A 42232-nucleotide genomic window follows, 5' to 3' on the forward strand; every position below is an offset into this window, starting at 1 on the left:
CACGATCCTTGCTTTCGCTTCGATGCGGTTCAAGATGAGTTGGCTGGACGCTTACCACCGGACGGCCGATCGTGAGCGTCCAGTCCCCCCAACTTGACGCGGGTTGTTCAATCGTCCGACGGGTTGATCTCGTCAGTCGTTTCGCCGGTGTCGAAGTACCTGGCGATGGCGCGGTCGAGGCGTTTGAGAAGGGCGGTGAGCGTTTCGCCATCGCGGCGCACGAGCATGGCCAGCGCGTTGTGGCCATCGGCGGCGGTGGCCGCGCATTCGACGGAACCGATGGCGCCCAGTGTGATGTCGCCGCCGTCTTCGATCAGTGCCTCGATGTTCTTCATGCCGTGCATTCTTCGGTGTTAGCCGGGCGCCAGCGATGCGGCAGCAGTTCCTCGATCCTGCTGTTGAGCTGCGAGGGCAATCGCTGCAGCACGTCGCGCAACTAGGCCCAGGGCTCGTGGCCGCACATCCGTGACGACTGCACCAGGCGCATCACCACGGCCGCCCGATGCCCGGCCAGTTCGCTGCCCACGAACATCCAGGCCTTGCGTCCCATCGCCCAGGGCTTGATCTGCCGCTCCAGGTGGTTGTTGTCGATGGGCACCGCGCCGTCATCCAGGTGATGCGTCAGCGCCGCCCAGTGCTTGAGCGTGTAGTCGATGGCCGCAGCCGTCGAGCCGCCATCGGCGACGCGGCGTCGCTCCAGTTGCAGCCAAGCGCCGAGCTGCTCCCACAGCGGCTTGGCCAGTAGCTGGCGTTGCTGGCTTCGCTCGTCATCGCCCAGGCCGGAGAGTGCGCGCTCGACCGCGTACAGGCTCGCGAAGCGCTGGATCGCCTCCTCGCCCACCGCGCTGGTGCCGGCCTTGGCCAATTCGTCGAACTTGCGCCGGGCGTGTGCCACGCAGGCCGCTGCCCGACGCCCCGGCTGCAGCTGCTCGTCGAGCACCGCGTCGTAGGCCCCGTAGCGGTCGGTCAGCAGCGTGCCAGCCCAGGCAGGCAGCCCGGCACGCTCGTCTGCGGCGAGGAAGGCGCGCGGGTACTGCGCCCCGCGTCCAGGGCAGAAGTCGTAGACCACGCCGGGGGTTGGGTCGTGGTGGCTCCTGGCATAGGCCCAGACGTAGGCCTTGCGGGCCTTGCCGGCGCCAGGGTCCAAGAGCGCCACCGGCGTCTCGTCGCCGTGCAGTACCCGGCTGGCGAGCACGAAGCGCTTGTGCGCGTCGTACAGCGGCTGCAGCGCCGCGCCGGCTTGTCCGGCCCAGGCTGCCAGCGTCGAGCGCGGCGTGCGCACGCCACTTCTGGCGTTGATGGCTTCCTGCCGGTAGTACGGCAGGTGGTCGGAGAAGCGGCAGATGAGGGTGTGGGCCAGCAGCCCGCTGGCGGCCAGACCGCCGTCGATCACCTCCGGGGCCGAAGCTTGCTGCTTCAAGGTCTGGCAGCAGCGGCAGGCCCACTTGCCGTAGATGTGGCGGTGCACGAAGAACTCGGCGGGCACGATGTCGAGCTTCTCGCTGATGTCCTCGCCGATGCGCGTCATCGGCCGGCCGCAGCCCTTGCTCGGGCAGGTGGTGTCTTCGGGTTCGTGGCGATGCTCGACGCGCCTGAGGTGCTCGGGCAGGGCCCGGCGCCGCAGGCGGCGCGGCGGAGCCTTCGGGGGCGTTTCTTGTCCTTTAGCAGCCTGCGCACCTTGAGCGCGCAGCGCATCGAGCTGGGTCTGCAAGCTGGCCTCGTCCTCGGCCAGCGTCTCCTCGAACAGGCGTCGCTGCTCGGCGCTCATGGTCTCGGTCTTGGCGCCGAACTTCCAGCGCTTCAAGCGCGCCAGTTCGAACTGGACCTTCTCCAGCCGGGCCTCGCGCAGCGCGAGCTCGCGGTCCTTGCGCTCGATCTCCCAGTCCTTGCGCTGCAACTCGCCAGCCTGCTGCTCGATGTGCCGCAGCATCTGCTGGGCCAGCGCCGCGACGGCTTCCGGCGCCAGACCTTGCAGGTCCTGCACCTTGAGGTCACGGATGTCGAGCATGCCCGGCATCGTGCCGGGCGCGGCCACGCAGCACCATCGGCACAAGTGCCGTTGTCAGCGCGTGAGCGTCAGGCCCGCTGTCACGCCCGCGTGATGCACTGCATCTCGGGCAGGCGCTGCCAGGGCCGGCCCAGAACCAGGGCGTCGAACTGCGCGCGGCCGAGCGCCAGTCCGACAGGGGCGCCTGAGGCGACACCGGCCCAAGTGAAGCGGCCGGCGTTGAGACCGCGCGCCTCGCACCACACGCCGAAGCCGTCGTGCACGAGCAGCTTGATGCGCGTGCCGCGCGCGTTGGCGAAGAGGTAACCGTGGTGGGCCTGGACGGCGCCGAAGACCTGCACGACGCGGGCCAGCAGCCGCTCAGGTCCGGCGCGCATGTCGATGGGCTCGACGGCCAGCCACATCGCGTCGATGCGGATCACCTCAGCAGCTCGTGCAGCCAGGCGGCGCAGTCGCCGGCGGCACTGACCGGCCAGGTCAACGTGATCGCCGTGGCGCCGCGCTGCAGCTCGATGCGGTTGTCGGCCAGCTGGGGCTGCGGCGTGGGCGCAGGCAGACCGACCGGAAGGAACAGAGCATCGCGTGGCGGCGCGTGTACTGGCTCGCCGGTGGTCTTGCTGATGGCTCCCGCCAACGGCTTCATCTCGGCCTCGCGCACCCAGCGACGCAACAGGTTGGCGTTGACGCCGTGCGCCATCGCCACGGCTGCCATCGACATGCCGGGCTGCATGCAGCTGGCCACTGCACGGGCCTTGAACTCGTCGCTGTGCAGGCGCCGCCGCCGACGTGGTCTCGATGGGTCCTCGGAGATAGTAGTCACGTGTCCACCAACAGTTATGGTGGACACGAGGCTCCTATGCCGCAGCCGAGCATTCAAGATGGGGCGGCTGGACGCTCACGGCCGATCAGCGCAAGGCGTCGATCAGCCCGGTGAGCGCATGGCGCACGGTCTGACGGCGCACCGCCCGACGGTCACCGGCGAAGTGCCGGACTTCGGTGTGGACGTGCCCGGGCAGCGACCAGCCGAACCAGACCGTGCCGACCGGCTTGGACGGCGAGCCGCCGGTCGGCCCCGCGATGCCGGTCACCGACAGCGCGACCTGCGCCCGGCTGCGTGCCGCCGCGCCGCTCGCCATGGCCGCCGCGACCGGTTCGCTGACGGCGCCGTGCTGCGCGATCAGTTCGAGCGGGACGCCCAGCAGTTCGCTTTTCGCCTCGTTGCTGTAAGTCACGAAGCCACGTTCGAGCCAGACGCTGGAGCCCGACAGCTCCGTGCAGGTCGCCGCGATCAAGCCGCCGGTACAGCTTTCGGCGCACGCCAGCATCCAGCCGCGCGCCAGCAGGTGCTGGCTCAACGATTGAGCCAGTGCCAACAACTCGTCGTCGCCGACGTCGAGCGAGGTCGCTGGTCCGTGGCTCATGCGTAGGCCCAGCCGCCGAGCAGGCGCTCCACCAAGGCCAGCACCAGCAGGCTGCAGCCCGCGGCGACCAGGTCATCGAAGATGATCCCGAAACCGCCGCGCCAGCCGCCGCCCTTGAAGACCTGATCGGCCCATCGCACCGGTCCGGGCTTGGCGGCGTCGAAGTAGCGGAACACCACGAAGGCCAGCAGCTGCATCTGCCAGCTCGACGGCGCGATCACCCAGAGGATCAGCCAGAAGGCCAGCACCTCGTCCCAGACGATGAAGCCGGGATCGGCGATTCCGGCATGCCGGGCGGTGACGGTGCAGGCCCACCAGCCGACTGGCAGCGACAGGCCGATCACCCATCCCCAGTCGGCCGGCGCGAGGAAGGCGCCCAGCACCAGCCATGCGACCCAGGCCCACAGCGTCCCGAAGGTGCCGGGCGCCTTCGGGCTCAGGCCGCTGCCGAAACCGAGTGCGATCAGGTGTGCTGGGTGCGACAGCATGAAGCGCCCGTCGACGGCCACACGCCGTGGCGTGCGAGGCTCGACATCGATGACCGGGTCGTCGCTCATGGCTGCGCTCCGCCCTCGGACCTGAAGTGGTCGTAGCTGGACCAGTGGCCCGAAAGCCGGACGCCATCGCCATCGCGCACGACCACGCCGGACGGTTCGGTGATGCGACCAATCGCATGCACGGCGACGCCAGCCTGGCGCGCGGCCTCGTGCACGGCGGCCTCGCGAGAAGGTGGCGCGGTGAACAGCAACTCGTAGTCGTCGCCACCGGCCAGCAGGCAACGCAGCACGGTCCGGGCAGGCAGGCCCGACAAGGCCGGGTGACGCGGCAATCGCTGGGCGTCGATCTCGGCACCCAGCGGCCGATCGAAACCCCGCGCCGCGCCAGAGCGCTCCAGCACGTGGCCGAGGTCGCCGATCAGCCCGTCGGAAAGGTCGATCGCGCTGCTGGCGACACCGCGCAGGGCCAGGCCCAGGCTGACCCGAGGCTGCGGATATTCCATCGCCAGCCGGCCGGCCTCGAACGACGCGCCCTCCAGCCGCAGCGTGCCACGCACGGCTTCGAGCCACAGCCGAGCGCGACCGGGCCAGCCGCTGACCCACAGTGCGTCGCCGGGCCGCGCGCCGCTGCGCAGCAGCGCCTGTCCGGGTGGCACCTGGCCCATCACCGTGATGCCGACGGTGAGCGGCCCGGCGGTGGTGTCGCCGCCGACCAGTTCGATCGCATGGGCGTCGGCCAGCGCATGCAGTCCCGACGCGAAGGCCGCCAGCCACGCATCGTCGACGCGCGGCAGCGCCAGCGAGAGGGTGTAGGCCATCGGTTCGGCGCCGCAGGCGGCCAGGTCGGACAGGTTGACCGCCAGCGCCTTGTGTCCAAGAGCCTGCGGGGCGACGGTCGACAGGAAGTGACGGCCCTCGACCAGCAGGTCGGTCGACACCGCCAGCTGCTGGCCCGGCGCGGGAGCCAGCAGGGCGCAGTCGTCGCCGACACCCAGCGGCTGGCGTTGCACCGGTCGATCGAAGTGGCGCCGGATCAGGTCGAATTCGCCCAGGGACATCGCATGGAGCGGCCGCGCCGCCTTTGCATAAAACCCGATTATCGGCAGCGTCTCGATCCGCTCCGTGTGTCGTCCGCCCTCAACCCAGGCCGTGATCGCGCAGCAGGTTGGCCAGCTCGACGGCCGACTTCACGCCCATCTTGTCGAACACCCGCGAGCGGTGGACCTCGACGGTGCGCACGCTGATGTCCAGCGCATCGGCGATCAGCTTGTTGGGCTTGCCTTCGACGATCAGCCGCATGACCTCGCGCTCGCGTTCGGTCAGCTCCGACATGTCGCGCTCGACGCCGCGCACCGCCCGTCGCGCGGCCAGCGTGGCGGCGCTGGCCTGCAGGGCCTCGATCACGCGGTCGACCAGCGCGTTGTCCGAAAACGGCTTCTCGACGAAGTCGAAGGCCCCACGCTTGACCGCCGAGACCGCCGTTCCGACGTCCGCATGACCGGTCAGAAAGATGACCGGCATGGCCTGGATCCAGCCGCGCTCGATCAGCCGCTCGAACAGCGCCATGCCGTTCATGCCCGGCATGCGCATGTCCAGCAGCAGGCAGGCCGGCTCGTCGTCGCCGACGTCGCCGGCCTCGATCGCGGCGTCGAAGGCGTCGGCACTCGGGTAGACGCGCGGCAGCAGGCGACGGCTGCGCAGCAGCCAGCCGAGCGCGTCGCGCAGGACCTCCTCGGCGTCGATGACGTGGACGGTGCCGGTGACCCCGGCGCGGACGGACTGGTTCATGGCGTGGGTCCTGTCGAATCGCTGGCGGCCGCGACATGCGGCGGCGTGGACGCAGCGGGCAAGGTGAAGCGGAAGATCGTGCCACGGCCTTCGCGGCCGGGCCCGAACGTGAGCGTGCCGCCATGCTGTTCGACCACCGTGCGGCACATCGACAGGCCAATGCCCATGCCCTCGGCCTTGGTCGTGAAGAAGGGCGTGAAGAGTTGCTGTGCAACCTCTGCCGGAATGCCGGGTCCGCTGTCCTCGACCCGGAAGGCGACCCAGCGTTCGTCGACCGCCTCGGCGCCCAGCGTGAGCAGGCGCTCGGTCTCGGGCGTGTCGGTCTCCATCGCCTGAAGGCCGTTGCGGGCGAGGTTCAGCAGCACCTGCTCGACCATGGTGCGATCGCAGCTGATGCGCGGGGGCGGCTGCGCCACGTCGACCTCGACCCGCGCGTGGCTGCGCCGGGCGGCCAGGCGCACCAGCGGCAGCACGGCCTCGATCGGCTCGTGCGCACGGACGTTCTCGCGCAGCCGTTCGCGCCGGCGCACGAACTGATGGACGCTGCGGATCACCCGTCCGGCCCGATCGGCCTGTTCGGCGACGCGGGCGAGGGCCTGCCGGATCATGTGCTGCGTCTGGGCATCCGCCGGCTCGTCGCCCGCACCTTCGGGCAGCAGGTTCAGCGAGCCATGCGCATAGCTGGCGATGGCCGCCAGGGGCTGGTTCAGCTCGTGGCTCAGGAGCGTGGCCATCTCGCCCATGGTGGCGAGGCGGGCGGTGGCCTGCAGCTTCTCCTGCTGCTGGCGCGTCAGGTCCTCGGCCCGGCGCTGCGCGGTCAGGTCCAGCACCGAGCTCATCCAGCCGCTGCGACGACCGCGGCTGTCGAGCAGCGGCGCCTCGAAGATCAGCACCGGGAAGCGCTCGCCGTTGCGGCGCATGAAGATCGTCTCGTGGCCTTCGCGGGGCGGCGCGTCGCCGGCCTGGCGTTCGGCGTGGCGACGGCGGTAGGTCTCGCGCAGCTCCGGCGGCCAGTAGGGCGGCTGCTGGGCACCCAGCAGGTCCTGCTCGGACCACCCGACCATCTGGCAGAAGGCCGGGTTGACGTAGGTGATCGCACCGTCGAGCGTGCGGGCGCGCAGGCCCGTCACCAGCGAGTTCTCCATGGCCTTGCGAAAGGCCAGCGACTCGGCCAGCTCGCGCTCGGCAGCCGCCCGGCGCCGCACGTCATGGGCCAGCAGCCCGACCACCAGGAACAGCGCCGCCGACAGGCCCAGCACCAGCGAGGAACCCACGTGCGACAGCAGCGACGGCCTTGCCGAGGTGCTGTCCAGCCTCAGCAGCGCGGTGAAGTTGTCGAGATCGACCAGGCGCTCGGCACGGAAGGCGCCCAGGCCGCGCTGCGTGCCGGCGCGTGCGAGGCGGGTGCCGTCGCCTTCGACCAGGAGGACCTCATGGCCCTGCAGCAGCTCCGGCGGCAGGGCCTGCTCAAGCAGCGCCGCCAGCAGCGTCGTCGCGACCAGCACGCCGCGCACCTCGCCCTCGATGATCTGCGGCACGCACAGGTCGACCACCTCGCCGCCGAGGCCGCCCTGCCGCGGCACGAAGTAGCTGCGCGAGTGGATCGGGATGCCGAAGCGCTGGGCGGTCAGGCAGGCGGCCTCGGCGTCGGACTTCAACGCCTCGCGCGGCAAGGGGCCGGGCACGCTGGTGCGCAGGGCCGACTCGACCTGCGCACGCAGCTCGAAGCGGGCGTCGCGCCATTCGATCCGCACCAGCTCGGGCCGGCTTCGCAGCGTCTCGATCGCCTCGACATGGAAGCGCGCGGCGTCCAGCGGTGCCCACAGCAACTGCTGCAACGCGACGCTGGCATCGGCCAGCCGCCGCCGCACGTCCACCGCCGCCCGCGCCGTGGCCTGCTCGGTGGCGTCCTGCAGGCGATTGCGCTCGTTCTGCCAGGTCAGCCACAGCAGGCTGGACTCGACGGCGACCAGCAGCGCCGCCAGCAGCAGCCAGATGCCGACACGCCGCGAGGTCCAGCGCGGCCAGCGCGCACGCCGGCCGAAGGACTGCGAGAAGGGCAGGGCGAGACGGGACATCGCGCCAGTATCCGGGCTGGTCCTGACCCGCCGCTAAGCAGTTCCTCGCATGGCAGCATCAGGCCGGCGCCGGACACTCCGTGTCGATCCGCCTCGGCAGGCATGCGCCAAACGCATGGCCGGATGCCGCAGGCCCATGCGCCCGAGTGCCCCGTGGCGATCGGGGCTTCCTAGAATCCACGCCCCCGTCGACTGATCTGCACGCGCAGCTCAACTCGCGCAGTCCAACGCCGTCTCCAGCCACAAGGTCCGATCCATGTCGTCCTCCGAAGAGAAACGTGAACAGCTGCGCCGCAGCGCCCTCGAGTACCACGAGTTTCCGACCCCCGGCAAGATCGCCATCTCGCCGACCAAGCAGCTGGTCAACCAGCGTGACCTGGCGCTGGCCTACTCGCCCGGCGTGGCCTATGCCTGCGAGGAAATCGTCGAGGACCCGGCCAACGCCTTCCGCTACACCTCGCGCGGCAACCTCGTCGCCGTCGTCACCAACGGTACCGCCGTGCTGGGCCTGGGCGACATCGGCCCGCTCGCGTCCAAGCCGGTGATGGAAGGCAAGGGCGTCCTGTTCAAGAAGTTCGCCGGCATCGACGTGTTCGACCTCGAGATCGAGGAACGCAACCTCGACAAGCTGGTCGACGTGATCGCGGCGCTGGAGCCGACCTTCGGCGGCATCAACCTCGAGGACATCAAGGCGCCCGACTGCTTCTACGTCGAACGCAAGCTGCGCGAGCGCCTGCGCATCCCCGTCTTCCACGACGACCAGCACGGCACCGCCATCGTCGTCGGCGCGGCCATGCTCAACGGCCTGAAGGTGGTCGGCAAGCGCATCGACGAGGTCAAGCTCGTGGCCTCGGGCGCCGGTGCCGCCGCGCTGGCCTGCCTGAACCTGCTGGTCAAGCTCGGCCTGCCGCGCAAGAACATCTGGGTGACCGACCTGGCCGGCGTGGTCTACGAAGGCCGCACCGAACTGATGGACCCGGACAAGGCCGAGTTCGCCCAGCCCACCGACCTGCGCACGCTGCGCGAGGTCCTGGCCGGCGCCGACATCTTCCTGGGGCTGTCGGCCGGTGGCGTGCTCAAGGCCGACATGGTCGGCAGCATGGCCGCCAACCCCATCATCTTCGCGCTCGCCAACCCGACGCCGGAGATCATGCCGGAGGAGGTCAAGGCGGTCCGTGACGACGTCATCATGGCGACCGGCCGGACCGACTACCCGAACCAGGTCAACAACGTCCTGTGCTTCCCCTACATCTTCCGGGGCGCGCTGGACTGCGGCGCGACGACCATCACCGACGAGATGGAGATCGCCGCCGTCCGCGCCATCGCCGAACTGGCCCAGGCCGAGCAGAACGACGTGGTGGCCGCCGCCTATGCCGGCGCGACGCTGAAGTTCGGCCCCGAATACCTGATCCCCAAGCCCTTCGACCCGCGCCTGATGATGCAGATCGCGCCGGCCGTCGCGCTGGCGGCGGTCGAGTCGGGCGTGGCCACCCGTCCGATCGCCAACATGGACGCCTACCGCGACAAGCTTCAGGCCTTCGTCTATGCGTCGGGCACGGTAATGAAGCCGATCTATGCGGTGGCCAAGCGTGCCAAGGCCCGCCGTGTCGCCTATGCCGAGGGCGAGGACCGCCGCGTGCTGCGCGCCGTGCAGGTGGTGGTCGACGAGGGCCTGGCCTACCCGGTGCTGGTCGGTCGCGGCAGCATCATCCGCAGCCGCATCGAGCAGCTTGGCCTGCGCCTGGAAGAAGGCCGTGACTTCGAGATCGTCAACATCGACGAGGACACCCGCTACCGCGAGTTCTGGCAGACCTACCACGAGCTGATGGACCGCAAGGGCGTCACCGTGCAGCTGGCCAAGATCGAGATGCGCCGGCGCATGACGCTGATCGCGTCGATGCTGCTGCACAAGGGGCATGTCGACGGTGTCATCTGTGGCACCTGGAGCAACACGGGCTATCACCTGCAGTACATCGACCCGGTGATCGGCCGCCGCCCGGGCGTCAAGACCTATGCCTGCATGAACGGCCTGGTGCTGCCGGGCCGCCAGGTCTTCCTGGTCGACACCCACGTCAACTACGACCCGACCGCCGAGCAGCTCTGCGAGATCACCGTGATGGCGGCCGAGGAGATGCTGCGCTTCGGCATCCAGCCGAAGGCGGCGCTGCTGTCGCACTCGAACTTCGGTTCGAGCAACCAGCCATCGGCGGTCAAGATGCGCGATGCGCTTGAGCTGATCCGCGAGAAGGCGCCCTGGCTGGAAGTCGACGGCGAGATGCACGGCGACACCGCGCTGGATCCGGTCTACCGCAAGGAGCTGATGCCGCGCAGCGCGCTGACCGGCGAGGCCAACCTCCTGGTCCTGCCCAACATCGACGCGGCCAACATCAGCTACAACCTGCTGAAGACGGCGGCTGGCGGCGGCATCGCGATCGGCCCGGTCCTGCTGGGCGCGGCCAAGCCGGTGCACATCCTGACGCCCTCGGCGACGGTGCGCCGCATCGTCAACATGACCGCCCTGACGGTCGCGGACGCCAACGCCGCACGCTGAGTGCGGTGCAGCATCGGGGCCGGCGCGCGGGATGCCGCTGGCCCCAGCGTCGCGCTTCCTGCTGCGCTGCGGCACGCCCATGAACCGGACATGGCAATCCCGGTCGAGGTTTGCCACAACAAGCACGCAGTGAAAGTTTGCGCACGCTTACAAACCTCCGAAAGACCGTAGAAGCTGCTGAAAATTGAGGCAATCCCTTGAGCTTCAGGGCTCAAACGGATACCATCCGGCCTCAGTTTTCCAGGGTGCCCTCCGTGTTTCGAGGCCGGTTCATTCAAGGTGGTGCTTGCATGTCACGGTGGTCGAGATTGGTGGCAGGTCGGGTGGCCCTGGCAGCGGTGGTCTCGTTCTCCGGTCTGGCTGGCGCATGGAGCGTCGTCGGCATCGGGCTCACGGCGACCCCTGTTGCGCAGGCCCGGGAAACCGCTCCGGCGGCAGTCACGCAAGCGGCTGTCGCGCTGTCCGAGTTGCCTCCCGAAGCCCGTCAAACGCATCGCCTCATCCTTGTCGGCGGTCCGTTTCCCTACCCGAACAAGGATGGTTCGGTGTTCGGCAATCGCGAGCGAATGCTGCCCCGCGAGCCTCGAGGCTACTACCGTGAGTACACCGTGCCGACGCCTGGATCGCGAGATCGTGGCGCTCGGCGCATCGTGTGTGGCGGGAACCAACCCCGATCTCCGGATGTCTGTTACTACACCCAGGATCACTACACGAGCTTCAAGCGCATCGTGCAGTGATCGAGGCGAGGACTGAAAGCGCTAAGAGATCATCATGCTTCTGCAGACCGTGCGTCCCAACATCGTGCAGGCCATCCGGGCCTTCCGAGTGGACGATCTATTGGCGGCGGCCCAGACCATGGGCCATCACTTCCTGTACGCCAACCTGGCTTCGGCGCAGACCAAGCAGGACGTGCTGGAAGGCATCGCCCAGGCTTTCCTGTTCCCGGCCCATTTCGGCAAGAACCTCGATGCCTTGCACGACTGCATGACCGATCTGGTCTACAAGTCGGGCGAGCAGGCAGGCTTTGTCGTGGTGCTCGAACAGCTGCCCGACAACCCTCGCTTCGACCGCGAGGTGCGTGAACAGGTGCTGGATGTCTTCCGGGACACGGCGGACTTCTGGGGGGAACGCAAGATACCCTTCAGATGCTTTTATTCTTTTCAGTAGCCCGCTCCCAGGACAACGGGCAATGGGAGCGGGCTGAAGTGGCCCCCATCGAGCAGCAGCCGGTCAAGCCGGCGCCGAAGCCGACGAAGAATGCCGCGCCGACCTTCGCGCCGCACATGCCGCTGATGAGCAGCGCGTTCGACACCGCCAACTGGCTGGTCGCCGCCTGAGCCATCTGGCTGGATCGATTCGGCATCGCTCGATGCCTTCGGGCGGTTGTCCAGACCGCCCGACCCGACAAGGCCCGCCTCGCGCGGGCCTTTTCTTTGGCCGATGCATGGCCCGTCTGTTCCCGAGGTTGACGCCTCAGGCCGACCCGCCCGGCTGGCCCAGCTCGACGGCCAGTGCGACGAACTCGGCCACCGGGACCTCCTCGGCGCGGCGCTGCAGGTCGAAGGCACTCTGGCTGCCGCGCTGTTCGAGCCAGCGCCCGAGGCTGTGTCGCAGCAGCTTGCGGCGCTGCGAGAAGGCCGAGGCGACCAGCTCGCCCAGCAGCTTGACGTCGATCGCCGGCGGTTGCGCCAGTGGCGTCATGCGGACCACCGCCGAGTCGACCCGCGGCGGTGGATCGAAGGACTCCGGCGGCACGTCCAGCAGCGACTCGATGTCGTAGCGCCATTGCAGCATCACCGACAGCCGGCCGTAGTCCTTCGAGCCAGGCGCGCTGGCCATGCGGTCGACGACTTCCTTCTGCAGCATGAAGTGCTGGTCCTCGACCACGTCGACGTGATCGAGCAGGTGGAACAGGATCGGGCTGGAGATGTTGTAGGGCAGGTTGCCGATCACGCGCAGCTTCTGGCCCGGGGCGCAGAGCTGTGTGGCCAGCGCGCTGAAATCGACCTTCAGCACGTCGGACTCGACCACCGTCAGCTCCGAGCGCTTGCGCAGCCGGGCGGCCAGGTCGCGGTCCAGCTCGACCACCGTCAGCTTCTCGCAGCGCGCCACCACCGGATCGGTCATCGCGCCCAGGCCGGGGCCGATCTCGACCAGTGCCTCGCCGGGCCGCGGATCGATGCTGCGCACGATGCGGTCGAGCAGGGCGGTGTCGACCAGGAAGTGCTGGCCGAAGCGTTTGCGGGCGATGTGTTTCAAGCGGCGGTCCGGTGGACGTACGGGTGATCGAAAGGGACGCCGTGGCTCACAGGCCGGGCGGCTCGCGCAGCTCGACGTAGGCGCGGGCGCGCACCTCGCGGGCCCATTCGAGGTAGGTTTCCTCGTACTTCTGCTCGCGCAGCGCGGCCCGGGCCGCTTCACGCTGCTGGCGCACGTCCAGGCTGACCTGCTTGCGCTCCAGCACCTGGATCAGGTGCACGCCGAAGCGCGAGACCACCGGCGCCGACACCTCGTTGATCGCCAGCGACTGCATGACCTGCTCGAATTCCGGCACGAACTGGCCGGGCGAGGCCCAGCCCAGGTCGCCGCCACCAGGTGCGCTGCCGTCTTCCGAGAACTGGCGCGCCAGTTCCTCGAAACGGACCCGTCCGGCGGCGATGCGCTGGCGGAACTCCTCCATCCGGCGGACCACGACCGCCTCGTCGCTGCCGGGGCCGGGGCGCAGCAGGATGTGGCGGGCGCGGGTCTGTGTCACCGCCAGCGCGGCTTCGCGGCGCTCGACCAGCTTCAGGATGTGGAAGCCGGCGCCCGAGCGCACGACCTGCGGCGCGACCTCGCCAGCCAGCAACGGGCGCACCGCGTCGACGAACAGGTCCGGCAGGGCGTCGCCGCGTCGCAGGCCCAGCTCGCCGTTGTTGGCCTTGGACGCGTCCGAGACCGACTTGACCAGCGCGCCAAAGTCCTCGCCCGCCTTCAACCGCTGCAGCAACGCGACGGCCTGGGCGCGGCGCGCGGCGGCATCGGCCGGCGTGGCGTTCTCGGGCACGGCCAGCAGGATCTGCGCGATGTTGTATTCGTTGACCGCGCCGGCCTTCTCGCGCTCGGCGCTGAGCCAGTTCTCGATGTCGGCGTCGACGATGCGCAGGCGGGCCTGCACATCGCGCTCGCGCACCCGCTCCAGCACCATGCGGTCGCGCAGGGTGTCGCGGAAGCGGGCGTAGTCCTGGCCCTCGGCGCGCAGGCGGTCGCGCAGTTCGGCGACGCTCAGCTGGTTCTGCGCCGCGACGCTGGCCACCGTGCGGTCCAGCTCGGATTCGTCGACGCGCAGGCCGCTGTCGGCCGCGTGGGTCAGCTGGGCCCGTTCGTCGATCAGCTGGTCGAGCACCTCGCGCTGCAGCGTCTCGCGCGGCGGCAGGCGGGTGCCCGAGCGGCTGGCTTCGGCCTCGGTGCGCTGCAGGCGGGCCTGTACCTCGCTGTTGGTGACCAGCTCCCGGTTGACGATCGCGACGATGTAGTCGGCGCTGTGGCGCGGGCCTTCCTGGGCCACGCTGGCGCTGGTCTGGGCCTGGACGTCGCGGGCATGGACCAGCCACAGGGCGGCCACGAGGCAGGAGGACAGCGCGGCGAGGCGCAGGCCGGGACGGAAGGTCGAGCGGTCAGGAAGGTTCATGCGCAGGGTCGTTCAGGTCGGCCGCGGCGACGGGCTGTCGGTCGGACTTCAGGGGAGCGGGCCGGCGGTGGAGCTGCCGGAGCTGGCGCCGGGCGACAGGCCGGTGTCGGCCTTCGGATCGCGCAGCAGCGTGTAGCCGGGGACATTGTCTTTCAAGACCCCGAGCGGGTTGGATCCCAGCCGCGACAGGCCGACCAGCTCCAGCTGGAGCATCAGCTTGGTCGTCGCGGCGGTCTGGCCGGTGGACTGGCGCAGCGCGACCACCCGGCCGATCCAGCAGCCGGCGTCGTATTCGAGGCCGACGATGGCGCCGGAGATGCGCCGGTCGATCAGGCTGTAGTCGAGCCGGCCCACGCCGTAGAGCGTCCCGGTGCACGTCGATGCCGATGTGCCGGTCCGGGCGGCGCCGCGCGCCTGTGCCACGGCGTCCTGTGCCGGCGTGCCCGTGGCGCTGGCGGGCACCAGGTCGCTCAACAGTCCCGGCAGCGGTCCGCGCAGCGGCCATTGCCAGCCCAGCGCGACCTGCTCGCTGGCGCCGCGCTGCAGGCGGTAGCTCAGCGAGGCGGTCCGGAACGGGCCGGGCGAATAGCTCATGCTGTTGATGCTGCGTTCGACCTGGCGCGATTCCGGGCTGTACTGCACCGCCGAGTCGAACGACCAGTTGGGCACCGCGTTGAGCGTGCCCAGCAGGTAGAGGTCCGAATAGCCCTTGCGCGCCTGGCGTCCGTCCGGTGCGGCCTTGGGCTCGCTGAGCACATAGCGCTGGGCGATGCCCAGGCTGGCCAGCTGCGCGCCGTTGCCGGCGTCGAGGTAGCGCGAGCTGAGGCCGGCGGTGACCTGGTCGGCCTCCGAGACACGGTCGACGCCCGAGAACGCGTTGGGCGAGAACAGGCTGTGGGCGTTCAGGTCGAGCCGGGCGCTGTCGAAGTTGGGCAGGCCCGTCAGGTCGCGCCAGGGCGTGTGCACGTAGAGCAGGCGCGGCTCCAGCGTCTGGGTCATGTCACGGCCGTAGACCTGGGTCGGGCGCTCCAGCGTCCAGGCGCTGTCCAGGCTGAAGGTCGGCACGGTGCGGCCGCCGCTGCGGCGACCGTCGATCAGGGTGCCGTCGGTCTGGTAGTGCGCCGCGTTGAGGCTGGCACGCGGCGTGAGCTGCCAGCCGCCTTCGCCGATCGACCAGGCGACATCGCCCAGCAGATGGGCCCGCGAGCCGGTCATCAGGCCGTCCTGCACCCGGCTGAAGCGGTTGGCCTCGGTCTGCAGCGACCCGCTCAGGCCGCCGCGCTGGGCCCGCCACAGCGCGCCGACCTGCGGCTCGCGCTGGTAGGGCGCGACGATGGCGTCGGTGGCCACGCTGCTCTGCAGCACCTGCCAGTGCTGCACGCGGGCGTACAGCCACTGGTCGAGCTCGACCTCGTCGTCCGAGCGCAGCGAGCGGCGCTGGCGCAGCTGGGCCGATGACGCGAGCAGGCGCGGTGTCAGCGAGTCGATGCCGCGCAGGCCGTCCTTCCAGTAGGCGTTGTCGGAGACGCGCAGCGTGCGCCAGTCGTAGCTCCAGCCACCGTCGGCCGTGTCACCGCGATCGTCGTGGCCGGCCTCACCGAGACGGCCGGACTGCCGCCAGGCCAGCGACCAGCGCTGGGTGTCGGTGACGCGGTCCTTCGGCAGCCACGAACCGGCCAGCGTGCCGCCGAAGTCGTCGCGCAGGTAGCGGAACTCGGTGTCGACCGCCACACCTCGCTTGAGCGACAGGTAGGGCGTGATCGTGGCGTCGTGGGACGGCGCGATGTTCCAGTAGTACGGCACGCCCAGTTCGAGGCTGCTGGTGCTGGCGAGGTTGATGTGCGGCGGCAGCCAGCCGGACTTGCGCGCGTCGGTGACCGGGAAGCTGAGCACCGGCCAGGCCAGGATGGGCACGTCGAAGAAGCGCAGCACGGCGCCCTCGGCGAGGCCCTCGTTGGCCTCGAAGTCCAGCCGCACGCGGCGGGCCGAGAGCTGCCACGGCACGGTCTGGCCCGGGTCGACCTCGCAGCTGCTGTAGGTCGCGCCGAGCACGACCATGCGGTCCTTGCCGAGGAAGTCGATGCGCTCGGCGCCGCCGCCAGCCTGGGTCCGGGCGAAGTGGAACTTCGGGTTCAGGAACCAGCCTTCGGATTCGCGCGTGTCGACATCGATCTCGCTGCCGCTGTAGTAATCCTGGCCGCGCCACATCTCGACCGAGCCGATCGCGCGCAGGCGATCGGTCGGGTAGCGGTACTCGAGCTCGTCGGCCTGCACGGTCAGGTCGTCGCGCTGCAGCCGCACGTCGCCGCGCGCCTGCAGGCTCTGGCCAGTCTCGCCGGACAGGCGGTCGGCCTCGACGACGATGCGGTCCGCCGTGTTGCGCTCGCCGGGGCCGGCCGGCGCCGTCATCGGCCGCAGCCCGCCGCGCGAGGCGCGTCGCCAGTTGACGATGCGGCAGGCCTGCGCTGGGGTGACGATCTGGCTGGACGCGCTCGGCGCACCGGGCGAGTTGGGCGTGTTGGGCGTGTTGGGCGCCGATGCGCCGGCCACCTCGTCGGCATGGGCCGGGTCGCCGGCCAGGGTGGCGAGCGTGGCCAGCGCAGCCAGCGTGAGGTGGCTCAGGCGCAGGTCACGGGGCGGGGACGATCGGGGATGTCGGCGGCGGCAGGCAGGCACGGGGGACGGGCGCCATCGGGCGCAATCTGGCGGTTGGCCGCTGCGGTCCGGCCCAGGGCGGGCAGGGGAGCCGCGAGCCCGGCTCGCTAAAATCGGGCGATTATTCCATGCAGGTCCTGGCCGGCCGGTGACTGCGCCGCCCCCCAGGCCCGGTGCCAGGACGGAGCCATCGATCCCGGCCTGCCGCCCCACCGATCGCCACCGCGGTCTCGCCGCGACCCACCCGTGACCCCTTCCGACACGCCCGATTTCCACCCGGACGCCATCACCTGGTCCGATCCGGCCCGGCAAGCTGCCTTCGGCTCCTGGCTCGCCGCGCTGGCTCCGCGCCACGCCCTGCAGCCGCAGACCCTCGCGCCGGCCAGCGCCGACGCCAGCTTCCGGCGCTACTTCCGGCTGCAGGGCGAGGCAGACGGCCACGCCGCGACCTTCATCGTGATGGACGCGCCGCCGGCCGTCGAGGACAACCGCGCCTACGTCGACATCGCCGCGCTGCTGTGCCGGGCTGGCCTGAACGTGCCGCAGGTGCTGGACTGGCAGGTCGAGCACGGCTTCCTCCTGATCAGCGACCTGGGCCGGCGCACCTACCACGCCGAGTTGCTGTCGCTGGACCTTGAGCAGGGCGCCCACCAGCGCCGCGCCGACGGCCTCTACCGCGACGCCCTCGCCACGCTGGTGACGCTGCAGGGCATCGCCGTGCCGGAAGCGCTGCCGCGCTACGACGCCGCGATGGTGCGGCGTGAACTGGACCTCTTCCCCGAGTGGTACATCGCCCGCCACCAGGGCATGACGCTGGACGATCGCCAGCAGCAGGGCCTGAACCGGGCCTTCGAGCAGATCACCCACGTCTTCACCTCGCAGGCCCAGGTGCTGGTGCACCGCGACTTCCACAGCCGCAACCTGATGGTCTGCGCGCCGGTCGAGACCGACGGCGCCGGACCGGCTCCCAACCCCGGCCTGCTGGACTTCCAGGGCGCGGTGCTCGGGCCGGTCGCCTATGACCTGGTCTCGCTGCTGCGCGACGCCTACCTCGACTGGGACGAGGCCCAGCAGATCGACTGGGCGGCGCGCTACTGGGAACGCGCCCGCCGGGCCGGCGTGCCGGTGCCCGACGACTTCGGCACCTACTGGCGCGACCTCGAATGGACCGGCCTGCAGCGCCACCTGAAGGTGCTGGGCATCTTCGCCCGGCTGTCGCACCGCGACGGCAAGCACGGCTACCTCGCCGACCTGCCGCGGGTCTGGCGCCAGGCCCATCACGTGGCGATGCGCTATTCGGTGCTGACGCCGCTGGCGCGCCTGCTGGAGGCGCTGGCCAAGGTCGAGGCGCGTGACGGCTACACGTTCTGAGCCGGGTCCCGCGCCGCGTAGCTTCCTGGCCGACCTGTCGCTGCCGGCCGTCGTGGCCGGGTTCGTCGCGGTGCTGGTGGGCTACACCAGCTCGGTCGTGATCGTCTTCCAGGCCGCCCGGTCGCTCGGCGCGACGCCGGCCCAGCTGGCCTCGTGGCTGCTGGCGCTGGGCCTGGGCATGGGGCTGACCAGCATCGGCCTGAGCCTGCACCACCGCCGCCCGGTGCTGACGGCCTGGTCGACGCCGGGCGCTGCGCTGGTCGCCTCGGCCGCCGCCGGCATGGACGGCATCACGATGGCCGAGGGCATCGGCGCCTTCATGCTCTGCGCCGCCGCGATCGCGCTGGCGGGCTGGTCCGGCGTGTTCGAGCGCGTGATGGACCGGCTGCCGCAGCCCATCGCCGCCGCGCTGCTCGCCGGCGTGCTGACCCGCTTCGCGCTCGACGCCTTCGTGGCCCTGCGCACCGACCTGGCGCTGGTCGGCGGGATGTTGCTTGTCTACCTGCTCGGCCGCCGGCTGTGGCCGCGGTATGCCGTGCCGATCGTGCTGCTGGCGGGACTGGCCATCGCCGGCAGTCTCGGGCAGCTGCGCTGGGACGCCGTTTCGGCCCAGGCCGCCTGGCCCGTCTGGACCACGCCCGAGTTCAGCGTCCGGGCGCTGGTCGGGCTGGCGCTGCCGCTGTTCGTCGTCACCATGGCCTCGCAGAACCTGCCGGGCGTGGTGGCGCAGCGGGCGGCCGGCTACGACACGCCGGTCTCGTCGGTCATCGGCCTGACCGGGCTGGTGAGCTTCGTGCTGGCGCCCTTCGGCGGCTACAGCTTCAACCTCGCGGCGATCACCGCGTCGATCTGCATGGGCCGCGAGGCCCACGAGGACCCGGCGCGGCGCTACACCGCCGCCGTCATGGCCGGCGTCTTCTACCTGCTGATGGCGCTCGCCGGCGGCGCGGTGGTGGGGCTGCTGGCGGCCTTCCCGAAGGCGTTGCTGATGGCTGTCGCCGGCCTGGCACTGCTGGGCACGATCGGCGGCGGACTCGCGGCCGCACTGGGTGACCTGCGCTGGCGCGAGCCGGCGCTGGTCACCTTCCTCGTCACGCTCAGCGGCGTCAGCCTGGCCGACATCGGCTCGGCCTTCTGGGGCGTCGTCGCCGGCACGATCGCGGTCGCTGTGCAAAACTGGCGCGCTCGCCCCTGACCCCTCGCCTGATTGCCCACCATGGACCTGCTGTTCGTCGCCGACCCGATCGAGACCTTCAAGACCTACAAGGACTCGACCTTCGCGATGATGCGCGAGGCCGCGCGGCGCGGTCACGGCATCCTGGCCTGCGAGCCGCGTGATCTGGTCTGGCAGCACGGCGGCCGGGTGGTCGCCCGCAACACCCGCACGCTGGCGCTGACCGGCGACGCCGAGGCCTGGTACCTCGTCACCGAGACCGACACCGTCGCGCTGGCCGACGTGGGCGCGGTGCTGATGCGCAAGGACCCGCCCTTCGACGCCGAATACGTCTACGCCACCCACCTGCTGCAACAGGCCGAGCGCGAGGGTGCGCGGGTCTTCAACCGGCCGCAGGCGCTGCGCGATCACCCCGAGAAACTGGCCATCCTCGAGTTCCCGCAGTACACCGCGCCGACGCTGGTGACGCGCGACGCGCAGGCCATCCGCGAGTTCCACGCCGAGCACGGCGACATCATCCTGAAGCCACTCGACGGCATGGGCGGCATGGGCATCTTCCGGGTCGGACCGGACGGGCTGAACCTCGGCTCCATCATCGAGACGCTGAACCGCGAGGGCGCCCAGACCGTGATGGTGCAGCGCTACCTGCCGGCCATCGTCGACGGCGACAAGCGCGTGCTGCTGATCGGTGGCGTGCCCGTGCCCTACTGCCTGGCGCGCATCCCCCAGGGCAGCGAGATCCGCGGCAACCTGGCCGCAGGCGGCAAGGGCGTCGCCCGTCCGCTGAGCCCGCGTGACCGCGAGATCGCCGAGGCGCTCGGGCCGATCCTGGTCGCCCGCGGGCTGCTGCTGGTCGGCCTGGACGTGATCGGCGACAGCCTGACCGAGATCAACGTCACCAGCCCGACCTGCTTCCAGGAAATCACCGACCAGACCGGCTGCGACGTCGCCGCGCTCTACGTCGACGCGCTGGAAGCCGCGCTGCGGGCCTGACCGAGCCCGGCAAATCTGGTACCCAGGCCTGCATGTCGGGGGTATGACGTGGCCCGGCTTCCACAGGCAGGGGGCCGCGACGCAGTTCCGAATTGACGCACGCTGGACGGCGGCTCAGTATCACGGAGTCGGGCCCTGGGGCCAGTCCCGGGGCAGTTCGCACCAGGTGTCACGACGACGTGACCGCCTCTCGCGAACCTAACCAGGAGCTCTCCGCTGTGCAAGCCTTCCCCTATGCGGCGCCTCGATACCAGATCCGCCTGACGCGGGTGGACGATCCCTCCCTGTCCGACCCCGCCGATCCGATGGGCCTTGCCCGTGGCCGGGTTGTCGGCCTGCGCACCGCCACCGTGTTCCTCGAACCCCAGGAAGCCGATCAGGTCCTGAACGAATGGCTGGCCGGCGGCGACGGCGAGCGCTCGGTACGCTGGCGCGGCGACGTCGTTCCGATGTTCGAGAGCCCGGCGACCAGCGTGCCCGCCACCAGCTGACCTGAACAGTCCCCTGTCGCCGCTCGGGTTTCCGGCCAGACGTCGCCTGGGGTGGCCGTGTACACTTCCGCGCCTTCCGGGAAGTCCATTGCCCGGCAGGTCATCCACCGTTTTGCCTCGCGTGTCTGCCTTTCGGCGCGCATGACGTCCGCCCCTTGGCGCTCATGCGAGATCGATCTGACCGTCGCGTCTGCCGCACAGCGTCGATCCACAGACGGTCCGGTCCCAGATCCGTCTCAGCGAGGAGCCCCGTTGCCGGGTTACCAGGTCAAGTTCGAACAGGTCGAGGTCACAGGCGTGGCCGACCTCCACATCCGGTCCCTTCGGGATCGCCAGCAGTACGCCGACCCCGACGGCGCGGCCGAGGCCATCGGCATCTCGACGGCCGCCTGGCCGCTGTTCGGACTGGTCTGGCCTTCATCCCAGGAACTGGCTTCGGTCGTGGCGCGCCGTCCGGTGCAGGTCGACGAAGGCATTCTCGAGATCGGCTGCGGCCTGGCACTGGCCAGCCTGGTCTGCCACCGCCGCGGCGCACGCGTCACGGCCAGTGACTGCCACCCCCTGACGCAGAAGTTCCTCGACGAGAACGTGCGCCTGAACGGCTTGGAGCCGATGCGCTATCGCCATGGCGACTGGGCCGCGCCCCAGGACGCCGACCTCACGCCCAGCTGCGACCAGGGTGCGCGCCTGCAGGGGCGCTACGAACTCATCATGGGCAGCGACGTGCTCTACGAGCGCGACGAAGGCGGCCAGCTTGCCGGCTTCATCGAGCGCCATGCCTCGGCGGTCGGCGAAGTGCTGATCGTCGACCCGAACCGCGGCAACCGCAGCCCTTTCCACCGCCGCATGGACGCGCTGGGCTACGACCTCGACGAGACCGTGCTGCACGGCGGTCCCGACGTCCGCGCCGGCTACCGCGGCCGCCTGCTTCACTACCGCCGCAGCCTGTCGTCCTGAACGACGTCGGCCGCACCACCTCACACATCGACACGAAGGAGCCTCATTTGGCCAAGGAAGAACTCATTGAAATGCACGGTCAGGTCACCGAAGTCCTGCCCGACTCGCGCTACCGCGTCACGCTGGACAACGGCCACATCCTGGTCGCCTACACCTCCGGCAAGATGCGCAAGCACCACATCCGCATCCTGGCGGGCGACGCGGTGTCCCTGGAACTGTCGCCCTACGACCTGAGCAAGGGCCGCATCACCTTCCGCCACATCGAGCGCCGTGCGCCCGGCACCGGCGGACCCCAGGGTGGTGGTTCCGGCGCACGGCGCTCGCGCTGATGCCGGGTCTGGCGTCTCGTCGGGCGCCTCGTCCCACGCACCGCGTGCGCTGAATCTGCGCGGCTTCTGAGCAGCATCTGAGCGGCATCCGAGCGACATCAGCGCCGCCCTACCCGAGCCCGTGCCCATGGCTGGCCTCGCCGGGGCCTTCGCGACATGAACCTGACCGACGCTCTCCTGCTGCTCTGCGCCGCCTTCGGTGCGGGCGTGCTCAACGCCATCGCCGGCGGTGGCAGCTTCCTGACCTTTCCCGCGCTGGTCTGGACCGGCGTGCCGCCGATCGCGGCCAACGCGACCAGCGCGGTCGCGGTCTCGCCCGGCTACCTGGGCAGCGCACTGGGTTTCCGGGCCGAGCTGGCCGCGTTGCCGCGCTCGCTGCTGTGGCGTGAAGGTCTGATCTGCAGCGCGGGTGGCGTGGCCGGTGCGCTGCTGCTGCTGGTGACGCCGGCCAAGGTCTTCTCCGCGCTGGTGCCGTGGCTGCTGCTGTTCGCCACGGTCGTGTTTGCGGTCGGACCGCGCCTGATGACCGGCTGGCGATCACGAACGGGCGCCAATGGCCCGGCCGCAGCGTCGCCGACCGCCTGGCCGCGCACGCTGGGCCTGCTGCTCGTGTCGGTCTACGGCGGCTACTTCAACGGTGGCCTGGGCATCCTGCTGATGGCGCTCTACACGCTGGCCGGCGAGGCCCGCATCCACACCGCCAACGCGCTGAAGAACCTCAACTCGCTGCTGCTGTCGCTCTTGAGCGTGGCGGCCTTCGCCTGGGCCGGTGCAGTGCACTGGCCGCAGGCACTGCTGATGATGGTCGCGGCGACAGCCGGCGGCTTCGGTGGCGCGCGCATCGCCCGCCGCCTGCCGGCCGCCTGGGTGCGCGGCATCGTGATCGTCACCGGCGTGGTGATGTCGATCGCCTTCTTCCTGCGCTGAGCCGGATCGGCCACCCGCTGCGGATCAGGCCCGCTGGCCGTGGGCGACCGGCGCCTGGCCTGGCGCGATCGACGGATCGCGCCAGCGCGCCATCGCCGCGTCCCAGCGTTCGCGCACCGCCCCCAGGTTCTTGGCCTTGACGTGGCCGTAGCCGCGGATGCCGTCGGGCAGCTGCGCGATCTCGACCGCCATGGCCAGCCGCTCGGCCGTCAGACCGGCGATCAGCTGCTCGACCGTCGCGCGGTACTCGCCGATCAGCGCCCGTTCGGTGCGCCGTTCCTCGCTGCGCCCGAAGGGATCGAAGGCGGTCCCCCGCAGGAACTTCAGCCGGGCCAGCCACGGCAGGGCCCGGTGCATCCAGGGCCCGAAGGCGGTCTTGACCGGCTGGCCCTGCGCGTCGGTGCGGCCCAGGATCGGCGGCGCGAGGTGGTGGACGATGCGCACGTCGCCCTCGAACATCGCCGCGATGCGGGCGTCGAAGGCCGGATCGGCATGCAGCCGCGCGACCTCGTACTCGTCCTTGTAGGCCATCAGCTTGTGCAGGTTGCGGGCGACCGCCTCGGTCAGCCGTGTGCTGCCCAGCGGCGCCTCGGCGGCGCGCACGCACTCGACCAGCTCGCGGTAGCTGCGCGCCCAGGCGGCGTCCTGGAAGTCGGTCAGGGCCTGGACGCGGGTGGCGATCAGCTCGTCGAGCGACGGACGCTTGACGAACTGGATCACCTGCGCCCCCGTGCTGCCACCGGCCCGCGCGCCGACGTCGGCCAGGTCGACGGCGCAGCGCCGGCCCCATTCAAAGGCGGCCAGGTTGTTGGCGACCTGGGTGCCGTTCAGCTCGATCGCGCGGCGCAGCGCGGCCCGGCTGAGCGGGATGCGGCCGTGCTGCCAGGCATGGCCCAGCAGCAGCGGGTTGGTGTAGATCGAGTCGCCCAGCAGCTGTGTGGCGATCGTCTCGGCATCGAAGGCGACCACCTGGTCGGCGCCGACGGTGGCGCGCAGCGCGCGCTCGCAGGCTTCCGCCGGGAAGGCCCAGTCGCGGTCGTGGACCAGCGATGCGGTCGGCGTGCGGTGGGTGTTCAGCGTGATCCAGGTGCGACCCTCGGCCATCACCGAGACGGTCTCCTTCTTGGCCGCGACGATGCCGTCGCAGGCGATCACCAGGTCGGCCTTGGCGGTGTCGACCTTGGTGGTGTGCAGCGCGTCGGCCCGCTCGGCGATCTGGATGTGGCTCCAGGTCGCACCGCCCTTCTGCGCCAGGCCGGCCGAGTCCTGCGTGACCACGCCCTTGCCGTCCAGGTGCGCGGCCATGCCCAGCAGCTGGCCGATGGTGATGACGCCGGTGCCGCCGACGCCGGCGACCACGATGCCCCAGGCCTCGGTGGCCACCGGCAGGCGTGGCTCGGGCAGCGGCGGCAGGCTGTCCGGATCGACGCGGGTGTCCTTTTTCGGCTTGCGCAGCTGGCCGCCCTCGACCGTCACGAAGCTTGGGCAGAAGCCCTTCACGCAGGAAAAATCCTTGTTGCAGGTGCTCTGGTTGATGCGGCGCTTGCGGCCGAAGGGCGTCTCCACCGGCTCGACCGAGAGGCAGTTGCTTTGCGTCGAGCAGTCGCCGCAGCCTTCGCAGACGGCCTCGTTGATGACAACGCGGCGGGCCGGGTCGACCATCGTGCCGCGCTTGCGGCGACGTCTCTTTTCGGTCGCGCAGGTCTGGTCGTAGATCAGCACGGTGCAGCCGGCAAGTTCGCGCAACTCTCGCTGCACGGCGTCGAGTTCGTCGCGGTGGCGGATCGTCACGCCCGGTGCGAGACGGGCCTTGATCGCCGCGTCGTCGGTGTAGCGGGCCGGGTCGTCGGTCACGACGACGATGCGGCGCACGCCCTCGGCCTCCAGCTCGCGCGACATCTCGGGCACCTTCAGCGTGCCGTCGACGGGCTGGCCGCCGGTCATCGCGACGGCGTCGTTGAACAGGATCTTGTAGGTGATGTTCACGCCGGCGGCGATGCTCTGGCGCACCGCCAGCAGGCCGGAGTGGTAGTAGGTGCCGTCGCCCAGGTTGGCGAACACGTGCGGCTCGGTCGTGAACGGCGCCTGGCCGACCCAGGGCACGCCCTCGCCGCCCATCTGCGTGTAGGTGTGGGTCTCGCGGTCCATCCACAGCGCCATGAAGTGGCAGCCGATGCCGGCCATCGCGCGCGAGCCGTCCGGCACGCGGGTGCTGGTGTTGTGCGGGCAGCCGCTGCAGAACCACGGCGTGCGTTCGCCGGTCTCCACGCGCGGCGCCTCGAGCGAGCGCTCCTTGGCGTCGATCACGGCCAGGCGCTGCTGCATGCGCGCGGCGATGTCCTCGGGCACGCCCAGCCGGGTCAGGCGCTTGGCAATGGCCTTGGCGATCAGGGCGGGCGTCAGGTCCAGCGTGGCGCGCAGCAGGCCGTTGGCGCTGGGGTTGGGCCGGCTCCACTCGCCGCCGCTGTGGTCGCCCTCGACCTCGTCGAACTTGCCGACCACGTCCGGACGCACGTCGGCACGCCAGTTGTAGAGCTCCTCCTTGAGCTGGTACTCGATGACCTGGCGCTTCTCCTCGACCACCAGGATTTCCTGCAGCCCGGTGGCGAAGGCGCGCGTGACGGTCGCCTCCAGCGGCCAGACCACGCCGACCTTGTGCAGCCGGATGCCCACGCGCCGGCAGGCCGACGCGTCCAGGCCCAGGTCCGCGAGCGCCTGGCGGGTGTCGTTGTAGGCCTTGCCGCTGGCCATGATGCCCAGCCGCGCATCGGGCGTGTCGATCACGGTGTGGTTCAGGCGGTTGGCGCGCACGTAGGCCAGCGCGGCGTACCACTTGTGGTTCATCAGCCGGGCTTCCTGCTCGACCCGGTCGTCCGGCCAGCGGATGTGGACGCCACCGGGCGGCATCGCGAAGTCCTCGGGCAGCACGATGCGCACGCGGTCCGGGTCGATCTCGACCGAGGTCGCGCTCTCGACCACTTCCTGGATCGTCTTCATCGCCGACCAGACGCCGGCGTAGCGGCTCATGGCCAGCGCGTGCAGGCCCATGTCGAGGATCTCCTGCACGCTGGCCGGGAAGAACACCGGCAGGCCGCAGGCCTTGAAGATGTGGTCGCTCTGGTGCGCGGCGGTGCTGCTCTTGGCAACGTGGTCGTCGCCGGCGATCGCCAGCACACCGCCGTGGCGGGCCGTGCCGGCCATGTTGGCGTGCTTGAAGACGTCGCTGCAGCGGTCCACGCCCGGCCCCTTGCCGTACCAGATGCCGAACACGCCGTCGTGCTTGCGCCGGCTCGGGTCCAGGTCCAGTTGCTGGCTGCCCCAGACGGCGGTGGCGGCGAGTTCCTCGTTGACGCCCGGCTGGAAGACGATGTTCTGCTTCGCGAGATGCGCCTTGGCCTGCCACAGCGCCTGGTCGTAGCCGCCCAGCGGGCTGCCCCGGTAGCCGCTGATGAAGCCGGCGGTGTCGAGCCCGGCGCGCGCATCGCGCAGCTGCTGCAGCATCGGCAGGCGGACCAGCGCGTGGGTGCCGCTCATGAAGGCGCGGCCGCTGGCGAGCGTGTACTTGTCGTCGAGCGTGACGGCTTCCAGGGCGCGGCGGACGGCGTCGGGCAGGGGGGGCGTTCATGGCGGGCTCCAGCGGGGGCGGAATGCGCAAAGTCTAGGCAGAGTGGCCCGACAGGTGTTTTCCTTCTTTGCGTCTGTCGACAGGTTGACGGCAAGAAATAAGATCGAAACCGTCATCTGGAGAATCAGCCTTGCCAGAATCCACCATCCAAGGGAAAACCCGCAATCCTGCCGCCGAGGCGGTGTCCGATCCGGCCGAGCTGGCCCACGGTGCCGCGCTGGACCGCTACGACGTCGCCATCCTGGGGGAGCTGCAGCGCGACGCGCGGCTGTCGAACGCCGAGCTGGCCACGCGCATCGGCCTGTCGGCCGCGCCGACCTGGCGGCGCGTGCGCTGGCTGGAGCAACAGGGCTACATCACCGGCTACCGGGCCGAGATCGACCGGCGCCGCATCGGCCTGGGCGTGCTGGCCTTCGTGCGCATCGACGCCGACCGCAACGACGCCGAGGCGACCCGGGCGCTCGAGGCCGCGATCCGCGCCTTGCCCGAGGTGCTGTCCTGCCACTTCATCAGCGGCACCGGCACCTTCGAGGCCCAGGTTGTCGCGACCGACATCGACGCCTATTCGCGCTGGGTGCGGGAAACCTTGTTCAACCTGCCGCACGTGAAGGACATGCACACCAGCTTCTCGCTCGGCGAGGTCAAGACCGGCCACCTGCTGCCGTTGACCCACCTGCACGTCCCGTCGCGCGGTCCGGGTTGAACCCCGCGCAGGACGGCCGCGCCTCAGGCGCTCAGCGCGGCCACAGCGCCCACAGCCGGAGCGGCTGCTTGGTGCGGCCGGCGCGGTCCTCGGCGCCGTCGCCCCAGCCCCAGTAGTAGTCGGCGCGGACCGCACCGACGATGGCGCTGCCGGTGTCCTGCGCCACCACCAGGCGCTGCAGCGGACGCGCCGGTGGGGGGTTGAGCGACCAGGGCTGCGGCTCGGTCGAGGCCAGCCAGACGGGCGTGCCGTAGGGGATGCTTTCCTTGTCGACCGCGATCGATCGGCCCGGCGTCAGCGGCACGCCCTGGGCACCGACCGCGCCGATGGTCGGGTCAGGCAGGGGCTCCTCGCGGAAGAAGACGTAGCGCGGGTTGACGTTGACCAGCTCGCGCACGCGCTGCGGGTGGGCTCGGGCCCAGTCGCGGATCGCCGGCCAGTTGGCCTGTTCCAGCGTGAACGCGCCCTGCTGCACCAGCCAGCGGCTCAGCGGCACGAAGGGGTGGTCGTTGTTGGCCGCGTAGGCCAGGCGGACCATGCGCTTGCGGCCGTCCGGCTCGGTCAGCATCAGGCGGCCGGAGCCCTGCACCTGCACCAGCGTCGCGTCCAGCGGATCGGCGATCCAGGCGATCGCCTTGCCCCTGAGCGCGTCGAGCGCGGCCGGCAGGGTCTCGATCTGGGCGCGTGTGTACCAGGGCTTGCGCGTGGCCAGGTCGGCCGGTGGCGCGTACAGCGGCACGGTCTGGCGGGCGGTGCGCACGCGGCTGGCCTCGATCAGCGGCTCGAAGTAGCCGGTCATCAGGCCGTCGACCTGGCCGGCCGGACCCTCGACCCGCCAGGGCTGCAGGCGGCTGGTCAGGAACTGGCGGATGCGGGCCTCGTCGGCGCCGGGGCCGATGGCGCGGGCCGCGTCGCAGACCGGTGCCCAGGCCACCTGGAAGACGCTGGCCGGCGCGGCGTTGAGCGCCACCGGCTGCAGCGCCGCCGGTGGCGGGCCGACCCGTTCGCAGCTGCGCAGCAGCGCCGGCCAGGCCAGCGTCAGGCTGTCCTCGTTCCAGCCGGGCAGGGCGTTCCAGTCGGCCCGCACCCAGCGGCCGCGGCCGGTCGGGCGTGTGGCCTCGGGGCCGGCCGTGGCTTCCGGGCTGGTGGTCGCGGCCGGCGTGGGCGAGCTGGTGACCGGTGTCTCGACCGGCGCGGCCGGTCCTTCCGGTGCCGGGGTGGTGCAGCCGGCCAGGGCCAGCAGGCTGCCTAGAATCGCGCCGCCCGCGACGCCGCGCAGCCTTTGCTGCGAGGTCCGCCAGGACGGGAAGAGCTCGTGGAGCGGGAAGGAAACGGACATGTGGCTCATTGTGCTGGAAGCCCTCGGGGCGGGCGCCCTGCTGGTCGGGATCGTCTGGTGGACGATGTTCTCCGGCCGTCGCGGCGGCGAGCGGGTCGACGACGACCGCCAGCCCTGAGCCCGTCAGGCCCGCGCTGAAACGACACGGCCCGCAGCGGGGCTGCGGGCCGTGAGGGTGGGTGAGGCGATCGCCGGATCAGGTCCGGTCGGCGGCCGGGACGCCGCGTGGCGTCACTTGGGCAGCGTGTTCCAGTGGCGCAGCAGCGTGCGCAGCGCCTCGGGCTTGTTCTGCGGCGCGGCACGGCCGGCCTGGTCGGCGGTGTTGTTGCCGTGGCAGGAGGCGCACACGCGCACCTCGCCGGGCTGGAAGGTCACCCAGACGCGTTCGCGGACGATGGCCGTGCCGGTCGTGTCGGTGGTCTGCCAGGTCAGCGCACGGCGGGCCGGCACGAAGGCGGCGGTCGAGCCGTCGGCGGCGATCTTCACGCTGCCGACCGGGCCGGAGGTGTTGGGCACGTTCTTGCCCGGTGCGTCGTGCATCGGCTGGGCGATCGGACGGCGACCGCTGCGGTTGGCGTAGCCGCGCACCTGGTCGGCCTGGAAGATCTGGTAGTGCGAGACGTCGTAGACCTTCCCGGCATTGCCCACCGTCCTGACGCCGCCGGGCACCTGCAGGTTGTACGGCTGCTGCTTGTCGGCGCGGTCGCGCGAGGTCTGGTTGCGCGTCACGATCAGCGCCAGGTTGTTGGTCTTCATCCAGTTGCGCAGGGCGGTCTCGTCGACGCCTTCCTCGGCCAGGATGGTCTTCTCGGGCGTCGGGATGGCCGGGGCGCTGCGGCTGGCCGGGCGCAGGCGGGCGACCACCTCGACCGGCTCCAGTTCCCAGAGCTTGCCGGTGTAGGACCGCAGCGCGTCCGGGTCCCACCAGCTGACGGTCTTGACGATGCCGCCGGTGACCGACGTGCCGGCGGTGTAGCGCGCAGCCGTCGCGTTCCAGGCCAGCTGCTTGAGCGTGAACTCGACGCTGGTGGGCGTGCCCAGCGTGGTGCTCGGCGTGTGCACCGCCACCATCTGGCCGTCGCTCAGCGGCAGCGGGTTGCGGAAGCGGCCGCCGGCGTTGGCCGGATCGGTCACGTCGACCACCGCCATCTGCTCGGGATTCATCCCGACATAGCCCTGGAAACGCACGATCTGGTTCGCGCCGAGGTCGGCGAATTCACGTCCGTAGATGGCGTAGAAGGTGCCCGGGTTGAGCGGATCCTCGCGCAGCTGGAACAGGCCGCCGTCGCCACGGATGAGCTTGCGGTTGAGCGTGAAACCAGCGCTGGCGTAGTCCAGCAGCGAACTGTCGGTACTGAAGGAGCGCGTGAAGCTGCCGAGCTGGAATTCATGCCGGCCGACGTGGTTGAGGGTTTCCTCGTCGGTGCCGTCCTCGTTGACCTGCCACGGCGTGAAGATGTTGTAGGTATGTCCGTTGACCGTGCCGTAGGCGCTGGTGCTGGCCGCGCGGGTTTCCGGGAAGTATTCGGCCGGGCTCGCCAGCCTGGCGGCGCTGGCCGATTCGTCGGCCATGTTGTAGTGGCCGTAGGTGCCGGCGTCGGCCTGCTGGTCGCGCTGCAGGTGGTCCCAGCGGGTGTAGATGACGCGGCCGGCGCTGTCGATGAAGGGCGAGAAGGCGCCGCTGACCGCGTGGTTGACCAGGCGCAGGTCACCGGTGGCCGGGGCCAGGCTCCAGATGCCGGTGTTGGTCGCCGTGCTCTCGTACTCGTCGAGCTGCGGGTAAAGGTGGGCCTCGCCGCTGCGCGGGCGGTCGGAGGTGAACAGCACGCGGTCGTCGGTGCCATACAGCGGCGAGACGTTGTTGTAGGTCGCCGGCTGGTTGGCGACCTTGGTGATGCGGACCCCCTCGCCCTTGCCCAGGCCGCTGACCTCGTAGATCTGCCAGTGGGTGCTCACGCTCACGTACTGCCGCGTCGGTGCGCCGATCACCATGCTGAAGAGCGCCTTGGTGCCGCTCCAGTGCACCGTCGGTTCGCGCACCGCGATCGCGTTGGCGCCCTGCAGGCCGGCCATGCCGTAGCCGGCTTCCTGGGTCAGGTTGCGCAGCGTGCCGTCCGGGTAGCGGATCATCAGATCGCCGCCGCGCGGGCTCAGCTGGATCGAGGACAGGTGGTTGGCGAAGGTCCCCACGCGCGACGAGAAGTCCGACGAGGTCGGCACCTGGGTCACGAACAGGATCGGGTTCTTGACCGTCGACAGCGTGCTGCCGGGGATGGGCGCCGGCGCTGGGGCCGGGGCCGGGGCTGGTGTGGGAGCCGGTGCGGGTGCGGGTGCAGGGGCCGGGGCCGGAGCGGGAGCGGGAGCGGGAGCGGGAGCCGGAGCCGGTGCCGGTGCCGGTGCACGGCGACGCCGCAGCGCCTCGGCGTCCGGCGTGCCGTCGACGGTCGAGGCGGTCGCATCGGTCGTGCCGGTGTCGGCCGAGCCGCCGCCGCAGCCACTTAGCAGCGCGGCCGACGAGGCCAGGGCTGCGAGGGCCCAGAGGGCGTGCAGCTGGCGCAGCCGGGCGTTCGTGGGGGTCGGATTCATCGGGTATCCCTGTGTGATTCGTGGCGCGCTGCCGGATCGCCGCGCAGCGCTGTGCATGAACCTCACTATCGACCGGCCGCTCGCCTCGGCCGTAACGAAAGGAATCCCCCCGGCATCCCTTACCAATACTTGCAGCTTCGAAAGAATTGCAAATACCGGCGGGTGCCTGGGTGATGAATTCGTGGAATCGTTCGCAGTTCTGCGGGGTTTTCGCGCCGAATCTGTCGCAGGAGTTTGCCGGCTTGCTCCGGAACGTGTTGCCGGTGGTTTGCCGCGCCGCCTCGCCGATACAGCCGGGAAACGACTCGGGTTTCGACCGGCTTAATCCGGCGATCGATCGCTTGACAGGATCGACGGTGGCTGGGTCGTCAGGTGGTCGGCCACCGGCCCGTCGGGCGGGCGCAGGAAGCTCATCGGCTGCCGGCGCAGGCGGGCCACCAGGGCGGCCTGCAGGCGTCCGCGGTCCTGCAGGCGCAGGCCGCGCGAGCGCATCGCCACCCGGAAAGCGAGCGCGAAGCTCACCAGCAGGTTGAGCGCGCCGACCAACGGCACGGCCGCGAGGCACCACCAGAAGCCGGGCTCGCGCAGCACCGCCCAGCCCAGCGCACCGGCCGCCGCGGCGATCTGGCCCGCGCCCAGCGTGACGTGGCGGACCTCCAGAGGCAGGCCGAAGAACAGGGCCAGCGCCGGCAGCAGGCCCAGCATCAGGCCCAGCGACACGTTGGCTGCCAGGCCGGAGATGCTGCTGCGCCACCAGCGTGCCCAGCGCTGCGCCCGGGCCTGTCCAAGCAGCTGGACGATGCGCGGGTTCCACGCGATGGCGCTGTCGATGCGGTGCAGCACGAAGGCGTTCTCGACCCAGCCGGCGATCAGGCTGGAGCCGAACAGCAGCACGCCGGTGAAGGCGGCGAACAGCAGCGTCGGGCCGATCAGGGTCAGGCTGCGCAGGATATAGCGCGCCTCTTCCACGCCGATGGCGGGCCGGCCGAAGACCCAGGTCGACAGCAGCTGCAGCGCCAGCACCACCGGCACGACCGCTGCGAGGTTGCCGACGATGCCGGCGATCTGGCTGCGGATCAGGTGGGTGACCTCGTCGACGAAGGACTCGACCTGGTGATCGTCCAGGCTGCCGCCCTCGAGCTTGGCGGCCATGGCCGGCGCGGTCATCGCCGGCTGCTTGGTCGCCAGCGTCCAGCCCAGCAGCTGGATCAGCACGAAGCTGCCGGCGTAGTTGATGCCGGCCCAGAAGCCACCCCAGAAGGCCGAGAAGCCGAGCGCGCCGAGGGCCGACTTCAGCAGCGTCGTGCCGGCCACCACCGCGCCGCCGCCCAGGGCGCGGCCCAGCATCTGGCGGTATTCGGCCCGGTTGCGGGTGATGTAGTGCTCGCCGGTCTCGGCGCTGCGTTCGGTGACCTTGCGCGCCAGCAGCGAGTAGTGGCGCGCGAACAGCCGCCGCAGACCGCGCCGGTCCTGCACCGCCTGGGCCAGCTCGACCACCAGGCCAGGCCAGTCGCGCTCGGGCTGCGGGCTGGTCAGCAGCGTCAGCAGGGTCTCGATGCGGCGCACCCGCTCGCGCAGCTGGGCGATCTCGAACACCACGTCGACCGAGACGCCGCTCTCCTCCAGGTGGGCGCGGACCGAATCGGCCGCGCGTCGGCAGGCCTGCAGCTGGATGCGCAGCGCGTCGGCCTGGCGCTGCAGCCGATCCGGGTCGGCATGACCGTCCAGGTCAGCGATGTCGGCCAGGTGCTGCGCGCTCTGCGCCAGGTGGTGGAAGGGCCGCTGCGCCAGCAGGCGCTCGTCCATGCGCGGGCGCAGCGTGCCCGACAGGCCGGAGGCGCGCACCTGCGCGGCCAGCAGCTGGATCGAGTCGAGCACCGCGCCGCGCCAGTGCGCCGACAGGTCCTCGTCAACCAGCAGCCGGGCCAGCCGGCGCCAGGTGACCGCGTCGACCTGGCCCAGCCAGCGGGCGTCGTCGCGGTGGCGGAAGACCAGCTGGAACAGCTCGCCCAGGTCGGCCGTGTCGGGCGTGCCCGGCAGCAGGGCGCGGCGCAGGCGCTGGCCGAGTTCGCTGGCCAGCGAGGCGCGCGGCGCGAAGCCGAAGTCGGCCAGCAGGGCGGCCACGTCGGTGCCGGTCAGGGCCGAGCGCAGCAGCTGGCGCACCGGCGTCGCATGGTGCGGATGGCGTTCCAGCACGTTGAGCAGGTGACGCAGACGGCGCAGCGGCCAGGGGCTGGATTCGCCGCCGACGGTGTCGATCACGCCGGGCTGGGTGCGGATGTCGGCGCGCGACTCGTTGCGTCCGCCCGGTTGCGGCGGGGCGCTGCGCAGCCACTCGACCAGCCGGATCAGCCAGAGGTGCCGCTCGGGGCGACTGGCGCGGGCGTCGGCGGCGTTGAGCAGCGCGGTCAGGTCCCACACCCGCAGGGACCAGCGTCGACGAAGGTTGCCGATCAATGCAGCGCGTGCGCCTGACCGAGCTCGAAGGCCGGGATCGGGGCCTCGAACCAGTGGGCGTCCTCGGTGATGCAGAAGTAGGTGCCGCGCATGCGCCCGTGCGGTGTCGCCAGCCGGGTCCAGCTGGTGTATTCGAAGCGCTCGCCGGGCCGCAGCATCGGCTGGTGGCCGACGACGCCCAGGCCGCGCACCTCCTCGGTGTGGCCGGCGGCATCGCTGATCAGCCAGTGACGGCCGATCAGCTGCGCCGGCACGTCGCCGCTGTTGCTGATCACGATGGTGTACGCGTAGGCGTAGACGCCGCGCGCCGGGTCGGATTGTTCGGCAAGGAATTCCGTCTTCACCGAACAGCTGAAGGAGGGTGCGCTCATGCGGCGGATCATAGTGCGGCGACGTTTTCAGACCGTGACCGTGTGCAATCGCTCACGTTCGCGCCGCGCCGGTGGCGTCCCTAGAATCTGCGGATGCCTGCCACCACCGCCGCCCACGCGCGCATCGCGCCCTCCATCCTCTCGGCCGATTTCGCCCGCCTGGGCGACGAGGTCCGCCACGTGCTAGCCGCCGGCGCCGACTGGATCCATTTCGACGTGATGGACAACCACTACGTCCCCAACCTGACCTTCGGGCCGATGGTCTGCCAGGCGCTGAAGAAGCACAGCGTCAAGCCCGACGGCACGCCCGCGCCGATCGACGTGCACCTGATGGTCAGCCCGGTCGACGAGCTGGCGCTGGCCTTCGCCAAGGCCGGCGCCGACCTGGTCAGCTTCCACCCGGACGCCAGCACCCACGTCGACCGCACGCTGCAGCTGATCAAGGGCGCCGGCTGCCAGGCCGGCCTGGTCTTCAACCCGGCGGCCAGCCTGGACGTGCTCGAGTACGTGCTCGACAAGGTCGACCTGATCCTGATCATGAGCGTCAACCCCGGCTTCGGCGGCCAGAGCTTCATCGACGGCGCGCTGCGCAAGATCGAGCGGGCCCGCCGGCTGATCGACGCCAGCGGCCGCGACATCCGCCTGGAGGTCGACGGCGGCATCAAGGTCGACAACATCCGGCGCGTCGCCGATGCGGGTGCCGACACCTTCGTGGCGGGCAGCGCGATCTTCAACGCGCCCGACTACAAGGCCGTCATCGACGCGATGCGCGCCGAGCTGGCCCGGTGAGCCGCACCGTCCCGACGCTGCAGGGCCGGCCGATCGAGGCGGCCATCGTCGACCTCGACGGGACGATGGTCGACACGCAGGGCGACTTCGTCGTCGCGCTGGGCCGCATGCTGGCCGAACTGGGCCTGCCGGGCGTGGACCGCGACTTCGTCTCGCGCACGGTCGGCAAGGGCAGCGAACACCTGATCCGCCGCACGCTGGCGCAGGTCGGCGCGGCCGATGTCGATGCGCTCTACGAGCCGGCCTGGGCGGCCTACCAGCGGCACTACCTCGCCATCAATGGCGCGCATTCGGACGTCTATCCCGGCGTCGTCGAGGGCCTCGCGAAGCTGCGCGCGCTCGGCCTGCCGCTGGCCTGCCTGACCAACAAGCCCGGCGACTTCGCCCGGCCGCTGCTGGCGATCAAGGGGCTGGACGGCCACTTCGTGCAGGTCTTCAGCGGCGATGCCTTCGCGCGCAAGAAGCCCGATCCGCTGCCGCTGATCGAGACCTGCCGGGCGCTCGGCAGCGTGCCGTCGCGCACGCTGATGCTGGGCGATTCGCGCAACGATGCCGAGGCCGCGCACGCCGCCGGCTGCCCGGTCGTGCTGATGCGCTACGGCTACAACCACGGCGAACCGATCGAGGCCGTGCCCGCGCTGGCCCACCTTGACCGGCTCGACGCGCTGGCCTTCGACTAGACTTTGCGACCATGTTCCGCTCTCGGAAACGGACCCTCGTCCGTCACCTCATCACGCTGCCCGGGTCGCATGACCGGGGAGCCTGGCCCTGGCGTCGCTGAGCCGCGCCGGTCGCGTGGCCGCCTGCTGAAGCGCAGCGCGCCACGCCGATCCGCTTCGAGCCACCCACGCGTGGCGCCGAGACCGGATCCGCACCCTCGGCGGTGCATCCCCACCCGCATCAACCGACCGTCCGGACCGTCCGCGTCGCCAGGCCCCAGGGGCCGCGATGCGCGACCCGGCGGTGCGTCCCAGGAGCCGACACGTGATCACCGAACTTGAATTCCAGAGCCTGGCCCGCGAGGGCTACAACCGCATCCCGCTGGTCAGCGAAGCCTTTGCCGACCTCGAGACGCCCCTTTCGCTGTACCTGAAGCTGGCCGGCGGCCGGCCGCTGAGCTTCCTGCTCGAATCGGTCGTCGGCGGCGAACGCTTCGGCCGCTACTCCTTCATCGGCCTGCCCGCCCGCACGCTGCTGCGCACCCGCGAGGGCGTGACCGAGGTCGTCACCGACGGCGTCGTGGTCGAGCGCCACGAAGGCAATCCGCTCGACTTCATCGAGGCCTACCAGCAGCGCTTCAAGGTCGCGCTGCGCCCGGGCATGCCGCGCTTCTGCGGCGGCCTGGCTGGCTACTTCGGCTACGACACGGTGCGCTACATCGAGAAGAAGCTGGCCGACACGCGCCTGAGCGGCGGCATCGGCACGCCCGAGATCCAGCTGCTGCAGACCGAGGAGCTGGCCGTCATCGACAACCTCTCGGGCCGCCTCTACCTGATCGTCTATGCCGACCCGCGCCAGCCGGAGGCCTACTTCAAGGCCAAGCGCCGCTTGTCCGAGCTGGCCGACCAGCTGCGCTACAGCGTCGCCGCGCCGCAGGTGCGCCGCGGTGCCGCCCACCCGGTCGAGCACGAGACCCGCCAGGCCGACTTCGAGGCCGCCGTCCTCAAGGCCAAGGAATACATCGCCGCCGGCGACTGCATGCAGATCGTGCTGGGCCACCGCGTGCACAAGCGCTACACCGAGAGCCCGTTGTCGCTCTACCGGGCGCTGCGTTCGCTCAATCCCAGTCCCTACATGTACTACTACGACATGGGCGACTTCCAGATCGTCGGCTCGTCGCCGGAGATCCTGGTGCGCCAGGAGGCCCGCGAGGTCGATGGCCGGACCCAGAAGATCGTCACCATCCGCCCGATCGCCGGCACCCGCCCGCGCGGCGCGACGCCCGAACTCGACGCGCGCCACGAGACCGAGCTGCTGGCCGATGCCAAGGAACGCGCCGAGCACCTGATGCTGATCGACCTGGCCCGCAACGACATCGGCCGCATCGCCAAGACCGGCACGGTCAAGGTCACCGAGGCCTTCGGCATCGAGCGCTACTCGCACGTCATGCACATCGTCAGCAACGTCGAGGGCGTGCTCAAGGACGGCATGAGCAGCCTGGACGTGCTGCGCGCCAGCTTCCCGGCCGGCACGCTCAGCGGCGCGCCCAAGATCCATGCGATGGAGATCATCGACGAGCTGGAGCTCAGCGAGCGCGGCATCTACGGCGGCGCCTGCGGCTACCTCAGCTATGCCGGCGACATGGACGTGGCCATCGCGATCCGCACCGGCGTGATCAAGGACCAGACGCTCTACGTGCAGGCCGGCGCCGGCGTGGTCGCCGACTCGGTGCCCGAGCTGGAGTGGAAGGAGACCGAGGCCAAGATGCGCGCGGTCATCCGCGCGGCCGAGCTGGTCGAAGAAGGTTTCTGAGCGCGAAGGGGAACGACATGCTGCTGATGATCGACAACTACGACTCCTTCACCTTCAACCTTGTGCAGTACTTCGCCGAGCTGGGCGAGGACGTGCGGGTTCACCGCAACGACGAGATCACGCTGGCCGGGATCGAGGCGATGAAGCCGGACCGGCTGGTGCTGTCGCCGGGCCCGTGTTCGCCGGCCGAGGCGGGCATCTGCATCGACAGCATCCGGCATTTCGCCGGCAGGCTGCCCATCCTCGGCGTGTGCCTGGGCCACCAGAGCATCGGCGCGGCGCTGGGCGGCAACATCGTGCGGGCGCAGGTCCAGATGCACGGCAAGACCGAGACCATCACGACCGACCAGCAGGGCGTCTTCGCCGGCCTGCCCGAGCGCTTCAGCGTCGTGCGCTACCACTCGCTGGCGATCGAGCGCGCGACGCTGCCGGCCGAACTGGTCGTCACCGCCACCAGCGCCGACGGCGAGATCATGGGCGTGCGCCACCGCACGCTGCCGATCGAGGGCGTGCAGTTCCACCCCGAGTCCATCCTCAGCGAACACGGCCACGCGATGCTGAGGAACTTCCTCGAACAGGGCCGCGTGAGCGCCTGAACCGGAAGCCGTCATGACCACCATCGACCTGCGCAGCGACACCGTCACCCGCCCGACCCCGGCGATGCGCGAGGCGATGGCCCGTGCAAGCGTCGGCGACGACGTCTTCGGCGACGACCCCAGCGTCAACGCGCTGCAGGAACGCATGGCCGCGCTGGCCGGCTTCGAGGCCGCGCTGTTCATGCCCTCGGGCACGCAGAGCAACTTCTGCGCGCTGCTGGCGCATTGCCAGCGCGGCGACGAGTACCTGGTTGGCCAGCTCGCCCACACCTACCGCTACGAGGGCGGTGGCGCTGCGGTGCTGGGCAGCATCCAGCCGCAGCCGCTGACGCAGGACGCGCAGGGTCGGATGTCGCTGGCCGACATCGCCGCAGCGATCAAGCCCGACGACGCCCACTTCGCCCGCAGCCGCCTGCTGTGCCTGGAGAACACCTGGAACGGCCACGTCATGCCGGCCGGCTACCTGGCCGAGGCGACCGCGCTGGCGCGCTCGCGTGGCCTGGCCTGCCACCTGGACGGCGCGCGGGTCTTCAACGCGGCGGCGGCCGACGCCGGGCCGGGTGGCGACATCACGGCCGCGCTGCGCGGGATCACGCGGCACTTCGACAGCGTCTCGATCTGCTGCTCGAAGGGTCTGGGCGCGCCGATCGGCTCGGTGCTGTGCGGCAGCCGCGAGCTGATCGGGCGGGCCCACCGCATCCGCAAGATGGCCGGCGGCGGCCTGCGCCAGGCCGGCCTGCTGGCCGCCGCGATCGACCATGCGCTGGACCACCACGTCGAGCGCCTGCACGACGACCACCGGCTGGCGCGCCGGCTGGCCGACGGGCTGGCCGGCATCGACGGCCTGACGGTGCGCAGTGCCGCCACCAACATCGTTTTCGTCGACGTGGCCGATGGCCGCGGGCCGGCGCTGCTGGCCTGGCTGGCCGAGCGCCACATCCTGGCCACCGGCCTGATCGGCCTGCGCTTCGTCACCCACCTGGACGTCGACGAAGCCGGCATCGACGCCACCGTCGCGGCGGTGCGGTCCTTCTTCATCGCCGGTGCGAACGCCGAAACCGACTGCGCCGAGGCGCGCCCCGCTTCCCCGTATTGACCTCCACACGAACCGAGTCCGCCATGCCCATCACCGACCACGAGGCGCTGACCCGCGTCATCGAGCACCGCGAGATCTTCCACGACGAGATGCTGGCGCTGATGCGCCGGATCATGAGCGGCGAGATGTCCGCGCCGATGATGGCCGCCATCCTCATCGGCCTGCGCGTCAAGAAGGAGACCATCGGCGAGATCACCGCGGCCGCGCAGGTCATGCGCGAGTTCTCGGTCAAGGTCCCGGTGGCCGACGGCGCGCACCTGGTCGACATCGTCGGCACCGGCGGCGACGGCTCGCACACCTTCAACATCTCGACCTGCAGCATGTTCGTCGCCGCCGCCTGCGGCGCACGCGTCAGCAAGCACGGCAACCGCAGCGTCTCCAGCAAGTCCGGCAGCGCCGACGTGCTGGAGGCTCTCGGCGTGAGCCTGTCGCTGCCGCCGGCCGCGATCGCCCGCTGCATCGAGGAGGTCGGCATCGGCTTCATGTTCGCGCCCAACCACCACCCGGCGATGAAGAACGTCGCCCCGGTGCGGCGCGAGCTGGGCGTGCGCACGATCTTCAACATCCTCGGCCCGCTGACCAACCCGGCCGGCGCCCCGAACATCCTGATGGGTGTGTTCCACCCCGATCTGGTCGGCATCCAGGCCCGTGCATTGCAGCGGCTGGGCGCCGGACATGCGGTTGTGGTGTACGGCCGCGACGGCATGGACGAGGTCTCGCTGGGTGCGTCCACGCTGGTGGGCGAGCTGGTCGACGGCGGCATCCGCGAGTACGAGATCCACCCCGAGGACTACGGCCTGCGCATGGCCAGCAGCCGCGCGCTGAAGGTCGCGACGCCGGCCGAGTCGATGGCGCTCCTGAAGGCCGTGCTGGACAACCAGCCCGGCGCCGCGCGCGACATCGTGGTCCTCAACGCCGGCGTGGCGCTGTACGCGGCCAACGTCGTGCGCAGCATCGCCGACGGCATCGAGGCGGCCGACGCGGCCATCACCGAAGGCCGCGCGGCGGCCCGGCTCGATGCCTTCGTGCGCCTGACCCAATCGCTGCAACCCGCTGCCTGAGGTCGATGCCATGAGTGACATCCTCCAGACCATCGTTGCCACCAAGCACGAAGAGATCGCCGCTGGCCGGTTGCTGCGCAGCGAGGCGTCCTGGCGCGAGGAGGCCGAGGCGCGCGGTGCCGACACCCGCGGCTTCGTCGCCGCGCTTCGCGCCAAGGTCGCCGCCGGCCAGGCCGCCGTGATCGCCGAGGTCAAGAAGGCCAGCCCGAGCAAGGGCGTGATCCGGGCCGACTTCCGCCCGGCCGAGATCGCCGCCAGCTACGCCCGCCACGGCGCAGCCTGCCTGAGCGTGCTGACCGACGCGCCGTATTTCCAGGGCTCGGCCGATTGCCTGCGCGCTGCCCGCGCGGCCTGCGCGCTGCCGGTCCTGCGCAAGGACTTCATGGTCGACGCCTACCAGGTCCACGAGGCCCGCGCGATGGGCGCGGACTGCATCCTGCTGATCGCGGCCTGCCTGGACGATGCGCAGATGGCCGACCTCGAGGCGGTCGCGATGGCGCATGGCATGGACGTGCTGGTCGAGGTCCACGACGGCGCCGAGCTGCAGCGCGCGCTGCGCCTGAAGACGCCGCTGGTGGGCATCAACAACCGCAACCTGCGCACCTTCGAGGTCACGCTCGAGACCACGCTGGGCCTGCTGGCCGAGGTGCCGTCCGACCGCCTGCTGGTGACCGAGTCCGGCATCCTTGGCCCGACCGACGTGCAGCGCATGCGCGCGGCCGCCGTGCACGCCTTCCTGGTCGGCGAGGCCTTCATGCGCGCCGACGACCCGGGCGCGGCGTTGGCCGCGCTGTTCGCCGGCTGACCGGGTGGTCCAGCAAGCCCTGGGGCTGGACGAGGGCCCGTCGTCCGACAACCGCCTGCGCCAGCCGCTGCGCGCGGCCTTCGAGGCGGTCTCACCGGCCTGGCGTGCGGTCACCGACGCCTGGCTGGCGACACCGGCTGGCGCGGCACTGTGCGCGGCAGTCGATGCGCGGGTCGCGGCGGGGGCGGTGGTCTACCCGGCCCATCCGCTGCGGGCGCTGGAGCGCGGCGGGCCGGCCGACGTCCAGGTCGTCATCCTCGGCCAGGACCCGTACCACGGTCCGGGCGAGGCCGAAGGGCTGGCCTTCTCGGTCGCGCCGGGCGTGCGCATCCCGCCCAGCCTGCGCAACATCCACGCCGAACTGCAGCGAGAACTCGGCCATGCGCCACCACGTCATGGCAGCCTGGCAGCCTGGACCGGGCAGGGCGTGCTGCTGCTCAACACCTGTCTCACGGTCGAGGCCGACCGGCCGGCGAGCCACGCCAGGCTCGGCTGGCAGGGGCTGACGGATGCGGTGATCGCCGCGCTGGCCGCAGACACCGCGCCCAAGGTCTTCCTGCTGTGGGGCGCGCATGCGCAGGCCAGGCAGGTGCTGATCGACGGGCACGGGGCCGGGCGGCATGCGGTGCTGGCGTCGAACCACCCGTCGCCGCTGTCGGCCCGGCGTCCGCCGGTGCCCTTCGTCGGCAGCGCGCCCTTCGGTCGCGCCGATGCGTGGCTGCGCTCGCAAGGGCGTCCAGGCGTCGACTGGCGCTTGCGTTGAGCCGCCGCGACAGGGCGACGTCGAACCGACATCGTCCTGTCGCAAGACCGCCTCATCATCACGATCGTGCTGCGGGGTGTTGCAAGAACTAAATCGCGTGATAAACTCGCGGGCTCGCTCCGGAGGGGTGCCCGAGTGGCTAAAGGGGGCAGACTGTAAATCTGTTGGCTTACGCCTACGCTGGTTCGAATCCAGCCTCCTCCACCAGAGCGGACTCATTCGACAGGATGATCCCGAAGATCGTGGCGGTGTCGCCAGGGTCCTCGGGGTCGTCTTCAAGATGGGTTGCGGACCGGTTGTTTGGGTCGGGCGGGAGTAGTTCAATGGTAGAACCTCAGCCTTCCAAGCTGATGGCACGGGTTCGATTCCCGTCTCCCGCTCCAGCGCCGACGTGGGCTGTGGTGGGTCGTGAAGTGTGGTGATGCGTCGGCATCGGTTTGTGCGTCCAGCGTGCAAACCTGTGTCGATGCCCATGTGGCTCAGTGGTAGAGCACTCCCTTGGTAAGGGAGAGGTCGCGCGTTCGATCCGCGCCATGGGCACCATCTTCTTTACTTCTCTTCTTTCTTGCTCGATCGCGTGATCGGCGCAATCAGGAGCTCTGAGCATGTCTAAAGAAAAGTTTGAACGGACCAAGCCGCACGTCAACGTCGGCACGATC

At 70.6% G+C, this 42232-nt stretch carries 37 protein-coding genes and 3 tRNA genes; 23 read left to right on the top strand and 17 right to left on the bottom strand.

All coding sequences use genetic code 11. From position 1 onward, the window contains the following. Positions 1-107: 107 nt before the first annotated feature. From Q8X39_RS19980 to Q8X39_RS20020, 9 genes are all read right to left on the bottom strand, one after another. Positions 108-335, bottom strand: a complete 228-nt coding sequence (locus tag Q8X39_RS19980; protein WP_305751461.1) for a hypothetical protein — start codon at positions 333-335, stop codon at positions 108-110. A gap of 101 nt (positions 336-436) precedes the next feature. Then, positions 437-2008, bottom strand: a complete 1572-nt coding sequence (gene tnpC, locus Q8X39_RS19985) for an IS66 family transposase (protein ID WP_407068039.1) — start codon at positions 2006-2008, stop codon at positions 437-439. 80 nt (positions 2009-2088) lie between these two features. Continuing rightward, positions 2089-2430, bottom strand: coding sequence for an IS66 family insertion sequence element accessory protein TnpB (gene tnpB / locus Q8X39_RS19990; RefSeq protein WP_305751462.1), 342 nt, complete (start codon positions 2428-2430; stop codon positions 2089-2091). After that, entirely contained in the window at positions 2427-2855 is a 429-nt protein-coding gene (gene tnpA, locus Q8X39_RS19995; protein ID WP_369538131.1) for an IS66-like element accessory protein TnpA, read from the bottom strand. Before tnpA ends, tnpB begins: the two co-directional genes overlap by 4 nt. Positions 2856-2913: 58 nt before the next feature. Then, the gene (locus tag Q8X39_RS20000) at positions 2914-3429 is read right to left on the bottom strand and encodes a CinA family protein (RefSeq protein WP_305751464.1); all 516 of its coding nucleotides are present in this window, start codon (positions 3427-3429) and stop codon (positions 2914-2916) included. Then, positions 3426-3986, bottom strand: a complete 561-nt coding sequence (locus tag Q8X39_RS20005; protein WP_407068040.1) for a phosphatidylglycerophosphatase A family protein — start codon at positions 3984-3986, stop codon at positions 3426-3428. Before Q8X39_RS20005 ends, Q8X39_RS20000 begins: the two co-directional genes overlap by 4 nt. Beyond that, on the bottom strand, positions 3983-4984 hold the full coding sequence (gene thiL, locus Q8X39_RS20010; protein WP_305751465.1) for a thiamine-phosphate kinase: 1002 nt from the start codon (positions 4982-4984) through the stop codon (positions 3983-3985). The genes Q8X39_RS20005 and thiL overlap by 4 nt, the downstream gene beginning before the upstream one ends. A gap of 79 nt (positions 4985-5063) precedes the next feature. Then, entirely contained in the window at positions 5064-5714 is a 651-nt protein-coding gene (locus Q8X39_RS20015) for a response regulator transcription factor (RefSeq protein WP_305751466.1), read from the bottom strand. After that, positions 5711-7792: a sensor histidine kinase gene (locus tag Q8X39_RS20020; RefSeq protein WP_305751467.1), complete on the bottom strand. Its 2082-nt coding sequence runs from the start codon at positions 7790-7792 to the stop codon at positions 5711-5713. Before Q8X39_RS20020 ends, Q8X39_RS20015 begins: the two co-directional genes overlap by 4 nt. A 256-nt stretch (positions 7793-8048) precedes the next feature. On the opposite strand from Q8X39_RS20020, the gene Q8X39_RS20025 reads away from it, so the two are divergent. From Q8X39_RS20025 to Q8X39_RS20040, 4 genes are all read left to right on the top strand, one after another. Then, positions 8049-10343, top strand: a complete 2295-nt coding sequence (locus Q8X39_RS20025) for an NADP-dependent malic enzyme (RefSeq protein ID WP_305751468.1) — start codon at positions 8049-8051, stop codon at positions 10341-10343. Between the two features lie 290 nt (positions 10344-10633). Then, a complete protein-coding gene (locus tag Q8X39_RS20030) occupies positions 10634-11080 on the top strand; it encodes a guanyl-specific ribonuclease (RefSeq protein WP_407068041.1) in 447 nt (148 codons plus the stop codon). A gap of 34 nt (positions 11081-11114) precedes the next feature. Further along, positions 11115-11510, top strand: coding sequence for a barstar family protein (locus tag Q8X39_RS20035; RefSeq protein WP_130481947.1), 396 nt, complete (start codon positions 11115-11117; stop codon positions 11508-11510). Positions 11511-11548: 38 nt separating this feature from the next. Further along, entirely contained in the window at positions 11549-11680 is a 132-nt protein-coding gene (locus Q8X39_RS20040) for a hypothetical protein (RefSeq protein ID WP_275938346.1), read from the top strand. A gap of 136 nt (positions 11681-11816) precedes the next feature. Here Q8X39_RS20040 and rsmA read toward each other — a convergent pair whose 3' ends face one another. From rsmA to Q8X39_RS20055, 3 genes are read right to left on the bottom strand one after another with little or no spacing between them, the layout of a single operon-like run. After that, complete coding sequence (rsmA, locus tag Q8X39_RS20045; RefSeq protein WP_305751469.1) at positions 11817-12602, bottom strand: 16S rRNA (adenine(1518)-N(6)/adenine(1519)-N(6))-dimethyltransferase RsmA; 786 nt, start codon at positions 12600-12602, stop codon at positions 11817-11819. Between the two features lie 46 nt (positions 12603-12648). Further along, on the bottom strand, positions 12649-14013 hold the full coding sequence (locus Q8X39_RS20050) for a peptidylprolyl isomerase (protein ID WP_305751470.1): 1365 nt from the start codon (positions 14011-14013) through the stop codon (positions 12649-12651). 48 nt (positions 14014-14061) lie between these two features. Then, complete coding sequence (locus tag Q8X39_RS20055) at positions 14062-16689, bottom strand: LPS-assembly protein LptD (RefSeq protein ID WP_305751471.1); 2628 nt, start codon at positions 16687-16689, stop codon at positions 14062-14064. A gap of 264 nt (positions 16690-16953) precedes the next feature. Here Q8X39_RS20055 and Q8X39_RS20060 point away from each other — a divergent pair, with 264 nt between their 5' ends. The 7 genes from Q8X39_RS20060 to Q8X39_RS20090 all read left to right on the top strand — a co-directional run bounded on the left by Q8X39_RS20060 (position 16954) and on the right by Q8X39_RS20090 (position 22910). Then, positions 16954-18039, top strand: a complete 1086-nt coding sequence (locus tag Q8X39_RS20060; RefSeq protein ID WP_305751491.1) for an aminoglycoside phosphotransferase family protein — start codon at positions 16954-16956, stop codon at positions 18037-18039. Beyond that, entirely contained in the window at positions 18020-19234 is a 1215-nt protein-coding gene (locus Q8X39_RS20065) for a benzoate/H(+) symporter BenE family transporter (protein WP_305751472.1), read from the top strand. Before Q8X39_RS20060 ends, Q8X39_RS20065 begins: the two co-directional genes overlap by 20 nt. A gap of 21 nt (positions 19235-19255) precedes the next feature. Next, positions 19256-20206 carry a glutathione synthase gene (gene gshB, locus Q8X39_RS20070; RefSeq protein WP_305751473.1) on the top strand — a complete coding sequence of 317 codons (951 nt, stop codon included), beginning with the start codon at positions 19256-19258 and terminating at the stop codon, positions 20204-20206. Between the two features lie 218 nt (positions 20207-20424). Further along, positions 20425-20697, top strand: coding sequence for a hypothetical protein (locus tag Q8X39_RS20075; RefSeq protein WP_305751474.1), 273 nt, complete (start codon positions 20425-20427; stop codon positions 20695-20697). A 252-nt stretch (positions 20698-20949) separates the two neighbouring features. Further along, the gene (locus tag Q8X39_RS20080; RefSeq protein ID WP_305751475.1) at positions 20950-21654 is read left to right on the top strand and encodes a class I SAM-dependent methyltransferase; all 705 of its coding nucleotides are present in this window, start codon (positions 20950-20952) and stop codon (positions 21652-21654) included. 47 nt (positions 21655-21701) lie between these two features. Further along, positions 21702-21983 (top strand): translation initiation factor IF-1, encoded by a 282-nt coding sequence (gene infA, locus Q8X39_RS20085; protein WP_305751476.1) that lies wholly within the window; start codon positions 21702-21704, stop codon positions 21981-21983. 162 nt (positions 21984-22145) lie between these two features. Next, positions 22146-22910 (top strand): sulfite exporter TauE/SafE family protein, encoded by a 765-nt coding sequence (locus Q8X39_RS20090; RefSeq protein WP_305751492.1) that lies wholly within the window; start codon positions 22146-22148, stop codon positions 22908-22910. Positions 22911-22934: 24 nt separating this feature from the next. Here Q8X39_RS20090 and Q8X39_RS20095 read toward each other — a convergent pair whose 3' ends face one another. After that, on the bottom strand, positions 22935-26522 hold the full coding sequence (locus Q8X39_RS20095; RefSeq protein ID WP_305751493.1) for an indolepyruvate ferredoxin oxidoreductase family protein: 3588 nt from the start codon (positions 26520-26522) through the stop codon (positions 22935-22937). Positions 26523-26665: 143 nt separating this feature from the next. Between Q8X39_RS20095 and Q8X39_RS20100 the strand changes: the two genes are divergently transcribed. Then, entirely contained in the window at positions 26666-27238 is a 573-nt protein-coding gene (locus tag Q8X39_RS20100; protein WP_407068042.1) for an Lrp/AsnC family transcriptional regulator, read from the top strand. A 31-nt stretch (positions 27239-27269) separates the two neighbouring features. Here the strand turns inward: Q8X39_RS20100 and mltA are convergent, their stop codons facing one another. The 4 genes from mltA to apaG form a co-directional block, all read right to left on the bottom strand. Further along, positions 27270-28577: a murein transglycosylase A gene (gene mltA, locus Q8X39_RS20105; protein ID WP_407068043.1), complete on the bottom strand. Its 1308-nt coding sequence runs from the start codon at positions 28575-28577 to the stop codon at positions 27270-27272. Between the two features lie 231 nt (positions 28578-28808). Beyond that, the gene (locus tag Q8X39_RS20110; RefSeq protein ID WP_305751478.1) at positions 28809-31163 is read right to left on the bottom strand and encodes an HzsA-related protein; all 2355 of its coding nucleotides are present in this window, start codon (positions 31161-31163) and stop codon (positions 28809-28811) included. Positions 31164-31484: 321 nt separating this feature from the next. Continuing rightward, positions 31485-33584 carry a site-specific recombinase gene (locus Q8X39_RS20115; RefSeq protein WP_305751479.1) on the bottom strand — a complete coding sequence of 700 codons (2100 nt, stop codon included), beginning with the start codon at positions 33582-33584 and terminating at the stop codon, positions 31485-31487. Between the two features lie 32 nt (positions 33585-33616). After that, complete coding sequence (gene apaG / locus Q8X39_RS20120; protein WP_305751480.1) at positions 33617-33991, bottom strand: Co2+/Mg2+ efflux protein ApaG; 375 nt, start codon at positions 33989-33991, stop codon at positions 33617-33619. A 93-nt stretch (positions 33992-34084) separates the two neighbouring features. Here apaG and rpe point away from each other — a divergent pair, with 93 nt between their 5' ends. From rpe to Q8X39_RS20175, 11 genes are all read left to right on the top strand, one after another. Then, positions 34085-34780 (top strand): ribulose-phosphate 3-epimerase, encoded by a 696-nt coding sequence (gene rpe, locus Q8X39_RS20125; protein WP_305751481.1) that lies wholly within the window; start codon positions 34085-34087, stop codon positions 34778-34780. Continuing rightward, entirely contained in the window at positions 34777-35460 is a 684-nt protein-coding gene (gene gph / locus Q8X39_RS20130; protein ID WP_305751482.1) for a phosphoglycolate phosphatase, read from the top strand. The genes rpe and gph overlap by 4 nt, the downstream gene beginning before the upstream one ends. Positions 35461-35764: 304 nt before the next feature. Beyond that, the gene (gene trpE / locus Q8X39_RS20135; protein ID WP_305751483.1) at positions 35765-37252 is read left to right on the top strand and encodes an anthranilate synthase component I; all 1488 of its coding nucleotides are present in this window, start codon (positions 35765-35767) and stop codon (positions 37250-37252) included. A 17-nt stretch (positions 37253-37269) separates the two neighbouring features. Then, complete coding sequence (locus tag Q8X39_RS20140) at positions 37270-37848, top strand: anthranilate synthase component II (protein ID WP_305751484.1); 579 nt, start codon at positions 37270-37272, stop codon at positions 37846-37848. A 13-nt stretch (positions 37849-37861) separates the two neighbouring features. Then, positions 37862-38944, top strand: coding sequence for a low-specificity L-threonine aldolase (gene ltaE / locus Q8X39_RS20145; protein ID WP_305751485.1), 1083 nt, complete (start codon positions 37862-37864; stop codon positions 38942-38944). Between the two features lie 23 nt (positions 38945-38967). Further along, the gene (trpD, locus tag Q8X39_RS20150; protein ID WP_305751486.1) at positions 38968-40005 is read left to right on the top strand and encodes an anthranilate phosphoribosyltransferase; all 1038 of its coding nucleotides are present in this window, start codon (positions 38968-38970) and stop codon (positions 40003-40005) included. A gap of 10 nt (positions 40006-40015) precedes the next feature. Then, the gene (gene trpC / locus Q8X39_RS20155; protein WP_305751487.1) at positions 40016-40810 is read left to right on the top strand and encodes an indole-3-glycerol phosphate synthase TrpC; all 795 of its coding nucleotides are present in this window, start codon (positions 40016-40018) and stop codon (positions 40808-40810) included. A gap of 4 nt (positions 40811-40814) precedes the next feature. Then, positions 40815-41573 (top strand): uracil-DNA glycosylase, encoded by a 759-nt coding sequence (locus tag Q8X39_RS20160; RefSeq protein WP_305751488.1) that lies wholly within the window; start codon positions 40815-40817, stop codon positions 41571-41573. A 121-nt stretch (positions 41574-41694) separates the two neighbouring features. After that, a tRNA-Tyr gene (locus tag Q8X39_RS20165) sits at positions 41695-41780 on the top strand. A 102-nt stretch (positions 41781-41882) separates the two neighbouring features. Then, a tRNA-Gly gene (locus Q8X39_RS20170) sits at positions 41883-41956 on the top strand. 85 nt (positions 41957-42041) lie between these two features. Beyond that, a tRNA-Thr gene (locus Q8X39_RS20175) sits at positions 42042-42116 on the top strand. Positions 42117-42232: the final 116 nt, after the last annotated feature.

The sequence above is a fragment of the Leptothrix discophora genome, assembly GCF_030705305.1.
In the GTDB taxonomy this organism is placed as follows: Bacteria; Pseudomonadota; Gammaproteobacteria; order Burkholderiales; family Burkholderiaceae_C; genus Sphaerotilus; species Sphaerotilus discophorus.

Excerpts from the sequence above, each read along its gene's own strand:
- Q8X39_RS20030 (WP_407068041.1), top strand. The coding sequence starts at position 10,634 with ATGTCACGGTGGTCGAGATTGGTGGCAGGTCGGGTGGCCCTGGCAGCG.
- Q8X39_RS20025 (WP_305751468.1), top strand. The coding sequence starts at position 8,049 with ATGTCGTCCTCCGAAGAGAAACGTGAACAGCTGCGCCGCAGCGCCCTC.
- Q8X39_RS20015 (WP_305751466.1), bottom strand. The coding sequence starts at position 5,714 with ATGAACCAGTCCGTCCGCGCCGGGGTCACCGGCACCGTCCACGTCATC.
- mltA (WP_407068043.1), bottom strand. The coding sequence starts at position 28,577 with ATGTCCGTTTCCTTCCCGCTCCACGAGCTCTTCCCGTCCTGGCGGACC.
- Q8X39_RS20000 (WP_305751464.1), bottom strand. The coding sequence starts at position 3,429 with ATGAGCCACGGACCAGCGACCTCGCTCGACGTCGGCGACGACGAGTTG.
- trpD (WP_305751486.1), top strand. The coding sequence starts at position 38,968 with ATGCCCATCACCGACCACGAGGCGCTGACCCGCGTCATCGAGCACCGC.
- tnpC (WP_407068039.1), bottom strand. The coding sequence starts at position 2,008 with ATGCTCGACATCCGTGACCTCAAGGTGCAGGACCTGCAAGGTCTGGCG.
- ltaE (WP_305751485.1), top strand. The coding sequence starts at position 37,862 with ATGACCACCATCGACCTGCGCAGCGACACCGTCACCCGCCCGACCCCG.
- apaG (WP_305751480.1), bottom strand. The coding sequence starts at position 33,991 with ATGAGCGCACCCTCCTTCAGCTGTTCGGTGAAGACGGAATTCCTTGCC.
- Q8X39_RS20005 (WP_407068040.1), bottom strand. The coding sequence starts at position 3,986 with ATGAGCGACGACCCGGTCATCGATGTCGAGCCTCGCACGCCACGGCGT.
- Q8X39_RS20050 (WP_305751470.1), bottom strand. The coding sequence starts at position 14,013 with ATGAACCTTCCTGACCGCTCGACCTTCCGTCCCGGCCTGCGCCTCGCC.
- Q8X39_RS20035 (WP_130481947.1), top strand. The coding sequence starts at position 11,115 with ATGCTTCTGCAGACCGTGCGTCCCAACATCGTGCAGGCCATCCGGGCC.
- thiL (WP_305751465.1), bottom strand. The coding sequence starts at position 4,984 with ATGTCCCTGGGCGAATTCGACCTGATCCGGCGCCACTTCGATCGACCG.
- gshB (WP_305751473.1), top strand. The coding sequence starts at position 19,256 with ATGGACCTGCTGTTCGTCGCCGACCCGATCGAGACCTTCAAGACCTAC.
- trpC (WP_305751487.1), top strand. The coding sequence starts at position 40,016 with ATGAGTGACATCCTCCAGACCATCGTTGCCACCAAGCACGAAGAGATC.
- Q8X39_RS19980 (WP_305751461.1), bottom strand. The coding sequence starts at position 335 with ATGAAGAACATCGAGGCACTGATCGAAGACGGCGGCGACATCACACTG.
- Q8X39_RS20110 (WP_305751478.1), bottom strand. The coding sequence starts at position 31,163 with ATGAATCCGACCCCCACGAACGCCCGGCTGCGCCAGCTGCACGCCCTC.
- Q8X39_RS20020 (WP_305751467.1), bottom strand. The coding sequence starts at position 7,792 with ATGTCCCGTCTCGCCCTGCCCTTCTCGCAGTCCTTCGGCCGGCGTGCG.
- Q8X39_RS20140 (WP_305751484.1), top strand. The coding sequence starts at position 37,270 with ATGCTGCTGATGATCGACAACTACGACTCCTTCACCTTCAACCTTGTG.
- rpe (WP_305751481.1), top strand. The coding sequence starts at position 34,085 with ATGCCTGCCACCACCGCCGCCCACGCGCGCATCGCGCCCTCCATCCTC.